At 67.0% G+C, this 54465-nt stretch carries 55 protein-coding genes and 2 tRNA genes; 26 read left to right on the top strand and 31 right to left on the bottom strand.

What is annotated here, in order from left to right:
• Positions 1-136: 136 nt before the first annotated feature.
• Positions 137-706: a LytR C-terminal domain-containing protein gene (locus AC1M2K_RS09870; RefSeq protein WP_480237274.1), complete on the bottom strand. Its 570-nt coding sequence runs from the start codon at positions 704-706 to the stop codon at positions 137-139.
• An 81-nt stretch (positions 707-787) separates the two neighbouring features.
• Positions 788-1075: a DUF3263 domain-containing protein gene (locus AC1M2K_RS09865; RefSeq protein ID WP_480237275.1), complete on the bottom strand. Its 288-nt coding sequence runs from the start codon at positions 1073-1075 to the stop codon at positions 788-790.
• A 199-nt stretch (positions 1076-1274) separates the two neighbouring features.
• Here AC1M2K_RS09865 and msrB point away from each other — a divergent pair, with 199 nt between their 5' ends.
• A complete protein-coding gene (msrB, locus tag AC1M2K_RS09860) occupies positions 1275-1676 on the top strand; it encodes a peptide-methionine (R)-S-oxide reductase MsrB (RefSeq protein WP_480237276.1) in 402 nt (133 codons plus the stop codon).
• Between the two features lies 1 nt (position 1677).
• Positions 1678-2211: a nitroreductase family protein gene (locus AC1M2K_RS09855; RefSeq protein ID WP_480237277.1), complete on the top strand. Its 534-nt coding sequence runs from the start codon at positions 1678-1680 to the stop codon at positions 2209-2211.
• Here the strand turns inward: AC1M2K_RS09855 and AC1M2K_RS09850 are convergent.
• The 3 genes from AC1M2K_RS09850 to AC1M2K_RS09840 all read right to left on the bottom strand — a co-directional run bounded on the left by AC1M2K_RS09850 (position 2198) and on the right by AC1M2K_RS09840 (position 4136).
• On the bottom strand, positions 2198-3175 hold the full coding sequence (locus AC1M2K_RS09850; protein ID WP_480240861.1) for a DMT family transporter: 978 nt from the start codon (positions 3173-3175) through the stop codon (positions 2198-2200). The two genes, AC1M2K_RS09855 and AC1M2K_RS09850, sit on opposite strands and share 14 nt — an antisense overlap.
• A gap of 98 nt (positions 3176-3273) precedes the next feature.
• Positions 3274-3675 (bottom strand): DUF1304 domain-containing protein, encoded by a 402-nt coding sequence (locus tag AC1M2K_RS09845; protein WP_480240860.1) that lies wholly within the window; start codon positions 3673-3675, stop codon positions 3274-3276.
• Positions 3672-4136, bottom strand: a complete 465-nt coding sequence (locus AC1M2K_RS09840) for a cupin domain-containing protein (protein WP_480240859.1) — start codon at positions 4134-4136, stop codon at positions 3672-3674. The genes AC1M2K_RS09845 and AC1M2K_RS09840 overlap by 4 nt, the downstream gene beginning before the upstream one ends.
• An 89-nt stretch (positions 4137-4225) precedes the next feature.
• Here AC1M2K_RS09840 and AC1M2K_RS09835 point away from each other — a divergent pair, with 89 nt between their 5' ends.
• Positions 4226-5272 (top strand): helix-turn-helix transcriptional regulator, encoded by a 1047-nt coding sequence (locus AC1M2K_RS09835; RefSeq protein WP_480240858.1) that lies wholly within the window; start codon positions 4226-4228, stop codon positions 5270-5272.
• Between the two features lie 42 nt (positions 5273-5314).
• On the opposite strand, the gene AC1M2K_RS09830 is transcribed toward AC1M2K_RS09835, so the two are convergent.
• A tRNA-Thr gene (locus tag AC1M2K_RS09830) sits at positions 5315-5388 on the bottom strand.
• 83 nt (positions 5389-5471) lie between these two features.
• Here AC1M2K_RS09830 and AC1M2K_RS09825 point away from each other — a divergent pair.
• On the top strand, positions 5472-6809 hold the full coding sequence (locus AC1M2K_RS09825) for a threonine/serine exporter family protein (RefSeq protein ID WP_480240857.1): 1338 nt from the start codon (positions 5472-5474) through the stop codon (positions 6807-6809).
• 4 nt (positions 6810-6813) lie between these two features.
• On the opposite strand, the gene AC1M2K_RS09820 is transcribed toward AC1M2K_RS09825, so the two are convergent.
• On the bottom strand, positions 6814-7752 hold the full coding sequence (locus tag AC1M2K_RS09820) for a DsbA family protein (RefSeq protein WP_480240856.1): 939 nt from the start codon (positions 7750-7752) through the stop codon (positions 6814-6816).
• A 277-nt stretch (positions 7753-8029) separates the two neighbouring features.
• Between AC1M2K_RS09820 and AC1M2K_RS09815 the strand changes: the two genes are divergently transcribed.
• Both AC1M2K_RS09815 and AC1M2K_RS09810 read left to right on the top strand, forming a co-directional pair.
• A complete protein-coding gene (locus tag AC1M2K_RS09815) occupies positions 8030-9130 on the top strand; it encodes an ABC transporter ATP-binding protein (RefSeq protein WP_480237281.1) in 1101 nt (366 codons plus the stop codon).
• A 62-nt stretch (positions 9131-9192) separates the two neighbouring features.
• Complete coding sequence (locus tag AC1M2K_RS09810) at positions 9193-10476, top strand: DUF4032 domain-containing protein (RefSeq protein ID WP_480237282.1); 1284 nt, start codon at positions 9193-9195, stop codon at positions 10474-10476.
• 30 nt (positions 10477-10506) lie between these two features.
• Here AC1M2K_RS09810 and rlmB read toward each other — a convergent pair whose 3' ends face one another.
• From rlmB to AC1M2K_RS09790, 4 genes are all read right to left on the bottom strand, one after another.
• A complete protein-coding gene (rlmB, locus tag AC1M2K_RS09805; protein ID WP_480240855.1) occupies positions 10507-11514 on the bottom strand; it encodes a 23S rRNA (guanosine(2251)-2'-O)-methyltransferase RlmB in 1008 nt (335 codons plus the stop codon).
• Positions 11504-12916 (bottom strand): cysteine--tRNA ligase, encoded by a 1413-nt coding sequence (cysS, locus tag AC1M2K_RS09800; protein WP_480237373.1) that lies wholly within the window; start codon positions 12914-12916, stop codon positions 11504-11506. Before cysS ends, rlmB begins: the two co-directional genes overlap by 11 nt.
• A gap of 9 nt (positions 12917-12925) precedes the next feature.
• Positions 12926-14107 (bottom strand): 2-C-methyl-D-erythritol 4-phosphate cytidylyltransferase, encoded by a 1182-nt coding sequence (gene ispD / locus AC1M2K_RS09795; RefSeq protein ID WP_480240854.1) that lies wholly within the window; start codon positions 14105-14107, stop codon positions 12926-12928.
• Between the two features lie 178 nt (positions 14108-14285).
• The gene (locus AC1M2K_RS09790; protein WP_090713134.1) at positions 14286-14768 is read right to left on the bottom strand and encodes a CarD family transcriptional regulator; all 483 of its coding nucleotides are present in this window, start codon (positions 14766-14768) and stop codon (positions 14286-14288) included.
• Positions 14769-14926: 158 nt separating this feature from the next.
• Between AC1M2K_RS09790 and AC1M2K_RS09785 the strand changes: the two genes are divergently transcribed.
• Positions 14927-15400, top strand: coding sequence for a hypothetical protein (locus AC1M2K_RS09785; protein ID WP_480240853.1), 474 nt, complete (start codon positions 14927-14929; stop codon positions 15398-15400).
• A gap of 27 nt (positions 15401-15427) precedes the next feature.
• Here AC1M2K_RS09785 and AC1M2K_RS09780 read toward each other — a convergent pair whose 3' ends face one another.
• Positions 15428-16108 carry a winged helix-turn-helix domain-containing protein gene (locus AC1M2K_RS09780; protein ID WP_480237286.1) on the bottom strand — a complete coding sequence of 227 codons (681 nt, stop codon included), beginning with the start codon at positions 16106-16108 and terminating at the stop codon, positions 15428-15430.
• Between the two features lie 11 nt (positions 16109-16119).
• Entirely contained in the window at positions 16120-17310 is a 1191-nt protein-coding gene (locus AC1M2K_RS09775) for a sensor histidine kinase (RefSeq protein WP_480240852.1), read from the bottom strand.
• Positions 17311-17494: 184 nt separating this feature from the next.
• Here AC1M2K_RS09775 and phoU point away from each other — a divergent pair, with 184 nt between their 5' ends.
• Positions 17495-18151, top strand: coding sequence for a phosphate signaling complex protein PhoU (gene phoU / locus AC1M2K_RS09770; RefSeq protein ID WP_480237288.1), 657 nt, complete (start codon positions 17495-17497; stop codon positions 18149-18151).
• Between the two features lie 71 nt (positions 18152-18222).
• On the opposite strand, the gene AC1M2K_RS09765 is transcribed toward phoU, so the two are convergent.
• Positions 18223-18972, bottom strand: a complete 750-nt coding sequence (locus AC1M2K_RS09765) for a phosphoglyceromutase (protein WP_480240851.1) — start codon at positions 18970-18972, stop codon at positions 18223-18225.
• Positions 18973-19026: 54 nt separating this feature from the next.
• Here AC1M2K_RS09765 and AC1M2K_RS09760 point away from each other — a divergent pair, with 54 nt between their 5' ends.
• Complete coding sequence (locus tag AC1M2K_RS09760; protein ID WP_480240850.1) at positions 19027-19830, top strand: class I SAM-dependent methyltransferase; 804 nt, start codon at positions 19027-19029, stop codon at positions 19828-19830.
• Between the two features lie 99 nt (positions 19831-19929).
• Here the strand turns inward: AC1M2K_RS09760 and ygfZ are convergent, their stop codons facing one another.
• The 3 genes from ygfZ to AC1M2K_RS09745 all read right to left on the bottom strand — a co-directional run bounded on the left by ygfZ (position 19930) and on the right by AC1M2K_RS09745 (position 22078).
• Entirely contained in the window at positions 19930-21054 is a 1125-nt protein-coding gene (gene ygfZ, locus AC1M2K_RS09755) for a CAF17-like 4Fe-4S cluster assembly/insertion protein YgfZ (RefSeq protein WP_480240849.1), read from the bottom strand.
• The gene (locus AC1M2K_RS09750; protein ID WP_480240848.1) at positions 21054-21650 is read right to left on the bottom strand and encodes a nitrobindin family protein; all 597 of its coding nucleotides are present in this window, start codon (positions 21648-21650) and stop codon (positions 21054-21056) included. The genes ygfZ and AC1M2K_RS09750 overlap by 1 nt, the downstream gene beginning before the upstream one ends.
• 137 nt (positions 21651-21787) lie before the next feature.
• Positions 21788-22078 carry a hypothetical protein gene (locus tag AC1M2K_RS09745; protein WP_480237293.1) on the bottom strand — a complete coding sequence of 97 codons (291 nt, stop codon included), beginning with the start codon at positions 22076-22078 and terminating at the stop codon, positions 21788-21790.
• Positions 22079-22188: 110 nt separating this feature from the next.
• Between AC1M2K_RS09745 and AC1M2K_RS09740 the strand changes: the two genes are divergently transcribed.
• The 8 genes from AC1M2K_RS09740 (at position 22189) to pstB (ending at position 31139) form a co-directional block, all read left to right on the top strand.
• Positions 22189-22878 carry a response regulator transcription factor gene (locus AC1M2K_RS09740; protein WP_480237294.1) on the top strand — a complete coding sequence of 230 codons (690 nt, stop codon included), beginning with the start codon at positions 22189-22191 and terminating at the stop codon, positions 22876-22878.
• Positions 22850-23731, top strand: a complete 882-nt coding sequence (gene mshD, locus AC1M2K_RS09735; protein WP_480240847.1) for a mycothiol synthase — start codon at positions 22850-22852, stop codon at positions 23729-23731. The genes AC1M2K_RS09740 and mshD overlap by 29 nt, the downstream gene beginning before the upstream one ends.
• A gap of 90 nt (positions 23732-23821) precedes the next feature.
• Entirely contained in the window at positions 23822-25993 is a 2172-nt protein-coding gene (locus AC1M2K_RS09730) for an RNA degradosome polyphosphate kinase (RefSeq protein WP_480237296.1), read from the top strand.
• Entirely contained in the window at positions 25990-26925 is a 936-nt protein-coding gene (locus AC1M2K_RS09725) for an NUDIX hydrolase (protein ID WP_480240846.1), read from the top strand. Before AC1M2K_RS09730 ends, AC1M2K_RS09725 begins: the two co-directional genes overlap by 4 nt.
• 138 nt (positions 26926-27063) lie before the next feature.
• Complete coding sequence (locus tag AC1M2K_RS09720) at positions 27064-28158, top strand: phosphate ABC transporter substrate-binding protein PstS (RefSeq protein WP_480240845.1); 1095 nt, start codon at positions 27064-27066, stop codon at positions 28156-28158.
• A gap of 109 nt (positions 28159-28267) precedes the next feature.
• Entirely contained in the window at positions 28268-29227 is a 960-nt protein-coding gene (gene pstC, locus AC1M2K_RS09715; protein WP_480237299.1) for a phosphate ABC transporter permease subunit PstC, read from the top strand.
• Positions 29227-30345 (top strand): phosphate ABC transporter permease PstA, encoded by a 1119-nt coding sequence (pstA, locus tag AC1M2K_RS09710; protein WP_480237300.1) that lies wholly within the window; start codon positions 29227-29229, stop codon positions 30343-30345. Before pstC ends, pstA begins: the two co-directional genes overlap by 1 nt.
• Positions 30346-30359: 14 nt before the next feature.
• Positions 30360-31139, top strand: coding sequence for a phosphate ABC transporter ATP-binding protein PstB (gene pstB, locus AC1M2K_RS09705; RefSeq protein WP_480240844.1), 780 nt, complete (start codon positions 30360-30362; stop codon positions 31137-31139).
• 93 nt (positions 31140-31232) lie between these two features.
• On the opposite strand, the gene AC1M2K_RS09700 is transcribed toward pstB, so the two are convergent.
• The 6 genes from AC1M2K_RS09700 to AC1M2K_RS09675 all read right to left on the bottom strand — a co-directional run bounded on the left by AC1M2K_RS09700 (position 31233) and on the right by AC1M2K_RS09675 (position 36696).
• Entirely contained in the window at positions 31233-32150 is a 918-nt protein-coding gene (locus AC1M2K_RS09700) for an anti-sigma factor (protein ID WP_480240843.1), read from the bottom strand.
• Positions 32147-32746, bottom strand: coding sequence for a sigma-70 family RNA polymerase sigma factor (locus tag AC1M2K_RS09695; RefSeq protein ID WP_480240842.1), 600 nt, complete (start codon positions 32744-32746; stop codon positions 32147-32149). The genes AC1M2K_RS09700 and AC1M2K_RS09695 overlap by 4 nt, the downstream gene beginning before the upstream one ends.
• A gap of 87 nt (positions 32747-32833) precedes the next feature.
• Positions 32834-33514, bottom strand: coding sequence for a hypothetical protein (locus AC1M2K_RS09690; protein WP_480237304.1), 681 nt, complete (start codon positions 33512-33514; stop codon positions 32834-32836).
• Positions 33515-33586: 72 nt separating this feature from the next.
• Positions 33587-34030 (bottom strand): cupredoxin domain-containing protein, encoded by a 444-nt coding sequence (locus AC1M2K_RS09685; protein WP_480240841.1) that lies wholly within the window; start codon positions 34028-34030, stop codon positions 33587-33589.
• A gap of 397 nt (positions 34031-34427) precedes the next feature.
• Positions 34428-36038, bottom strand: coding sequence for a phosphatase PAP2 family protein (locus tag AC1M2K_RS09680; protein ID WP_480240840.1), 1611 nt, complete (start codon positions 36036-36038; stop codon positions 34428-34430).
• A 28-nt stretch (positions 36039-36066) separates the two neighbouring features.
• Positions 36067-36696, bottom strand: coding sequence for a DNA-directed RNA polymerase subunit beta (locus tag AC1M2K_RS09675; RefSeq protein ID WP_480237307.1), 630 nt, complete (start codon positions 36694-36696; stop codon positions 36067-36069).
• Between the two features lie 102 nt (positions 36697-36798).
• Between AC1M2K_RS09675 and AC1M2K_RS09670 the strand changes: the two genes are divergently transcribed.
• A tRNA-Lys gene (locus AC1M2K_RS09670) sits at positions 36799-36871 on the top strand.
• Between the two features lie 114 nt (positions 36872-36985).
• The gene (locus AC1M2K_RS09665; protein ID WP_480240839.1) at positions 36986-37372 is read left to right on the top strand and encodes a DUF2255 family protein; all 387 of its coding nucleotides are present in this window, start codon (positions 36986-36988) and stop codon (positions 37370-37372) included.
• Positions 37373-37559: 187 nt separating this feature from the next.
• Here AC1M2K_RS09665 and AC1M2K_RS09660 read toward each other — a convergent pair whose 3' ends face one another.
• A complete protein-coding gene (locus tag AC1M2K_RS09660) occupies positions 37560-37718 on the bottom strand; it encodes a hypothetical protein (RefSeq protein WP_480237314.1) in 159 nt (52 codons plus the stop codon).
• A gap of 88 nt (positions 37719-37806) precedes the next feature.
• On the opposite strand from AC1M2K_RS09660, the gene AC1M2K_RS09655 reads away from it, so the two are divergent.
• Positions 37807-38760 (top strand): EamA family transporter, encoded by a 954-nt coding sequence (locus AC1M2K_RS09655; protein WP_480240838.1) that lies wholly within the window; start codon positions 37807-37809, stop codon positions 38758-38760.
• Here AC1M2K_RS09655 and AC1M2K_RS09650 read toward each other — a convergent pair.
• The 3 genes from AC1M2K_RS09650 to AC1M2K_RS09640 are packed head-to-tail and all read right to left on the bottom strand — an operon-like array spanning position 38674 to position 44468.
• Positions 38674-42126 (bottom strand): error-prone DNA polymerase, encoded by a 3453-nt coding sequence (locus AC1M2K_RS09650; RefSeq protein WP_480240837.1) that lies wholly within the window; start codon positions 42124-42126, stop codon positions 38674-38676. The genes AC1M2K_RS09655 and AC1M2K_RS09650 overlap by 87 nt on opposite strands.
• Positions 42127-42162: 36 nt before the next feature.
• Entirely contained in the window at positions 42163-43731 is a 1569-nt protein-coding gene (locus AC1M2K_RS09645; RefSeq protein ID WP_480240836.1) for a DNA polymerase Y family protein, read from the bottom strand.
• Positions 43728-44468: a hypothetical protein gene (locus AC1M2K_RS09640; protein ID WP_480240835.1), complete on the bottom strand. Its 741-nt coding sequence runs from the start codon at positions 44466-44468 to the stop codon at positions 43728-43730. The genes AC1M2K_RS09645 and AC1M2K_RS09640 overlap by 4 nt, the downstream gene beginning before the upstream one ends.
• Before the next feature lie 367 nt (positions 44469-44835).
• Here AC1M2K_RS09640 and AC1M2K_RS09635 point away from each other — a divergent pair, with 367 nt between their 5' ends.
• From AC1M2K_RS09635 to AC1M2K_RS09625, 3 genes are all read left to right on the top strand, one after another.
• Positions 44836-46347 carry an HNH endonuclease signature motif containing protein gene (locus AC1M2K_RS09635; RefSeq protein WP_480240834.1) on the top strand — a complete coding sequence of 504 codons (1512 nt, stop codon included), beginning with the start codon at positions 44836-44838 and terminating at the stop codon, positions 46345-46347.
• Between the two features lie 136 nt (positions 46348-46483).
• A complete protein-coding gene (locus AC1M2K_RS09630) occupies positions 46484-47650 on the top strand; it encodes a methyltransferase (protein WP_480240833.1) in 1167 nt (388 codons plus the stop codon).
• 238 nt (positions 47651-47888) lie between these two features.
• On the top strand, positions 47889-48389 hold the full coding sequence (locus AC1M2K_RS09625; protein WP_480240832.1) for an FBP domain-containing protein: 501 nt from the start codon (positions 47889-47891) through the stop codon (positions 48387-48389).
• Positions 48390-48402: 13 nt separating this feature from the next.
• Here AC1M2K_RS09625 and AC1M2K_RS09620 read toward each other — a convergent pair whose 3' ends face one another.
• Complete coding sequence (locus AC1M2K_RS09620) at positions 48403-49332, bottom strand: aldose 1-epimerase family protein (protein ID WP_480240831.1); 930 nt, start codon at positions 49330-49332, stop codon at positions 48403-48405.
• Between the two features lie 124 nt (positions 49333-49456).
• Here AC1M2K_RS09620 and AC1M2K_RS09615 point away from each other — a divergent pair, with 124 nt between their 5' ends.
• Positions 49457-49660: a dodecin family protein gene (locus tag AC1M2K_RS09615; protein WP_480237323.1), complete on the top strand. Its 204-nt coding sequence runs from the start codon at positions 49457-49459 to the stop codon at positions 49658-49660.
• Between the two features lie 11 nt (positions 49661-49671).
• Here the strand turns inward: AC1M2K_RS09615 and AC1M2K_RS09610 are convergent, their stop codons facing one another.
• Positions 49672-50418, bottom strand: coding sequence for a DeoR/GlpR family DNA-binding transcription regulator (locus AC1M2K_RS09610; RefSeq protein ID WP_480240830.1), 747 nt, complete (start codon positions 50416-50418; stop codon positions 49672-49674).
• A gap of 165 nt (positions 50419-50583) precedes the next feature.
• On the opposite strand from AC1M2K_RS09610, the gene galT reads away from it, so the two are divergent.
• Both galT and galK read left to right on the top strand, forming a co-directional pair.
• Positions 50584-51705, top strand: a complete 1122-nt coding sequence (gene galT, locus AC1M2K_RS09605; RefSeq protein ID WP_480240829.1) for a galactose-1-phosphate uridylyltransferase — start codon at positions 50584-50586, stop codon at positions 51703-51705.
• Positions 51702-52862 carry a galactokinase gene (gene galK, locus AC1M2K_RS09600; protein WP_480240828.1) on the top strand — a complete coding sequence of 387 codons (1161 nt, stop codon included), beginning with the start codon at positions 51702-51704 and terminating at the stop codon, positions 52860-52862. Before galT ends, galK begins: the two co-directional genes overlap by 4 nt.
• Before the next feature lie 94 nt (positions 52863-52956).
• Here the strand turns inward: galK and AC1M2K_RS09595 are convergent, their stop codons facing one another.
• Both AC1M2K_RS09595 and AC1M2K_RS09590 read right to left on the bottom strand, forming a co-directional pair.
• Positions 52957-53442, bottom strand: a complete 486-nt coding sequence (locus AC1M2K_RS09595) for a YbaK/EbsC family protein (protein ID WP_480240827.1) — start codon at positions 53440-53442, stop codon at positions 52957-52959.
• 9 nt (positions 53443-53451) lie between these two features.
• Positions 53452-54339, bottom strand: coding sequence for an aminoglycoside phosphotransferase family protein (locus tag AC1M2K_RS09590; RefSeq protein ID WP_480240826.1), 888 nt, complete (start codon positions 54337-54339; stop codon positions 53452-53454).
• Positions 54340-54465: the final 126 nt, after the last annotated feature.

The following is a 54465-nucleotide window of genomic DNA, read 5'->3' as shown; positions in this document are numbered from 1 at the left end:
GTTTGACCAGTTCCAGATACTAGCGAGGGAATCGGTGCTTCCAACAGGAGTTTGCGCCGGACTTCCGGGAGTTTCCACCCTCTCAACACGCGGGAAACAGGGCCGAAACATGACGCGGCGGCCACCGACCTGGGTCCTACGCCGCGGCGTAGTCCGCGCCGAGCACGACGGTGATCTGGAGGATCGGCTCTTCGCCCTCACCGACGGGGATCTGGAACTGCGTCGACAGCTGGATGCTCCCGATTCCGAGGTCTTGGGCAAGACCGCGCGCTGCGCCCTCCTGTGTCGGGTCCTCGTAGTACACGGTCGTGGTCGCCACGTCCGTTGCCGATGCGCTGCCGGGGGTGATGCTCTGGGTCCAGCCCGCGGCGTTCAGCTGCTCGATGGCCTGCGTGGCGAGCCCCCTCGTCTCGGTTCCGTTGAGGACGGTGACCATGGAGTTCGGGTCGATCGTCGGGGCGGCGGTGGGGGTCTCAGTGGGGGTCGGTGTCGTCGCGGCAGGCGTGGATGTGTCGACGAAGTTGATGCGATCACCGAGCAGGTTCAAGCCCACGATCCCGCCGGCCACGAGGACGATCACGGCCAGTGCAGACCAGAGGAAGACGAACCAGCTCCGTCCTGGACGGACAGGGGCGCGGTGCGCGCCGACGCGCTTCAAATCAGCGGGGACCTCGTCGAACCTGTCCTTGGCGTAATGGTGAGCCATATCGGTGCTCTGGAGTCCTCTGCGGTCGCGTGCGGGTGTGAACGGCGGTGATCCGGCGCCCGAGTGCGCTGACCGCTGGTCTCAGTCCGCATTTCGGGCTCGCGCCCGCCGTGCGGCCTGCCGGGTGTCTCGCAGTCGCTGGAGACGCTTGACCAGAAGGGGATCGTGCACGAGGGCGGCGGGCGAATCGATGAGAACGCCCAACAATTGATAGTACCGGGTGGGCGAGAACGAGAACGTGGAACGAATCGCCTCTTCCTTCAGCCCGGCGTGCTGCCACCACTGGTTCTCGAAGTCGAGGATGGCGAGGTCACGTTCGTCGAGGGCATCCGCGTGTCCGTGCGCCGATCTGTCCGGCTTTCCGCTCATCGTCCACCACCGCTCGAATCTCAACCTGACTCTGGCCGTGTCGCCATACTAATGCGGGCGGTGCTGAAGAAACGCTCAACCGCGCGCGTCGGCCACGATGATTACTCAGTGTTTCCCCAGCCTGAGCCACAGCAGGGAACATGACCGGCTCCGAACCGGTTAGATAAGACGCAAGATCTATCCGTGAGGAGTACGACCCATGACCCAGCCAGTGAACAAGAGCAACGAAGAGTGGCGCGAGACCCTGAGCAGCGAGCAGTACGCGGTGCTGCGTGAAGGAGCGACCGAGCGTCCGTGGACGGGTGAGCTTCTCGACGAAGGCCGCGCAGGCCTCTACACCTGTGCCGCCTGTGGCGCCGAACTTTTCAAGAGCGGCACGAAGTTCGACTCCGGCTGCGGCTGGCCGAGCTTCTACGAGTCGGTCCGGCCAGAGGCCGTCAAGCTGATCGAGGACAACTCGCTCGGTATGGTGCGCACCGAGGTCCGTTGTGCCACCTGCGACTCACACCTCGGTCACGTGTTCGATGACGGTTTCGGCACCCCGACCGGTGACCGCTACTGCATGAACTCGCTCTCGCTGAACTTCGCCCCGGCCGAGTAACGTGCCGGATCTCATCGACATCGTCGCCGGACGCAGGTCCTGGTCGAAGGTGACGGAGGATGCCCCGACGCATGAGGAGCTTCTCCCGCTCGTCGCGGCATCCGCCCGTGTGGCCGATCACAGTGCCCTCCGCCCATGGCGGTTGATCGAGTTGCGCGGGAACGCTCGCCACAAGCTCGGCAAGGCCATCGCCAAGGCGGAGGGTGACGACAAGCCGTCGACGAAGCCGCTCCGCGCCTCGCTGCTCATCGCGATCGTCGTGAGCGTGAAGAAGAGCGGAAAAGTCCCGGTCTGGGAACAGGAGACCGTCGCATCGGGAGTCGCACACACTCTCAGCCTGCTCCTGCACGATGCCGGCTGGGGTGTGTTCTGGCGCAGCGGTCACTACACGCGGTCGAAGCCCGTCCGCAAGATGCACAAGCTCGCGAGGAACGAGGAGCTGCTCGGCTGGCTCTACGTCGGCGGCATCCCTGAGAAGGTGAAGCCGGGCCACCGCAGAATGATCGACGCCGAGAAGTTCATCACCGAGCTGTAGGCCGCCGCCTGATCGTCGCCACGGCCACCGCGACGAGGGCGAGCACTGCTCCGCCGACCGTCGCGAATCCCAGCCCGGCGCCGCCCGGCGCGACGGCGTCGATCAGGACGGAACCGACGAGCTGCCCCGCAACAGTGCCGAGTCCGAGGATCAGGACGCCGGTGTGAGCGACGAGGTATGCATTGACACCGATGAAGATGCAGCCGATCGCTCCGCCGAGGTAGAGCAGCGGTTCGGTCGGCAGCCGGTCGGGCCAGCCGACGAATCCTGCACGCACGAGCATCACGGCGACGAGGGCTGCCGTTCCCACGACGAAATTGATGAACGTGGCCGAAAAGGCGCTTTTCGCGCGTGCCCTGACCCTGCCGTTGACGGCAGACTGCCAGCCGGTTCCGAATCCGGCGACGAGCGGCATCGCGAGCATCCAGAGCGGGACGGAACCACCGACCTGACCGGACACCGACCACACGACGGCGACGATGGTGAGGCCGGCACCGACGAGCCTTGGCCACGTGCTGGGCACTTTTCCGTGCGGCCCGAACCCGATCCTGTCGAGGATCAGTCCTGACACGGTCTGCCCGGCCACAAGGGCGACGCTGAACAGGGCGACTCCGACCACGGCACCCGCGATGCCCTGGGAGAGCACGAGGAAAGCGCCGGAGAGGCCGCCGAGAACGGTCCACCACGGCATGCTGCCGTTCCGGAGGGCGCGGGAGACCTTACCGAGACCCACCCTGCCACTGCGGACGAACACCATGCAGACGGTGAGGATGAGAAGCCCGGAACCGAACGAGATGGCGGCCGCCACGAACCCGTCGCCGAGCGCGACGCCGAGGGCACCGTTCAGCCGGGTCTGCACCGCGGCGAGCGCTCCGCAGATCGCGGCGAGGGTGACGGCGAGCCACGTGGGTACCCGGCCGTGGGCCGTGTTCCTGCTCGCGGCGGGGTCGTTCCGCATCGACATTGACCTCCTGCGCCTCAGACGGAACGTACCCGATCGGCGTCCCCCCTCCATCTTGGTCGCTCCAGCGACCGCGTTGTAACAGCCCGGAGTGGCCGGATTCAGATGACGGCGCCGATCAGCGCGATGAGAGCGGGGGTGCTCTGGCCGATGGCGCCTCCGATGCCGGTCCCTCGCGGACGGCTGAGCGCCATGCGGTCGGCGACGAGCAGGACAAGACCGGACAGGAACATGAACAGGCAGGTGTAGATCACCAGCGTCCTGCCGACCGGTTCGTTGCCGGCGCTCCAGGCGATCAGTCCGGCGATCGTGCCGAGTCCGAGGAACAGGTTGTAGAAACCGACACCGAATGCCCAAAGCCGAACAGCCGGGACGTCCTGGGCAGGCGTGGAGAAAATGCGCCGGTAGACCCCAGGCCGTTCGAACACCAGAGCCTCCCAGACGAAGACAAGGATGTGGAGCGCCGCGGCCAGCGATGCGAACACCCACACCAGCCAGTTCATCGGAACGCGTCCGTATCGCTCATGGTCACGTCGTGACGGCTGAGGACTCTCCGGATGTCCTGCATCGAGTCCGCGAGCGGACGCCCGGACGGGACGGACGCGTCCAGGTCGGCGTGGAACCGCCCCATGGCGGCGGTGAGACTGAACACCAGGAACCTGACGGACGGAGTCAGGGCCGTGAACGTGTGGAGAGCACCGGAGGGAATGGCGATCGATGACCCCGGTCCGAGGTCGAACCCCTCCTCATCCACCTGGACGACCATCCGGCCCTGAAGGACGTAGTAGGTCTTTGCCCAGCCCGTGCGGTGAAGGGGCGTCGGCTCTTGCCTGGGAGCATCGATCTCGAAGACTTCGTAGGAACCGTCGGTGTGGTCGCTGTCCACTTTGACGGTCAGGGTGGCGTCAGGAGCGCGCAGCTCAGCGCCGTCACCCGGCTGAAGGTATTGAACTGAAGAGGACATGGTGCCAACGCTAGAAGCCTGATTCTCCACCGTCGATCCCAGAATTCAGGGAATGACGGGTAGGGAGATCCGGTGGAATAATGGGCCGCATGTGGGAGGAACGTGCGGACCACGCCCGTCGGGAGATCACAGCGCTTGCTGGCTCAGGACTGGGACTCGGCAGCCTGCACGCCGAGGCGATCAGGGTCGTCGACCGCGACGTCCGCACCGAGCTGACCTGCTGGGCGACGATCGATCCGGAGACGCTCGTCATCAGCACCATGTCCAGCGGTGAGACACGGATCCCCGCGCAGTACCAACCGCTCCTGGCCGATGCGGAATACTCCCCCGGTGAGCCTCACACCTTCGCCGAGATGGCCAGGCGGCACGAAACGTTCGCCCGCCTGTCCGACCTGCCGCCTCGCGACCAGGACCGGAGCGCGCGGCTTCGGAACGTCTGGCGACCGATCGGGGTCGACCGTGAACTCCGCATCCTGTTCGTCTCGGACGGCTCCTGTTGGGGCGCCGCGGGTCTCGTCCGCTCGGGCAGCGATTTCACGGACCGTGAGACCGAATACCTCACCGCTGTCGCGCCGGCGATCGCCAGCGCGACCCGGCTCGCAGTGCGCTCGGAGATCTCGAGCCGGGCGGCCGACGGCAGTCCGGCGATCGTCGTCCTCGACCCGCGCGGCCGACTGCGTTCCGCAACGCCGGGGACGCAGAGATGGCAGGAGAGATTCGACGACATCGAACAGGGCAGGTTCATGGTGATGATGCGGGTCATGGCACGAGGAGCACGGAGCACAGCCACTGGCGGCTTCCGCGCGCACCTTCGCGACGGCCAGGGCCGGTGGGTCCTCATGCACGCCAGCACCCTCGTGGGATCGGACGGTGACAACGACGTCGCCGTGTCGATCGACCCGGCCATCGGAGAGCACCTCACCGGAATGCTGTTCGCGGCGTACGGCCTGACCCCGCGGGAACGCGACATCTGCCGTGAGGTGATCGCCGGGGCCGCGACGGCGCAGATCGCCGCGCACCTGTTCGTCACACAGAACACGGTGCAGGACCACCTGAAGTCGGTCTTCGCGAAGGTCGGCGTGCGCAGCAGGGGCGAACTGGTCGCGCGGCTGCAGCCGCACCCACTCGCCGCCTGAGCCCGTCATCGCAGCGCCACGACGGGTTCGGTGACGTATGAGAGCCGCCTGTCGGATTCGAACCGACGACCTGCGCATTACAAGTGCGCTGCTCTGGCCAACTGAGCTAAGGCGGCGTGGACTCGTCAATCATAACCAACGGTCGCGGGCGCTTCGGCCATGACATCCTTGGGAGGACCGTCCACGACGAAAGACACGCATGCCTGACCAGTCCACACCGACCGGCTCCCCCGACCTCAGCCGATCGGTCCTCGACCTGGCCATCCGGTGCGGCGAAGTGATCTTCGCGTCCGGTGCGAGCGCCGAGGATGCGACGGCGACGATGCTCGCGGTCACGCGGGCGTACGGCCTCAAGGGCTGCGAGGCGGATGTGACGCACACGGTGATCACGTTGACCTGGGACGATGCGTCGACGAGCGACAGCATCACCCGGTCGAGGAACGTCAAATACCGGACCATCGACTACACACGCCTGACGAACACGTCGACACTCATCGGCGACCTGCTGCACGATCCGATCCCCGTTGCCGAAGCCAGGGCACGGGTCAACGCGATCATCGGCGCGCGGCCGATCTATCCGATCCTGGTCAGGCGCACCGGCTGGAGCCTCGTCGGCGCAGGAGCCGCCTTCCTGCTCGGCGGCGGGCCGCTCGTCATTGCCGCGGCGTTCGTCGCCACCTTCTTCGTCGACCTGCTCACCGGGACGCTCGCCAAGACCAGGATCTCGGTGTTCTACCAGACCCTGGCCGGCGGCGCCGTCGGGCCGATCGTCGCCGCCGTCGTGCACTTCATCGACCCGGCAGCGAACTCGTCGCTGGTCGTCGTCGCCACGATCATCATGCTGTTGGCAGGGGTGACATCGTTCGGCGCCGTGCAGGACGTCCTGTCCGGGTTCTATGTGACAGGAACGGCACGTGTCCTCGAAGCGCTGCTCATCACCGGCGGCCTCGTCGCAGGCGTCGCAGGAACCACGATGCTTCTCGCACGGTTCGGCCTGATGCTGGACATCGAGCCGTACGTGGCGCCGACACTCGCCGAGATCCCGCTTCAGCTCGTGGCATCCGTCGTCATCATCGTCGGGTTCGCCCTCGCCGTCGAAGTCCCGCCGCGGGCGATCTGGGCCGTCAGCGCGCTGGGAATCGTCGCATACCTGGTCTACGCCTCGGGCGTCGCCGCAGAGGTCGGAGTGGCCTGGGCTGCGGGCACAGCCGCTCTCATCGTCGGCGTCCTGTCCGCAGTCGCATCACGCATCGTGCGCATCCCGCCGCTGCCGCTCGTCGTCTCGGCGCTCGTCCCGCTCGTGCCTGGCCTGATCCTGTTCAGGGGGCTGCTCGAACTGAGCGCCGGGTCGATCGACGGGCTGCTGAGCATGCTCGAAGCAGCCTCTGTCGCCGTCGCACTCGCTGCGGGGGCGTTGCTCGGGCAGTACGTGGTCCAGAACGCGCTCGGCCCTGCCAGGCGCATCCAGCGTCGGTTCGTCGGCCCGCTGATGGGTGTTCAGGTCCGCCTGGGGCGGAAGCGGGAAGAGAAGATCTGACCCGCTACTCGGCCGGCGCCGAAGGCGAGGGCGACGGGCTCGGGCTCGACTTCGCGTAGGTCTCGCTCGCGACGGAGAGCACGAAGGCCTGGAATTCCTTCTCGTCAGTGATCGAACCGGTGTACTGCTTGTCATTCACGAGGACGGTCGGGGTTCCCTTGACCTTGCTCAGCGACGAGTTCGGCACAGCTTCAGTCGTTGCGCGGTCGGTGGAAGACTGCACCCAGGTCTTGAAGGTCGCGTCGTCGATGCAGGACTCGATGCTGCCCTGGGCCGGGCCGGCAGGAGCTGTTCCCGCTTCGGTCTCGCCTGCCGTTGCGACCATCTGTTTCAGCTGGTCATCCGAGAGCCCTTCGGTGCCTTCCTCAGGCTGGTTCTCGAACAACAGCGTGTTGAAGGTGAAGAAGTTGTTCGGCGCGTAATTCGCCACGCACGCGGCCGCGTTGGCGGCGCGGAGCGAGTACTGGGTTCCCGCAGAACGGCCGGTGAGGATGGCGATCGGGTGGTACTCGACGGTCGCAGTGCCGTTCTCGGCCCAGGTCGCGAGCTGTTCCGTGTTGGTCGCTTCGAACTGGCCGCACAGCGGGCAGAGGTAGTCGACGAAGATCCGGATGTTCGGGACGTTCGGGTCGATGGAGGTGGGCACCGGCTCTGCACCTGCGGCGAGTGCAGGACTCTTCACGACCTTGAGCTCTTCACCGATGACGATTCCGCCGCTGGCCATGTTGGCCGGGCCTGGGGTCGGTGGACGGATCGCGCTCGTGATGATGAACGCGACACCGGCGATGACGGCGAGGACCACGACGACGATTCCACCCTGCAGGAAGATGCGATTCCGCTTCTCCCGTTTGCGCTGGGCATCCCGAAGTTCCTTCGCCTTCTCGCGAGTCGCCTCGCGTCGCTGGTTCTTCGTCGGAGGAACTTCCGGTCCGCCGCTGTCCATGAATCCTCGCTTCGTTTAAGTAGGCAGTCGGGCACGGCCTGCCGAACCCAACACCCACCGATCGTAGTTCCGCAGTCTGGGAAATGCCCAAACGGATGCTGGACGCGGCCGGTCCGGACGCAGCGTCCCGATTCCAGTCGCGGGGCGCCGTCGTGCAATACTGGTGAAATCGCGATCGTGTACCCACACGCTCGTGCGCATGCAACGCAGCACGCAATGCATGAATCCATTCACTCGGATCGTCCGGCACGTACCTGCCGGTGAAGGAGAAATACACATGTCATCCGTCACGTTCGACAACGCCACCCGCCTGTACCCCGGTGGCACCCGCGCCGCCGTTGACAAACTCAACCTCGAGGTCGCCGATGGCGAATTCCTCGTTCTGGTTGGCCCGTCCGGCTGTGGTAAGTCCACGTCTCTGCGTATGCTCGCCGGCCTCGAAGAGGTCAACGACGGCCGCATCCTCATCGGTGACCGCGACGTCACCGACGTGCCGCCGAAGGACAGGGACATCGCGATGGTGTTCCAGAACTACGCGCTGTACCCGCACATGACCGTCGCAGAGAACATGGGTTTCGCCCTGAAGATCGCCGGCGTCAACAAGGACGAGCGCGCCAGCCGCGTTCTCGAGGCTGCCAAGCTCCTCGACCTCGAGGAGTACCTGACCCGCAAGCCGAAGGCTCTCTCCGGTGGACAGCGTCAGCGTGTTGCCATGGGTCGCGCCATCGTCCGTCAGCCCCAGGTCTTCCTCATGGACGAGCCGCTGTCGAACCTCGACGCCAAGCTCCGCGTCCAGACCCGTACGCAGATCGCGTCGCTCCAGCGCCGCCTCGGTGTCACCACGGTCTACGTCACGCACGACCAGACCGAGGCACTCACCATGGGTGACCGGATCGCCGTGCTGAAGGATGGCATCCTGCAGCAGGTCGGAACGCCTCGCGACCTGTACGAGAGCCCGCAGAACGTCTTCGTCGCCGGGTTCATCGGCTCCCCAGCCATGAACCTCCTCACCGCGGATGTCGCTGACGGCGGCATCCAGTTCGGCGCGCGCGTCGTTCCCGTCGACCGCGACGTCCTCGGCCAGGCCAGCGCCAAGCAGGTCACCGTCGGTGTCCGTCCCGAGGACATCGAAGTGTCGACTGAACCGGGCAACGGCCTCGAGGTCCAGGTCGACCTCGTCGAGGAACTCGGCGCTGACGGCTACCTCTACGGACACGCTGACGTCAACGGCAAGCGCACCGACCTCGTCGCGCGCGTCGACGGACGCACCCACGCACACGCCGGTGAGAAGGTCTTCCTGATCCCGACGCCGCGCCACGTGCACCTCTTCGACACCGAGTCCGGGCTTCGCCTCAACGCGGCAGTCCACGCGGACTAACAGCATCGCGCCGGCTGATGGGGTCTTTCGCTCCGTCAGCCGGCGCTACTGTTTAAGCCACCATGACCTCACTCAGCATCACCGCGGCCACCGTCGACCCCGCACTCCTCGACCTCCCCTGGGATCTTCCTCTGGAGAACTGGCCGAACGAGACCATCGCCTCCCTGCCCAAGGGCATCTCCCGCCACCTCGTGCGGTTCGCCAACCTGTCTGGTTACGTCGTCGCCGTCAAGGAGACGACGGCAGAGATGGCACGCGGCGAATACGACATGCTGGGCACGCTGCAGCGCCTCGACATTCCCTGCGTCGACCGTGTGGCCGTGATCACGGGCCGTTCTGACGACTCCGGTGAGCCCCTGCCGAGCGCCCTGGTCACGCGGCACCTCAAGTTCTCGCTCCCCTACCGCGCCCTGTTCTCTCAGCAGCTCCGTCCTGACACGGCTTCGAGGCTCGTCGACGCCCTCGCGGTGCTCCTCGTGCGGCTCCACATCGCCGGGTTCTTCTGGGGCGACGTCTCGCTCTCCAACACGCTCTTCCGTCGCGACGCCGGCGCCTTCGCCGCGTACCTCGTCGACGCCGAGACCGGCAAGCTCTACGAGGGCGGCCTGTCCAACGGCCAGCGCGAGAACGACCTCGAGATCGCCCGCGTCAACATCGCCGGCGAACTGATGGACCTCGAAGCCGGCGGACGTGTCGACGTCGAACTCGACCCGATCCAGCTCTCCGACGGCATCGTCGCCGCATACCGGTCCCTGTGGGCGGAACTCACCGGCGCCGAATCGTTCTCATCGAGCGAACGCTGGCGGATCAGCGAGCGCGTGGACCGCCTCAACGCTCTCGGATTCGACATCGAGGAGCTCGCGATCAAGACGGATGCCGGCGGGACGACCGTCCGGATCCAGCCGAAGGTGGTCGACGCCGGCCACCACCAGCGCCGGCTGCTCCGCCTCACCGGGCTCGACGCAGGCGAGAACCAGGCGCGCAGGCTCCTCAACGACCTCGACTCGTACGCGGCGACCTTCGGGAAACCGAACATGGACGAGGAGATGATGGCGCACGAATGGCTCACCCGCGTCTTCGAGCCGGTCATCAAGTCGATCCCCCGCGACCTCAAGGGCAAGCTCGAGCCGGCCGAGGTGTTCCACCAGCTGCTCGAACACCGCTGGTTCATGTCTCAGCGTGAGGCGAGGGACATCCCGCTCTCCGAAGCGCTCACGTCGTACATCAACGACATCCTGAGACACCGCCGCGACGAGGCGACGGTGATCGCCCCGCTCACGGGTTCGATCACCATGCCGAACGACGTTGTCGCCACCGATGACGTGAATTGGCGCGACCGGGTCTGAGACCCGGTCGCGCCGTTTCGAGCCCTTCGGCTACTTCTTGCTGTGCTTTTTCGAGCGCAGTTTCGAGATCTCGTAGAGCGTGACGGATGCCGCGATCCCGGCGTTCAGCGACTCGGTCGCCGATGTGATGGGGATCGACACGATCGCGTCGCAGGTCTCGGTGACGAGACGTGACAGGCCCTTGCCCTCGCTGCCGACGACGATGACGACAGGCCGGTCGGCGAGGGGCAGACCGGGAAGGTCCGTGGTCCCTCCGCCGTCCAGGCCGATGACGAACACGCCGGCCTCCTTGAACGCCTTGAGCGTCTGGGTGAGGTTCGTGGCCATGGCGACAGGGGTCCGTGCAGCTGCTCCAGCAGACGTCTTCCACGCGGATGCCGTGAGGCCGACGGAGCGACGCTGGGGCACGATGACCCCGTGTCCGCCGAACGCCGCGGTCGACCGGATGATCGCTCCGAGGTTGCGAGGGTCTGTGATGCCGTCGAGGGCGACGAAGAGAGGCGTCTGGCCCCGGGACACTACCTGCTCGAGCAGCTCGGTCGGGTGCGCGTAGCTGTACGGCGGCACCTTGAGAGCGAGGCCCTGGTGCACCGAGTCGAATCCGGCGAGACGGTCGAGTTCCGGCCGCATCACCTCGAGGATCGGCAACCCACGTGCGGTGGCCAGTGCGAGGACTTCCTTCACCCGGTCATCGAATTCGATCCGGGTGGCCATGTAGAGCGCTGAGGCCGGGATCTTGGCCCGCAGAGCCTCGAGCACCGAGTTACGGCCGGTGACGATCTCACTATCGTCCGACTGCTTCTGCTTGGGCTTCCGGCCCGCGACGGGCGCGGTTCCGGTGCGCGCACCGGACTTCGCCTGCGCCTGGTTGAGGCGGTCCTTGGCGATCTTGCGCTTTCCTGCGGCGTGGTAGGTGCGGTCCTCAGCCTTCGGCGTCGGTCCCTTACCTTCGAGGGATCGACGACCGAGTCCGCCTGTGCCCTTTGCCGGGCCCTTCTTGGTCTTGCGTACCGCCCCTGGGCGTGGCTTACTGGCCATCAATACTCCAATGTGCACCTGTCGAGGTGTCTTCAATCGTGATTCCCGCGGTGGTGAGGACGTCGCGGATTCTGTCGGCGGCCGCGAAATCGCGCGCCGCCCTGGCGTTCTGGCGTTGGTCGAGCAGCTGGTCGACGAGGGTGTCGAGCACCCCGTGGACGGCACGGTCCTGACCGTGCGACCACTCGGCGGAGAGCGGATTGATGCCGAGGACCTCGGTCATGGCCATCACCTGCCCCTGCGCGGCGGCGGCGAAAGCAAGATCTTCGCCGTCAATGCTCGCGTTGCCTTGCCTTATTGTGTCATGTAATACGGCCAGCGCCTGCGGGATGGCCAGATCGTCGTTCATGGCTGCGGCGAATGCCTCGGGGATCCGCTCTGTTCCCGTGCCGGCGAACCGTGTGCCCGTCAGCCTCCTGGAGACCCGTTCGAGGAAACTCTCGATCCTGTCGAGGGCTGCCTCGGCCTCGGCCAGCGCACCGTCGTGGTAGTCGATCGTCGACCGGTAGTGGGCCTGCCCGAGGTAGTAGCGGACGACGATCGGACGGGCGGCGCCGAGCAGGTCGGCGGCGTAGACCGAATTACCCAGCGACTTCGACATCTTCTGTCCATTGACGTTGACGAGGCCGTTGTGCACCCAGTAACTCGCGAAGGCGTCACCGGCAGCCGTCGACTGCGCGAGCTCGTTCTCGTGGTGCGGGAACCGCAGGTCGAGGCCTCCGCCGTGGATGTCGAATGCGCTGCCGAGGTACCGGCTGGACATGGCCGAGCATTCGATGTGCCAGCCCGGTCGCCCGGCGCCCCACGGGCTCGGCCACGTGGCCGACGCCGGCTCGTCCACCTTGTGGCCCTTCCAGAGGGCGAAGTCGCGGGGGTCCCGCTTGCCGCGCGGATCGGCATCCGTCGCCGCTTCCATGCTGTCGATGTTCTGCCTGGTCAGTTCGCCGTATGCCGGCCAGCTGCGCACGTCGAAGTAGACGTCGCCCGAGTCGTCTCCTGCGGCGTAGGCGTGCCCGTTGGCGAGGAGGCGTTCGATGATGGCGTGCATCTGCTGGATGCTCGCGGTCGCGCGTGGCTCGTATGTGGGAGGCAGGATGCCGAGGGTGCGGTACCCGTCGGTGAACTCCAGTTCGGTACGGTAGGCCAGCGCCCACCATTCCTCTGAACCGGTGGCGTTGACGAGGACCTTGTCGTCGATGTCTGTGACATTGCGGACCAGCGTCACGTCGAAACCGGAATAGTTCAGCCAGCGGCGCAGCTGGTCGTAGACGAGCGCCGATCGAAGGTGCCCGATGTGCGGCGACGACTGCACGGTGGGTCCGCAGACGTACAGCCCGACCTTCCCCGGAACGAGGGGGACGAAGTCACGGAGGGCCTGCGCCCGGGAATCATAGAGTTGCATTGCCACGACTCAAGAGTACTGGCGCACGACCGTCGCCGTCGCGATGGCGCAAACACCCTCGCCTCTGCCCGTGAAACCGAGCCCGTCCGTCGTCGTGGCCGAGAGGCTGACCGGGGCGCCGAGAAGGCCGGTCAGGAGTTCTTCCGCCTCGAGGCGCCTGGGCGAGAACCGCGGGCTGTTGCCGATGAGCTGAACGGCGACGTTGCCGATGGCGTAGCCTGCCTCGGCCAGGCGGGACCGCGTCGCCGTCAGGAAGACCTCGCCGTGAGCCCCGTCGAATTGCGGGTCGTCGGTTCCGAAGACGCTGCCGATGTCTCCGAGACCGGCGGCGGACAGCAGGGCGTCGGTGATGGCGTGGCTGACAGGGTCCCCGTCGCTGTGCCCGGCCAGTCCGGTCTCCCCCGGCCAGTGCAGGCCCGCGAGCCAGAGCTCCGAGCCGTCGTCGAAGGCGTGGACGTCCACGCCGATTCCGGTGCGGATACCGCCTGGCGCCTCCTGCGAAGTGAGCAGCCCCTCTGCCCGGCGGAGGTCCCACGGCGTGGTGATCTTGAAGGACGCCGCGTCACCGTCGATGACGGAGACGGTGTGGCCTGCAGCCGAGAACAGTGCGGCATCGTCGGTGTGCTCGGCAGCAGCCATGGCGTAGGCGTCGTCGAGAGCGGCGCGCGGGAAGCCCTGCGGTGTCTGGATGGAACGGAGTTCGGACCTGTCGACGGTCTCGACCACCGTCTCGTCGTCATCGACCCGCTTGACCGTGTCCTGCACGGGGACGCCTGGGACGATCCCGGATGCCGTCTGCGCGACCGCGGCGACGACACCGTCGAAGATCGCCGACGGCGTCAACGCCCGTGCGGCGTCGTGGACGAGGACGATCCGAACGGATGCGCCGAGAGCCGAGAGCCCGCGCGCAACGGACTGCTGCCTGGTCGGTCCGCCGGCGACGACGGAGATGGCCTCGACCGCGGCACCGGCGGAGCGCACGGCGATCGTCTCGGCTTCCTCCACGAAGTCGGCTGGCGCGACGACGACGACCTGGGCGTCTCGCTGCATCCCGAACACCGAGGAAAGGCACCGCTCGAGGACGGTGCGTCCGGCGAGGTCGACGAATGCCTTCGGGCGGGCGGCGCCGAGCCTGGTCCCGCTTCCTGCTGCCACGACGATGACGCCGACGATCGGTGCGCGACTATTCATAGCTCCCGAGCTTAGCCACCCGGGCATCACCCCAGGTACGACGAAAGCCTGGTCACTGAGTTCGTCGAAGTGCGGCCCCGCTTGCGCGGTGCACGGCGCCTCAACAACGACAAAGCTCGACCACCGGATACCCGGTGATCGAGCTTGTCGAGATCAAGAGATCAGATCGAAGACCCCGCTATGACGCGAGCACCTCGTCGAGAACGTTCGAGGCTTTCTCCTCGTCGGTCTTCTCTGCGAGGGCGAGTTCCGAGATGAGGATCTGGCGCGCCTTGGCCAGCATGCGCTTCTCGCCGGCCGAGAGGCCGCGGTCCTGGTCACGGCGCCAGAGGTCACGGACGACCTCGCTCACCTTGATGACATCGCCTGAGGCGAGTTTCTCAAGGTTCGCCTTGTAACGGCGCGACCAGTTGGTGGGTTCTTCTGTGAACGGCGCACGAAGGACGTCGAACACGCGTTCAAGTCCTTCTTTACCGATCACGTCACGAACGCCGACCAGGTCGACGTTCTCAGCGGGCACCTCGATAACGAGGTCACCCTGGGTGACGCGAAGCTTCAGATAAAGCTTCTCTTCTCCCTTGATGACCCGAGTTTTCACTTCCGCAATAGTTGCGGCTCCGTGGTGGGGGTATACGACGGTTTCGCCAACCTCAAAAAGCATGGATGTGTATCCCTTCAGCATCTACCAGAATACCACAGCGGGCATGCACTAAAGTTCGCTCAGCAGCGACAGGGCCGACCCCCTCGCTAGGCTAAACTCGGACTCGTTCCGCACGTGTCGCCTCAGCGCGCGTGCACCCCTGTGTTCTTGGAGGACCTGTGAAGGCGCGTTTGATCGCAACCGTCGTACTGGCGGCATCCGTCGTACTGGGCACGAGCGCGTGCAATCTGATCTCCCCGCAGACCACGACAAAGCCGTATGACGCGAGCGACGGCATCTCAGGACGCGTCGGCGACCTGAAACTCCGCAACGCCGTCATCATCACCGGTGACGGTGCAGACGGCAACCTCCTGGTCTCTGTGACCAACACCGGTGGCGCGCACAACCTCAAGATCCAGTTCGGTGACGACAGCGAAACGATCGAAGCGATCATTCCCAAGGAGTCGACGGTCTCGTTCGGCACCGAGGAAGAAGGCCCGCTCCTCCTCGAAGGCATCGACACTGAGCCCGGCGCTCTCCTGCCGGTGTTCTTCCAGTACGGCGATGAGACCGGCGTCGAGCTCCTCGTCCCCGTCCTCGACGGCACGCTTGGCGAGTACAGCGAGTTCGTTCCGGGCGGAGTCGCCGAGTAACGCCGCTCCAGGTTTCCTTGGGAGAACTCAGGCTTCGAAGCGGTAACCGAGCCCTCGAACGGTGACAAGCATCCGTGGCTCTGACGGGTTCTCTTCGATCCTCGACCTGATCCGCTTGATGTGGACGTCGAGCGTCTTGGTGTCGCCGAAGTAGTCGCTCCCCCACACCCTGTCGATGAGCTGACCGCGGGTCAGCACGCGGCCGGCGTTGCGCAGGAGCAGCTCGAGAAGCTCGAATTCCTTCAACGGCATAGATATCTCACCACCGTTGACTTCCACGGTGTGTCGTTCGAGATCCATCCGGACGGTTCCTGCCTCGAGGACGGATTCGGCGACGTCCTCGTCCGTGATCCGTCGGCGGAGGACGGCCCGGATGCGGGCGAGGAGTTCGCGGCTCGAGTACGGCTTCGTGACGTAGTCGTCGGCTCCCAGTTCGAGCCCGACGACGATGTCCACTTCGGAGTCTTTGGCCGTGAGCATGATGATCGGCGTGCTCGACACCGCCCGGATCTGCCGGCAGACCTCCGTTCCCGGGATCCCGGGGAGCATGAGGTCGAGCAGCACGAGGTCCGGTTCATCGGCGAGGAACGCGGCGACGGCACTCCGTCCGTCCTGGACCACGTCGATGTCATATCCCTCTCGTCCGAGGAGGTAGGCGAGCGGCTCGCTGAGGGCTGCTTCGTCTTCGACGAGGAGAATACGTGTCATTGGCTGGAGTCCTAACCTGCGTTGTCGTATGTGGGGGCGTCGGCTGGCCCGGAGATGCTGATCTGGCCGGTGAGCGGCTTTTCCTGTGCTTCGGGGAGCCGGATGGTGAAGGTCGATCCTTTACCGACGAGCGACCAGACCTTCACGTCGCCGCCGTGGTTCTGCACAGCGTGCTTGACGATGGAGAGGCCGAGACCAGTGCCGCCGGTGTGGCGCGATCTGGCCTGATCGACCCGGTAGAACCGTTCGAACACCCTGTCGCGATCCTCCTCCGGGATGCCGACACCCTGGTCGGTGACGGCGATCTCGACGAAGCCGTCCCTTCGGGAGATTCCGACACCGACGCGTCCGCGATCAGGCGAGTAGGCGATCGCGTTGGCGATGAGGTTGTGGACGGCGACGACAAGCAGGTCCTCGTCACCGTAGACACGTGCACCTGGGTCGCGCGCGGCCACCAGGGTGACTCCACCGACCTCTGCCGCCACCCGGTTCTGGTCGACGGCAGCGGCGATGACCCTGTCGACGTCTAGTAGTTCGGGCTGGTGGAGCGCGTCTGCGGCCTGCAACCGGGACAGGTCGATGATCTCACCGGTGATCCGGGCGAGCCGTGCGGCCTCTGTGGCCAGCCTGGCCGCGAATTTGCGCACCTGCGCCGGGTCGTCGGCTGCCGGCTCGAGGGCTTCGGCGAGGAGACTCACTGCCCCGATCGGCGTCTTCAGCTCATGGCTGATGTTCGCGATGAAATCCCGCCGCACCTCGTCGAGGCGGCGGGACTCGGTGTGGTCCTGGGCGAGGAGAAGCACGTAGCGGGTGCCGAGCCGTGCGGCGCGGACAGACAGGTTGAGGCTCACGTCGCTGAAGCGACCGCGGGTGATGTCGATGTCGGCGGTGGCAGGGTCGCCGCCGTCGCGCACCAGTTCGGCAAGCCGGCTGAACTCCGCGTGGGCGAGTTTCCCGTCGCGAACGAGCCCGAGGGCGAGCGCACCGGGCGAAGCCTTGACGACGTTGCCCGACGGGTCGACGACGATCCCGGCACTCTCGAGAGCATCGAGCACCTGGCTCACGCCATCCGGAACCGACGGGGTCACGACGTTCGCGACCCGCTCGCCACGGCGAGCGGCAAAGAAGACGGCGACGGCGAAGCCAGCGCCGATGAGAAGGCCGAGCACGAGCGATACCAGCACCAGCCAGGTGGAGTCCATACGACTAGATTAGAGGAACGGGCAGACCACGCAGGCCAGACGAGGCGCCTCATCAGGGCATTTTCGTGAGTGTTCAGACGGGCGCCACCAAACGTTAACCTGAGGGCGACAGAGTGGAACTGTGGCCTGTTCCCCGGCGCCAGACAGCATGTGCCCGGGCCCCGACATCCGAAACGGAGATCAAGTGCGTGAAGTATTCCAGCAGGAGCTGGCAGAGGTGCAGGACCGGCTCGTGGCCATCTCCGAGCTCGTGTCCATCTCCATCACGAACGCCGTTCAGGCGTTCAACGAATCCAATGTGACCATCGCAGAAGAGGTCATCGAGAACGATGTCAGGATCGACGAGCTCACCGTCGCTCTCGACGAACTGGCCATCAACATCCTGGCCAGGCAGCAGCCAGTGGCCCGCGACCTGCGCATCGTCGTGAGCGCCCTGCGCATCAGCTCATCGCTCGAGCGGATGGGTGACATGGCCGAGCACATCGCCCAGCTCGCCCGCTACCGGTTCCCCGAGCGCGCCGTCCCGAAGGGGCTGCGTTCGACCTTCGCTGAGATGGGTCGCCTCGACGTGGAAATCTCGCTCAAGCTGACCGAACTCCTCCGCACCCAGAACGTGCGCCTCGCGGAGGAGATCCGCAACGAGGACGACAAGGTAGACGAACTCCACGTCAGCGTGTTCGACAAGGTGCTCGGCGAAACCTGGAAGGGCAAGCCGATCGCGACGGTCGACGCCACGCTGGCCTCCCGCTACCACGAGCGCTTCGCAGACCACGCGGTCTCGATCGCCAAGAAGGTGCAGTACCTCGCCACCGGTGACTGGATCCCGGACACCGAGGACTGACCTCCCGGCAGACGACAGAAGAGGCGCGAACCGATCGGTTCGCGCCTCTTCTTCTTGCTACTCCGGGTGGCTTACTTCTTGCCCTGGGCTGCCACGGCGGCTGCGCCTGCGGCTGCTGCCTCGGGGTCGAGGTACTGGCCGGGCTCGATCGGCGCGAAGTTCTCGTCGAGCTTGTAGACGAGGGGGATGCCGGTCGGGATGTTCAGTTCGGCGATCTCGTCGTCAGAGATTCCGTCGAGGTGTTTGACCAGCGCGCGGAGCGAGTTGCCATGCGCGGTGACGAGCACGGTCTTCCCTGCGGCGAGGTCGACGGTGATGTCGGAGTGCCAATAGGGCAGCATCCTGTCGATGACGTCCTTGAGGCACTCGGTCTTCGGAACCTCGCCGTCGATGCCGACATAGCGCGGGTCATGCGCCTGCGAGTACTCGTTGTCGTCGTCGATCTCTGGCGGCGGCACGTCGAACGAACGGCGCCAGGTCTGGAACTGCTCGGGGCCGTACTCCGCGAGGGTCTGGGCCTTGTCCTTGCCCTGCAGAGCTCCGTAGTGGCGCTCGTTGAGACGCCAGGTGCGCTTCACAGGGATCCACGCGCGGTCGGCGACGTCGAGGGCGATGTTCGCGGTCTGGATGGCGCGGGTGAGCACGGACGTGTACTGGATGTCAGGCGTGAGACCCGACTCGTTCAGGAGCTCTCCTGCGCGGTTCGCTTCGGTGACGCCCTGATCGCTCAGGCGGACATCGACCCAGCCGGTGAACAGGTTCTTCTGGTTCCAGTCGCTGTTTCCGTGGCGCAACAGGATGAGGGTGTATGGCAAAGACATGCCCCCACTCTACCGATCAGGAGATTCCAATCTGGCGACTGAGAGGATGGTCGGATGCCTGTCGGGACCATCACGCGCGGAACAACGAATACCAACAGGCTCCGCCGGGTGGATCGCTGGATGCAGACCCTCGACATCCTCCCCCGCACGCACGACCCGCTCGTGGTCGACCTCGGCTACGGCGCGAGCGCGGTCACGAGCCTCGAACTCCATTCCCGGCTTGCCATGGTGAGGCCGGACGTCGAGGTGATCGGGCTCGAGATCGACCCGGCCCGCGTCCGCAGTGCATCCGCCCAGCTCGAGGCCGTTCGCACGGGAGCCACCGGCTTCTCCCCCGGTGCGGACGTGTCGTTCGCGGTCGGTGGCTTCGAGGTGCCGCTGGCGGCCAGGCGCAGGCCTGCCGTCATCCGAGCGTTCAACGTGCTGCGCCAATATGACGAGTCGGCGGTCGCGGACGCCTGGGCGCTGATGACGTCGCGCCTGCAGCCCGGAGGGGTCCTCGTCGAGGGCACCTGTGATGAGATCGGCCGTGTCTCGAGCTGGATCGCCGTCACTGCCGGCGGACCGGTGTCGTTGACGATCTCGCTCCGTCTAGGCGAACTGGACCGGCCGTCGATCGTCGCCGAGCGGCTGCCGAAGGCGCTCATCCACCACAACGTCCCTGGCGAGCGGATCCATGAACTGCTCGCGGACCTCGACCGGCAGTGGCAGTACGCCGCACCGCTGGCACCGTATGGCCAGGTGCAGCGCTGGCAGGCCGCCCTGGCCGGGCTGGCGGATGCCGGATGGCCGCTCGAAGGACGCCGCACGCGCTGGCGCCTCGGCGAGTTCACCGTGCCCTGGTCCGCCGTGGCGTGACGGTGTCCCGTCGTCGTTCATCCGTCGCAAATGTCGGGTTCCTGGCTCCGCTACCGACACACGCGACGGATGAAACCGGCACCCGCCGGCCGAACGGTTCTAGCCCCGGCGCACAGCCCCGAGCCGGGGAAGCCGGGGAACATCGGCGACAGCGCCGGCGTCGGACGGCACGATGACCTGCTGCGATGCGGCGATGGTGATCCCGTCCTCGTCCACGGTGAGGACGGCAGCGGGGTCGACGTTGCGACGCACGACGGCAAGGGCGATCGGTCCGAGTTCGTGGTGCATCACCGCGGTCGTCACGGCGCCGACGACGGTCGGTTCGCCGTTCCGGTCGGCACGGACGTCTGCTCCATGGGCTGGGAGCACCGAGTCCGACCCGTCGAGGTGGAGCAGGACCAGCCGGCGCGGCGGGTGGCCGAGGTTGTGGACCTTCGCGATGGTCTCCTGGCCCCGGTAGCAGCCCTTGGTCAGGTGCACGGCACTGCGCAGCCAGTCCAGTTCGTGGGGAATCGTCTTCTCGTCGACCTCTGTGGCCTTCCGCGGTCGCCACGCGGCGACTCGCAGCGCCTCTGCCGCCAGCGAACCAGCGGCAGGCAGGGAACCTTCGGCAAGCGCGGCCAGGGCGTCGCGCTCCACGAGCACCTCGGTCCAGCTCCAGCCGGAAGAGGGGTGCTCGCCACGTGCGTACTGGTGTCCGCCCGGAGCAACGGTGCTCCACGGATCTGTCCAGACGAGGGGGATGCCGTTCGGCGCAGCAACAGGCAGGTCGATCGGCTGGTCACCGGCCATGAGGCCGATCCTGGCGTAGTCGCCCGTTCGGTCGGCAATCTCCACCCGCAGCATGAACTTCATCCGCGTGAGCCACGCGACGAGCGGTTCGACGGCAACGTCCTCGACGAGGAGCCATGCCGTGTCGCCGTCGTCGATGATCCCGGCGGCGTACTCGAGCCGACCCTGAGGGTCGAGGAACAGGGTTTCGCTCGAAGACCCGGGCGCAAGTCTGGTGAGCTCCGCCGACGTCATCGAGTTGAGCCAGCTGAGGCGGTCCGGACCGGAGACGGACACGACGCCGCGGTTCGACAGGTCGACGATCGCCTCACCTGCCGCGAGCATCCGTTGTTCGATGGCCGGACTTCCGTAGTGCGACGGGACGCCTGCATCGACGGCATCGGGCAGCGCGACGGCGGCAGGGCGGGAGAGGAACGGGGAGGGGGATGTCATCAGTCCACTTTCGCGAGTCGGCCGGAGGCATGCGTCCGCAGGTCCTGGCCGAGCGCTGCGATGTCCCACGCCCAGAGCAGATGGTTGTCGACCAGGCCGTACAGCCGTGTGGCGGCCGCGTATTCCTTCGCGCCGGCAGTACGCATCACGGCATCCGTGGCGAGGTCGATCCGGGGTCCGCGGACCTGGCCGAGGTACAGCTCGCTGACACCTGTCGGATGCACGAGGGAAACTTCCAGGTCGAAGCCGCCGTCGCTGTTGCGCAGGGTCTCGACGTCCTCAGCCGTCTGGAACGGCGGCTGTCCGACACCGGGGAGCATGGCGGGTCCCGGGTCACCGGCGGCCTGCGGCCGATGCAGCCGCCAGTAACCGGTCTCGGCCACCAGGCCGGTGTGCTCCTCATCGAGCAGCCAGGTGTACGAGGTGTAGTTGAGGTATGGCATGCCGTCGTGGCTGAAGCTCACGCGCTGGCCGAACTCGGAACTGATCGTGCCGTCTGCCGTCGAGTAGTCGATGACGCCGCTCCCCTCCCAGACTCCGAGGAGCCAGGAGACAGGGACGAGTTCGGCGGGCAGGCCGGTCGGGATCTCGATCATCGACGCGCCAGGAGTCAGCGCTGGCCGCGGAAGAGGTTGACGAGCACGACGACGGAGATGCCGGCGATGGCGAGGCTGGCGAGGGCGAGCAATCCGACGAAGAAGAGTTCGAGCGCGACGAGGTCCATGCCAGCAGTCTATCCCTCGAAGAGCGTCGCGAGCCCGAGGATGGCCGCCGCCAGGGTGAGAATCCCGAGCACGCCCACGATGCTGATCGCCATCCGGTCGATGAATCCGACCTTCTGGTGCGTGAGCAGCTGGATGACGAAGGTCAACAGCGTGCAGGTCGCGAGTGTGAGCGAGAGCCAGGTGAAGCGCAGTTCGTGGTGCACGAAGACGAGGACGAGGATGGCCCCGATGAGGGCAACGGCCCAGACCGCGAGGATGCCGCGCCAGGAGCGCGACGGAGTCAGCGGAGCATCGGTCATGGCTCTATCTTGCCTGATCTGACGGGCATGTGGGCGAGCTGACCGCCACGGTTCAGAACCGGCGATCAGCGAAAGCTAGTATGGGGTCAGGTAATCACTGGAGGTCACGCGTGGCGCAACTGTTGATTCTGACCTCACGGGTCGACAATGACGTGTTGCCTTCTCTCGGGCTGCTCAGTCACCGTGTGCGCCAGATACCGGCACAGCCGGCCCAGCTCGTCAACGCGCCATCGAGCGATGTCATCATCATCGACGCGCGAACCGATCTCGCCGGCGCCAAGTCCCTGTGCAAGATCCTCCGCACCACCGGTCTCACCGTTCCCCTTCTCGTCGTGCTCACCGAGGGCGGGCTCAGCGCTGTCAGCGCCGACTGGGGCGTGGACGACGTGCTGGTGGACGCGGCGGGGCCCGCGGAGATCGACGCCCGCATCCGCCTGGCCATCGGCCGCCAGGCACTCGAACAGACGTCGACGAAGATCCAGACCTCTGGCGTGGTCATCGACGAGGCCAGCTATTCGGCCAAGGTGCAGGGAAAGCCCCTCGACCTCACCTACAAAGAGTTCGAACTCCTCCGCTTTCTCGCCACTCATCCGTCCCGCGTCTTCACCCGCGAGCAGCTGCTCAGCGAGGTGTGGGGTTACGACTACTTCGGCGGCACACGCACGGTCGACGTCCACGTGAGGCGCCTGCGAGCCAAGCTCGGCGACCTCGAGCAGCTCATCGGCACCGTCCGCAACGTCGGCTACCGGTTCAACGTCTACGAGGACGACAGTGCGGAAGCCCATACTCCGCGTTCGTGACATCTCGGATGCCGCGTCGCGCGCCGCATTCGACCGTCTTGTCCACCGCGCGGTCGCCGGCGACGGAGCATCCCCGTTCAACGACCAGGCGCTCATCGACGTCGAGACAGGGGCACGGTCGCTCGTCTTCGCCGTCGCCCCTCCTGAGTCACCGAGCGCGGTGGAGCTCCTCGTCGGGGCTGCTCTTCTCGGCCAGGGCGAACTGGAATTCGTCGTCGACCCCGAGTGGCGCGGTGCCGGTGTCGGCGCGTCCATGCTCAGGGAGATCCTCGACAACGCTCCCCCGCGTCTGCTGGCATGGTCGCACGGTGACCACCCGGCAGCGCGGGCACTCGCCGCCCGGTACGACTTCGATCGGGTGCGCACGCTGCTCCAGTTGCGGATGCCGCTCGAGCCGGTCCGCGAGGTCGCGCCCCTCCCGGCAGGGATCACCACCTTCCGGCAGGGCGCCGACGAGACCGAATGGGTCGAGCTGAACGCCCGCGTGTTCGCCAGCCACCCCGAGCAGGGCAGGCTCACCGTGGCCGACGTCTCCGCCAGGCAGGCCGAGGACTGGTTCGATCCGGGCGACTTCCTCCTCGCCCGCGATGACTCCGGGCGGATGACTGGGTACAACTGGCTCAAGATCGACGGCGACCACGGCGAGATCTACGTCATCGGCGTCGGCGAGCCCGGCCGTGGCCTGGGACGCACGCTCATGCTGGCGGGCCTCGACCGGATGCGGGAACGCGGTGTGACGACGGCGTCGCTGTACGTCGAGGGTGACAACGACCCGGCCGTGCACCTGTATCGGTCCCTCGGATTCACCGATCATGCCGTCGACGTTCAGTACCGGCGACGCGAGCCGGCCTGATCGCCGGTTCGAACACGCGATCCGGCTCAGGTTGCCCAATGTTCACCCTGGCGGGCCCCGCCGGGCGACGCGAAGTGACAAGATGTTGAGATGGCAGACAGCATTGCGCTCGATTCGGGGCTCGGCGGAGATGACGACGACTTCGACCCGGTGTTCGAACGGGACGACCCGGCACTCCCCGAAGGACGGTACCTCGATCGTGAGGTGAGCTGGCTCGCGTTCAACCAGCGTGTGCTCGAACTGGCGGAGGACCGCACGGTCCCTGCGCTCGAACGCGCGAACTTCCTGGCCATCTTCGCGTCGAACCTCGACGAGTTCTTCATGGTCAGGGTCGCCGGCCTCAAGCGCAGGGTGCTCACGGGGCTCGCCGTTCCCACGAACGTGGGCCGCGCCCCTGCCGATGTGCTCAGCGACATCAGCGACAAGGCGCACGAACTCCAGGACAGGCACGCCCGCGCGTGGGCCGACCTGGTGAAGCCGGACCTCACGGCCGCCGGGGTCAACGTCGTCACCTGGGACTCCCTCACCGGCGACGACCACGACCGGCTGCGGGACTACTTCAGCCAGCAGATCTTCCCCGTGCTCATGCCCCTCGCCGTCGACCCGGCGCATCCGTTCCCCTACATTTCCGGCCTGTCCCTCAACCTCGCCGTCCGAGTCCGCAACTCGAAGACCGGCAGGCAGGAGTTCGCGCGTCTCAAGGTCCCGCAGATGCTCCCGCGGTTCGTGCCGGTCGACCCATCCACATCACTCGAGCAGGTGCAGTACATCCCGCTCGAGGATCTCATCGCCAACCACCTCGGGGACCTGTTCCCCGGCATGGAGATCATCGAGCACCACGTGTTCCGGGTCACTCGGAACGAGGATGTCGAGATCGAGGAGGACGAGACCGAGAACCTCATCCAGGCCCTCGAGAAGGAATTGCTCCGACGCCGCTTCGGCCCGCCGATCAGGCTCGAGATCACCGAAGACATGGACGACGTGACGCTCGATCTGCTCGTGCGCGAGCTCGACGTCACCGACCAGGAGGTGTACCGGCTTCCCGCTCCGCTCGACCTCGGCGGACTGTTCAGCCTGTCGGGGATCGACCGCCCTGACCTCCGCTACCCGCCCCGGGTTCCGACGACCGTCGTCCAGTTCCAGCCGGCCGAGTCGAACGCGAAAGCGGACATCTTCGGCGCCATCTCACGGCAGGACGTCCTCGTCCACCACCCGTACGAGTCCTTCGCCACGAGCGTCCAGGCATTCCTCGAGCAGGCGGCCGCAGACCCTCAGGTCCTCGCCATCAAGCAGACCCTGTACCGCACGTCGGGTGACTCGCCCATCGTCGAAGCGCTGATCGACGCGGCCGAGGCCGGCAAGCAGGTCCTCGCGCTCGTCGAGATCAAGGCCCGGTTCGACGAACAGGCGAACATCTCCTGGGCACGCAAGCTGGAGAAGGCTGGCGTGCACGTCGTCTACGGACTCGTCGGGCTGAAGACGCACTGCAAACTCGCCCTCGTCATCCGTGAGGAAAAGGGCACCCTCACGCACTACAGCCACATCGGCACGGGCAACTACAACCCGAAGACCAGCCGGATCTACGAGGACCTCGGGTTGTTCACCGCGGATGCCCAGGTCGGCAAGGACCTCACCCGGCTGTTCAACGAACTCTCCGGTTACGCCATCGAGAAGAAGTTCAAGAGACTGCTCGTCGCGCCACTGCACCTGCGCAAGGGACTGCTCAAGCACATCGACCAGGAGCGCAGGAACGCCGAAGCCGGCAAACCGAGCGGCATCCGGATCAAGGTGAACTCGATCGTCGACGAAGCCATCATCGACGGGCTCTACCGGGCGAGCCAGGCGGGGGTCCCCGTCGACATCTGGGTTCGAGGCATCTGCAGCCTCAAGCCGGGCCAGAAGGGCATGAGCGAGAACATCCGGGTCCGGTCGATCCTCGGCAGGTTCCTGGAGCACTCGCGGATCTTCTCGTTCGTCAACGACGGAGACCAGCACGTGTTCATCGGGAGCGCCGACATGATGCATCGCAACCTCGACAGGAGGGTCGAAGCTCTCGTCCGACTGACGGCTCCTGCGCACCTCAGCGAGATCTCGGGCCTCTTCGACGTGGCCATGGACGACAAGACGTCGTCATGGCACCTCGGTGAGGACGGGATCTGGCAGCGACACTCCACCGATGACACCGGGACTCCGCTCGTCGACCTCCAGGATCGGCTCATGCTGAAGACGAGCCTGCGGCGACGCCCGAGGTCCAGGCTGTGACCACGGCGATCTACGCGGCCGGTGCGGTCTGCTGGCGGGTCATCGACGGCAAGGTCCACCTGCTCGTTATCCATCGCACCAAGTACGCGGACGTCACCCTGCCCAAGGGCAAGGTCGAGCCAGGCGAATCGCTGCCGCAGACGGCTGTCAGGGAGATCCTCGAGGAGAGCGGACTCAGCGTCGCACTCGGGGTTCCCCTCGGCGTGTCCCGGTACCCTCTGTCGAGCGGCAGGGAGAAATTCGTCCACTACTGGGCGGCTGAGGTGAGCGATGCCGCTGTGCGGGCGTCCACCTTCGTCCCGAACGGCGAAGTCGCCGCGCTCGAGTGGGTGACGCCGAGAAAGGCGCGCAGCTACCTCAGCTACGACCGCGACGTCGACATCGTCAACACCTTCGCGAAGCTGCTCGAGGAGGGCGTCACGTCCACATTCGCGATTATCGCGCTCCGCCACGGGAAGGCCGTCCCGGCATCCGCGTGGGCGGGTCCGGATGCCTCACGGCCGCTGACCGCTCGCGGGGTCGAGCAGGCCGCGAGCATCGTTCCCACCCTGCAGGCGTTCGGCGTGCGCAAGATCGTCTCGAGCACCGCCGTCCGCTGCGTGACGACCGCTGCCCCTCTCGCCGCAGCGACGGGAATCGAACTGCGCCGCACAGACCTCATCAGCCAGGACGCCCAGGCGGTCGGCGAGGACGACGTGCGCAAGGTCGTCGGCAAGCGGGTTCGGGCGCGGAAGACCGCTGTTCTCTGCAGTCATGGGCCGGTACTCCCGGAGATCCTCAGAGAGGTCGCGCTGGCCACAGGAAGCCTGACCGGCTCCTACCTCTCCAGCGCCGCCGACCTCAACACAGGCGCGTTCAGTGTCGTGCACCTCTCCGCGACGAATCCCAGCTCCGGCATCATCTCGATCGAGACTCACGAACCCCGCGCCTGAGCCGTGATGGCGGGGATCGACGCACGCCGTTTACCTCCCGTTCACCATCGTGAGGGATTCTCGTAAGACCACGCGCCTACCGTTCCAGATGGGCCTGCACCGGCCCGTCCCGAAATCACAATGAATGGAACCAATTCCGTGAAGTTCTCGAAAGCCGGCCGCGTCGCGGCTGTTGCAGCACTCGCTGCACTCACACTCACTTCCTGTGCCGCGAACGAAACCGGCGCCACCGGCTCTCCTGAGGTCGCCAGCGACCTCACCGGGACCCTCGTCGGCGGCGGCGCCTCGTCTCAGCAGTCCGCCCAGGAGGCCTGGGTCGCAGCGTTCCAGGAAGCCAACCCTGATGTGACCATCGAGTACGACCCCGCAGGCTCCGGCGCAGGCCGCGACACCTTCATCGCCGGCGGCAGCGCCTTCGCCGGTTCGGACCGCGCGTTCAAGGACGAAGAAATCGCCGAGGACAACTTCGCATCCTGCGTCCCCGGCACGGGCCTGATCGAGCTGCCGGCGTACATCTCGCCGATCGCCGTCATCTTCAACCTCGAGGGCATCGACACCCTCAACCTCGACGCAGCAACCGTCGCGGGCATCTTCGCCGGAACCATCACCAACTGGAACGACGAGGCCATCGTTTCGCAGAACGCCGACGCTGACCTGCCCGACCAGGCGATCACCGCCGTCCACCGCGCTGACGACTCGGGCACCACCGAGAACTTCACCGACTACCTCCACGCCACGGCACCTGATGTCTGGACCAACGAGGCTGACGGTGTCTGGCCGCTCGAAGGCGGAGAGGCTGCCTCGCAGACCTCCGGCGTGATCGACGCCGTCACCAACGGCACCGGAACCATCGGCTACGCAGACGCTTCCCGCGCCGGCGACCTCGGAACCGTCGCGATCAAGGTCGGCGAAGAGTTCGTTCCGTACTCCGCTGAAGCCGCCGCCGCGATCGTGGACGCATCTCCTGCAGCCGAAGGCCGCACCGAGGGCGACCTCGCCATCGAACTGGACCGTACCTCGACTGAGTCCGGCGTCTACCCCATCGTCCTCATCAGCTACCTCATCGGCTGCTCCGAGTACGAAGACGCTGACTCGGCGAAGCTCGTCAAGGAGTACTTCAGCTACATCGTGAGCGAAGAAGGCCAGACGGTCAGCGCGGACGCCGCAGGCTCAGCACCGATCTCTGCCGCCATCGCTGAGAAGTCGCAGGCTGCGATCGAGCTCATCAAGTAAACACCGTCACGTGACCCCGGCTGTGTCTGTCAGACAGACACAGCCGGGGTCGCCCCGGGTTACGGCACCCGCCCGCCCCGCCCCCATCCACACACAGGAGATCACTTAGATGTCGTCGCCAGCGGTCGTCCAGACGCCCAGCGCTCCCCCGAAGCCGGTCCAGCGACTCGCCGACCGGGTCTTCTCGGGCGCCGCCCTCACTGCAGGCAGCCTGATCCTCGCCACCCTGGCCGCCGTCGCGGCGTTCCTCATCGTTCAGAGCGTCCCCGCCGTCACGCGGGACCCCGCAGACATCTCGATCCTCGCGGGCGAGAACTTCTGGTCATACGTCTGGCCGCTCGTCTTCGGCACCATCTGGTCCGCGGCGATAGCGCTGCTCATGGCCGTTCCGCTGGCCATCGCCATCGCGCTCTTCATCTCGCACTACGCCCCCCGCAAGCTCGCGCAGGGCCTCGGCTACATCATCGACCTCCTGGCCGCAGTGCCGTCCGTCGTCTTCGGCCTCTGGGGCGCGAACACCCTCGCACCGGCGATCCAGCCGTTCTACGCGTGGCTCACCGAGAACCTCGGATGGTTCCCGCTGTTCGCCCCGCCTGCTTCAGGCACGGGCCGCACCATCCTCACCGCATCGATCGTGCTCGCCGTGATGATCCTTCCGATCATCACGGCCCTCTGCCGTGAAATCTTCCTCCAGACGCCGGTCCTCCACGAGGAGGCCGCCCTCGCCCTCGGGGCGACGCGGTGGGAGATGATCCGGATCGCCGTGCTGCCCTTCGGTCGCGCAGGCATCATCTCTGCCGCGATGCTGGGTCTCGGCCGGGCCCTCGGCGAGACCATGGCCGTCGCCATGGTCCTCTCCTCGTCCGGTGCGATCACCTTCGCGCTCCTGACCTCGTCGAACCCGAGCACGATCGCCGCGAACATCGCACTGAGCTTCCCCGAGGCGTACGGGTACAACGTCAACCTCCTCATCGCGACGGGCCTCATGCTCTTCGCCATCACGCTGGTCATCAACGCCATCGCGCGCTACATCATCAGCCGCCGCAAGGAATTCTCGGGAGCGAACTAATGGCACAGACAACAACCGCTCCTCCGAGGAGCACACCCCCTCTCAAGCCGGTGAAGACCGCCCCGATGTCGAACGTGTACGCGAGCGGCCGGCTCGGGCGTGGTGTCCCGTGGATCGTGCTCGGCGTCGCCCTCGCGGTCAGCCTCGCGATCTTCGGACTCGTGGCCATGGCATCCGGTGGCGAGTACAACGTCGTCGGCGCCGTCGTGCTCACCGGCGTGCTCAACGGGTTCCTCATCTACCTCACCGCTCTCCTCATCGAGGGTTCGCGGCAGGCCAAGGACCGTCTCGTCACCACGCTCGTCGCCAGCGCGTTCATCGTCGCCCTGGCACCGCTGGTCTCGCTGTTCATCACGGTGCTCTCGCGCGGTACGGCGAGGTTCGACCTTGCACTGTTCACGGAGTCGATGCGGAACGTCGTCGGCGAGGGCGGCGGAGCCCTCCACGCGATCGTCGGCACGCTGATCATGACCGGGATCGCCACGATCATCTCGGTACCGATCGGCCTGCTCACGTCGATCTACCTCGTCGAGTACGGTCGCGGGGCGCTCGCGCGGGCGATCACCTTCTTCGTCGACGTGATGACGGGCATCCCGTCGATCGTCGCCGGCCTCTTCGCCTACGCTCTCTTCACCCTCATCTTCGGCCCGGGCATCCGGCTCGGCATCTCCGGTGCCGTCGCCCTGAGCGTGCTGATGATCCCCGTCGTTGTGCGCTCGAGCGAAGAGATGCTGCGACTCGTCCCCAACGAACTGCGTGAAGCGGCATTCGCCCTCGGCGTACCGAAATGGCTGACCATCCTGAAGGTCGTACTGCCGACGTCGATCGCCGGCATCACGACCGGTGTCATGCTCGCCATCGCGCGCGTCATCGGCGAGACGGCCCCGCTGCTCATCGCCGCAGGATTCACCCAGAACATGAACTACAACCCGTTCGAAGGCCGGATGCAGAGCCTCCCGGTCTTCGTCTACAGCTCCTACGTGAGCCAGGGCACCGATGCGCAGGCCTACATCGACCGCGCGTGGGCTGCAGCCCTCACCCTGATCCTCATCGTGATGGCGCTCAACCTCATCGCCAGGATCGTCGCCCGCATCTTCTCGCCCAAACTCGGCCGTTAGCACCAAAGGAATCCATGTCCAAGAGCATCGAAGTCAAAGACCTCAACGTCTACTACAGCAAGTTCCTCGCGGTCGAAGACGTCTCCCTCTCGATCGAACCGCGGAGCGTGACCGCGTTCATCGGGCCGTCCGGCTGTGGCAAGTCGACGTTCCTCCGCACACTCAACCGCATGCATGAGGTCATCCCAGGCGCCCGCGTCGAGGGCGAGGTCCTCATCGACGGTGACAACCTCTACGCGCAGGGTGTTGACCCTGTGCTGGTCCGCCGCAACATCGGCATGGTGTTCCAGCGGCCGAACCCGTTCCCCACGATGTCGATCCGCGAGAACGTCCTCGCCGGGGTCACGCTCAACAACCGCCGGATCTCCAAGGCATCCGCCGACGACCTGGTCGAGAAGTCGCTGCAGGGCGCCAACCTCTGGAACGAAGTCAAGGACCGTCTCGACAAGCCCGGCTCCAGCCTGTCCGGCGGCCAGCAGCAGCGTCTCTGCATCGCCCGCGCGATCGCCGTCTCCCCCGACATCCTGCTGATGGACGAGCCCTGCTCAGCGCTCGACCCGATCTCGACGCTCGCGATCGAGGACCTGATCGAGGAGCTGAAGAACGAGTACACGATCGTCATCGTCACTCACAACATGCAGCAGGCATCCCGTGTCTCCGACCGGACCGCGTTCTTCAACATCGCCGGAACGGGCAAGCCGGGCAAGCTGATCGAATACGGCGACACGAACACCATCTTCACGCAGCCGTCTGTTCAGGCGACTGAGGACTACGTTTCCGGACGCTTCGGATAACCATCCGCTGAGTCCGGATTCGGCCGGGGGGGCACACGACAAGCAGGAGATCCAGTGGATCTCCTGCTTTCGTCGTTCGGGGCCGCGGAGCGGCTACGCCGTGTGGATGACGATCAGCGGGTCGGTTGTCGGCTGCTCGGAGCCACCCGCGGGTTCCACGGTCACGCCGACGGCGTCGCCTGAGGCCATAGTGCCGTCGAGGATCTGCCAGCTGCTGCCCATGCGGTCAGTGTTGAAGGTGCCTGCCGAGATCGGGCCGTCTTCGCCGATGTACCAGAGTTCGTAGATCTGCTCCTCGGTGAGGGCGGTGAGGCCGTCGACGATGAGTGCCGACTGCCCGAGTTCACCCGACCACACCAGGGTGGCGACGACACGCTGTTCGTCGTTGATGTTCGTGAGCTTGATGGTTTCCCGCTGGGCATCCGGCTGCGCGTTGATCTGCGCGAGCTGCAGGGCCTCGTTCAGGCCGTTGCCGCCGTTGAGTGCGCTCGTCACCGTGTTCACGCCAAGGAGGACGGCAACGAGGGCGACAGCGGCGACCGCGAAGGCCAGTGGCTGCGAGTACCAGCGCCGGTCGGCTCTGCGCTGTGCGCTGCTCGAAGCGGGGCGGCCGGTCGCGGCTTTGGTGGTCGGGCGCGCTTGGACCGTCGTCGGAATCACGGGCTGGGCTTCCGGAAGTCCTGCCTGGGTCGCGGCTACAGGAGCTGGCGCAGCCGCACGGGCGGCTGCATCCGTGGTCCCTGACCGCGTTGCCGGTGCGCCCTGGCGCGGAAGTTGAGGGGTCGTGGCGATCGCGGAGAGGATGCTGGACCGGAGGGCGGGCGACGGTTGGACGGGTTCGGCGTCGAGCCCGAGCGTCGCAGCGACCTCCCCGAAGCTGTCGGCCTCGCGCCTGGCATCGGCGGACGACGCCAGGTGACGTTCGTATTCGGCCGTCTCTTCGGGGCTGAGCGCGTTGAGGGCGTATGCCGCGGCGAGGTCGGACGGGTTCGTGTCCTGGTTCTCGGTCATGATGCCACCCCCAATTCCTCTCGTAGTCGGATCATCCCGTCGCGGAGACGGGTCTTCACTGTGCCAAGCGGCACTGACAGGATCTCAGCCACTTCGCTCTGGCTGTAACCGCCGTAGTACGCGAGCGACACGGCCTGTCGTTGGATGTCGGTCAGGCTCGCCATCGCGCGGCTGACCCGTTCGTGTTCAATTGTGATCTCCGCCGACTCGGCAACCTGATCGAATGCTGTGTCGATGTCGCGGATACCGATCCGGACGTCCCGATCACGGCCGGCCTGCGAGGCACGGACCCTGTCGATCGCCCGGCGGTGGGCCATGGTCATGATCCACGAGCTGGCCGCACCCCTGCCCGGTTCGAAGCGGGTGGCGTTCTGCCAGATTTCGAGGAAGACCTCCTGGGCCACTTCTTCGGACTGGGCGTGGTCGATGAGGACTTTGCGGATCAGGCCGAGGACGCGGGGTGCAACGAGGTCGTAGAGAGAAGCGAAGGCCTGCTGGTCTCCCGTGGCGACGAGACCGAGCAGTTCCTCGAGCGTCGAGGACGGAGCGACGACGTCGCTTCCTGTGCCTGGTGCCTTTTCCACAAGAACTAGCATGTCAGGTCTGTCGCCGTTGTGTGGGCGGCTGGCAGGCGGGCGGCGGATCTGATACCGCCGCCCTCCTGCTTCGCCTGGTGGGAAGTGCTACTGGATGTCCTGGTCTTCAGCGATGGCTCCAGCGATGGCCGTTGCGGTCATCGGCATGTGGCCGGCTGCTTCCTTCAGGAGGGTGTAGTACTCGGGGTCGCCAGCGATGTCAGCATCGATAGCAGCGATCAGCGAGGTGGCGTGCATTCCGAGCGCCTCTTCGACAGCGTCAGCCGGGAGGGTCGGGACGACCGAGTTCAGCAGTTCGCCGAAGCTCGCCGCGTATTCGGTGAGGTCTGCGACGGCCATGTCGGACATGGCCTGGTCACCGGTTGCTTCGCCCAGCGTGTAGTTGACGAAGAAGCCGATGTGCTCGCGCCATGACTCGAGGAAGGGCTCCTCGGCGTCCGGGTAGACCGAGCCGACGGATGCGGCGATGTCGACGGAGTTGGCGTCGAGGGCCGCAACCGCACCGGCGGTCTTCGCCTCGGTCAGGTCTCCACCTGCGGCGAGAGCGGCGTGGATGGCTGCTCCTGCGAGGTAGACGTGGTCACTGAACTGTGACGTCAGAGTGGCGCGCAGTGCGGCTCCGTCGCTGTTGACGGTGTCGACTGTTTCGCTCGACGACGCCTTGGTGTCGTCATTCGCCATGGAGTCGCTTGCAGCGCCCATGCTGCAGCCGGACAGGAGCAGGGCTGCGGCGAGTGCTGCGCCGACGAGAGGTAGTGCCTTCTTCATGAGGTTCTCCTTGTGATGTGCCCGGGTGGGCGGATGTGACGGGGGTGGTTGGTCGATCGCCTGGTGTGGCGATCATTCTTCGACGACCACGGTGGCGTTCATGCCGTCGTGGATGTCGCAGAAGTACTGGAAGGTCCCGGCGGTCTCGAAGGTGTACGTGAACGTGCCACCCTTCTCGCCGAGCTTTTCGTCGAAGACTCCATCGGCCGCTTCGCTTCCGCGAAGACCGGTGGTTTCATCGACGTCGGAGAAGGTCCCACTCGTGATGGTGTGGGTGATCGACTCTCCGTTGACCCAGGTGACGGTATCTCCGACCGAGACCGTAAGGGTCTCCGGCATGAAGTTCAGGCTCACCAGGGTGACGTCGCCCTCCACAGCCTTTTCAGTGCTGGTGGATGAGCTCGACTCGGGCGATGCGGGCTCGCCCATCGCGCAGCCGGTGAGGCTGAGTGCGCCGAGCGACAGCGCGAGGACTGCGGGGGCCAGGCGGGTGAGGAGCCGGATCTGTGAGGTCATGACAACGGTTCGGTGCCGTCAGCGGAGCGGTTTGCCCCTGGTCCCGGATTTCAGCGAACTATCAGACTCGGACCGAAGAGCGGCGGGCGGACCGATCGGGCCCGAAGGGCGGTTCGTGCGATCGACTGGGCCCGTAACTCGGCTGAAGCGCTCGAGGAACGACCGTTTGGGACTGCTCAGCGCCGGACCGGCCGAGTGAGCGGCGCGGCGGTCGGATGCCGGAACAGGCCGTTAAATGAAAGGAGCCGGGCCGCAAAACGCCTCTCGGCGGAAGGCCGCTCGCGGCGGCAAAAATTGGAGCCCGGGGTTATGCGGCCCGGCCTGAATCAGTGTAACAATTCATCGGCGCGGATGTTCCCTGTTCTCGCTCCGCGAACATTCTTGACTACGGGAGCGGTCATCGTCGGCGTGACTTAGCCCTGGCCGGCGGACTCGGCCGTGCGTAGATTCGGAGCCCGCCCTCGACGATGCGCACCGTGGAGAGGTAGCCGCCGCGCGGCATCCCACCGTCTCCGACCTCGCGCTGGACTTCACCGTCGTGCGCGAAACCGGGGGCCTGCCCGTCGCGGGGCAGCACGGCGACGACAAGGTCGGGCGTCGTGAACGATTCGACGACCGAGGAGCCGGGGAGAATCCGCAACCGGGTGAGGATGCCGCTGATCCGGCGGCCGAATGACAGTGCGGCGACGGCGTGCGCGCGGCTGCGCGCGTGCAGGATGCGGATGTCGAGCACTCCGTCGTCGAGCCGTTTGCGCTGCAGCGGAGCGGGAATCACTGCGTGGTTGCGGTTGATTCCCACGAACAACGACCAGGCCCTGATGGGTCTGCCGTCGATCACCAGGTCGACGGGGTCGGCATGCCGGAGCACCCGCACCGCCGACACGATCCCCGCAATCCACTTGCCGAGGACGCCCTGCCGCTCCTCCCGCTCGGCGACGAAGTCCGGGTACAGACCGACGGACGCCGCGTTGAGCACGGTCTCCGGCTCGCCGGTGCCGAGACGCAGTTCGCCGATGTCGACGACGAGGCCGTTACCGGCTGCCAGCGCGGCGACGGCATCCTCGATCGATTCGATACCGGCAGTGCGGGCGAAGTGATTGAACGTGCCGCCTGGGACGACGAGGAGCGGCAGGTCGGCGTCCCTGGCGAGCTGTGCCACTGCCGCGACGGTGCCGTCTCCACCGCAGACGCCGAGGGTTCCCGGCGACGGGTCCTCGGCGAGCGCCGCCAGGACGATGTCCGTCACGCTGTCGCCATCGGCCAGGAGGTGGATTCGGGCATCGGGGAGCAGCCGGGTGAGGATCGGTTTCGCGTCCGGGCGGGTGAGCACCGCCCGACCGGATGACGGGTTGAGAACGAGGAACACACCCTCCCCTGTCGGCGACGGCGGCAGGCTCACCTCGGTCCCGCCGTGCCGTTCTGGATGCCGCGACGGAGCGGGCACGAGCACTTTACCGAGGACGGCGACCCCGGTGCCGATCGCGACGCCGCCGAGCACGTCAGAGAGCCAGTGGGCTCCCGTGTGCAGTCGTGACCAGGCGACCGCACCCGCCACGGGGGCGATGGCCCCGCCGATTCGCGGAGACTCGAGGGCGACTCCGGTTGCGAATGCGGCAGCGCTGGCCGAATGCCCGGAAGGGAACGAGGGAGACTCCGGATGCTTCGCCAGGCGGCGCCCGACGGGAATGTCCTTCAGCAACGGACGATCGCCGCCGAAGAGCTCTTTGCCGACGAGGTTGGCGAGCGCGCTGGCCACGGTCAGCGAGGCGAGTCCGCGAATCGCCGCGCGGTGACGGGTGAGGACGACGAGGACAGCGGCCGCGGTGAACCAGAGCACACCGCGATCGGCGAAACGGGAGAGCCTGACGAATCCACGATCGACCAGCGGATGCGCCTGGCGCGCGTTGATCCGGCGGCCGGCGGCGGCATCCATCCGTCGAACCCATGCGGGCAGGAGCGCGGCGCGGCGCAAAAGCAGAAGGGGGTGCGCCAGGTGGCTCGGGCTCATCTGCCAACAGTACTGACCGGCGAGAGGGTCAGTCGAGCGACTCGTGCCGCCAGAGCCGGGCGCAGCTCGTGAGGTCCTGGGCGAGCGTCGACAGCCGGAGCGCCCTCGTGGTGAGTTCAGCGGACCGGGTGGGCTCTGCGGCATCCGCGTCGTCGGCGACACTGGCGCTGCCTGCGGCGGACACCCGGCAGAATGCCGCTGCACGCTCGAGCGCAACGGCGAAGTCCCCCTCGAACAGCCCGCGAAGGATCTGGTCGGCGAGGACGATGATCTCGTCCGGTCCTGTGGGCACGGATGCTCCGGCGACGACGGGGTCGATGGTTCCGATGATCTCGCTCCCCCGCTGGAACAGGAAACTCGACTCGTGGGGGTCCTCGCGGATCATCAGCCGGAGGAGGTAGATCCGCCACAGCGCACCGGGAAGGCTCCGCGGGGTCGCGTGCGACCACAGTTCGGCGATCGTGTCGATCCCATGTTCGTCCGTGTAGGCGATCAGCCGGTCGACGACGTCCGGATCGGGGTCCTGGCGCACGCGGGCGAGCAGGGCCATCGCCGTCTCGTGGGCGATACGGCTCGACTCTGCCGGGTCGATCCCACCCTGGAACGATTCGATGATCTTGCTGGGGAACTTGGTGGGCTTGTGGAAGTCCTCGGCCATGAACCTCCCCCTCTCGCGTCAGTCAACGATTAACGGTACTCCGCACCGGCTGGATCGGTGTGGTCACAGCTCCCAGCGGGAACCGGTAGATTAACTGTGTTGGGGCCTCTAGCTCAGTTGGTAGAGCATCGGACTTTTAATCCGCGGGTCGCCGGTTCGAGCCCGGCGGGGCCCACCCTTCTCCTCCCGGACAGACACGGGAAGCCCGCCTTTTCCGAGAGCAACTCTGGACGCGACGAGGAATAGCCTGCCGTCTCCTGAGTTGAAGAGTAGGTAAAGGGAGACGACGATGACAACGACCACCTGGACCAGCGACGAACTGTCTCGCATCGGAGACGCCGAAGAACTCAGGATCGCATCGACGCGCGAGGACGGCACGCTGCGCCCGTTCGTGATCATCTGGGTCGTCCGCGTGGGCGACGACCTCTATGTCCGGTCGGCGTATGGGTCGGACAACCCGTGGTTCGTCCGTGCGAAAGCCAGTGGCACCGGCCGGATCCTGGCAGGCGGCATTGAGAAGGATGTCGTCTTCGCCGAGGCCGACGCATCCGTCCATCCGTACATCGACGCGGCGTACCACGCCAAGTACGACAGGCACGGTCCCGCCATCGTCGGCACGGTCGTCGGGCCGCAGACGGTCGCGACGACGATCAGGCTCGAGCCTGAGGCGTCCTAGCGTCGGATCGCGTGACCAGAACGGATGCCGCTCGGCGACGAATCCGGTTCGTTGGTCGCTCAAGCACGCTTTGAGGCGGGTACAGTCGCCGTTTGCGCTTTACGAACGAATGCCGCCGGGCGACCGATCCCGTTCGTCCTTGATCTCGACAAGCTCGATCAGCGGGCAGGCTCGTGCCGCAAGCGTCCTAGCGCTTGGCGAGGACGTGCGCGGGGATGCCGAACGACAGGCTGATCGCGATGATCCCGGCGAAGAAGACGATCGCCTGGAAGCTGTCGATCGTGAACGCGAAGCCGAAGAGGAACATGCCGACGATGAACAGCGCGAAGGAGAGGACGAAAGCCATGCGGCAAGTCTAGCGAAGATCTGCTCGCCAGGGCGTCGCCCGCCACGCTTCGGACCGGATGGCATCGGCCCTGTGCCACAGTTGAACGGTGACACTTCGACACAGCCTCCTCGCGCTCCTCGTGGCCCTGATCTGGGGCCTCAACTTCGTCGTCATCGACGAGGGTCTCGCCGGTGTGCCTCCGCTCGTGTTCGTCGCCATGCGGTTCGTCCTCGTCGCCATCCCGGCCGTGTTCTTCCTCCGACCTCCCGCCATCGGCTGGCGGAACATCCTCTACATCGGAACGTTCCTCAGCCTCGGCCAGTTCTGCCTGCTCTACCTGGCGCTTCACCTCGGCATGCCCGCCGGTCTCGCCTCGCTGCTGCTGCAGACGCAGGTGATCCTGACCATCGTCATCTCGGCTGGTTTCCTCGGCGAGCGACCCAGCCGCCGCCAGCTCATCGGCGTTCTCGTCGGGACAGTCGGCCTCGGCATCGTTGTCGTCGGCCACAGCGTCACGGCGCCGTGGGTGCCGCTCGTGATCACGCTCGGCGCCGCACTGTCCTGGGCGATCGGCAACGTGCTCAGCCGCCGTGCGAAGGCGGCATCCGGACTCTCCCTCGTGGTGTGGTCCGCTCTCGTCGTCCCGATCCCGAGCTTCGCGCTCGCCCTCGTGCTCGACGGCCCGGACACCGTGTTCGGCGCGCTGTCGAATCTGTCGCTCGTGGCGATCCTCAGCACGCTGTACACGGCGGTCGCTGCGTCGCTCATCGGCTACGGAATCTGGAACACGCTGATGGCCAAATACCCCACCAGCGCTGTCGTGCCGTTCACCCTGCTCGTGCCGGTGATCGGCATCGCCGCCGCGTGGATCGTGCAGGGTGAGGTGCCGACCTTCAGCGAGATCCTCGGCGGCGCGGTCATGCTGGCCGGGCTCGCTACCGCGGTGATCCGCCGCGAGGTGAAGGCACGTCGATCACTGGAAGTCTCTCGACCGGGTGCGGGCGCTGAGGGTGAGGGGCTCGAGCCGGTCGGCGAGAAGGTTGACGATTCCCTCCGGTGACCGCTCCAGGATGCCGCGGACGATCATCGCCGGCGCCTCCCGTGCCGTCCGCCGATAGCGGCCCCACACCCCGACACTGCAGATCACGTTGACGAGTCCGGTCTCATCCTCCAGGTTCATGAACGTGATGCCGCTCGCGGTCGCCGGACGCTGCCGGTGCGTGACGACGCCGCCGACCTCGACCCGGCGCCCTGACTCCGTGGTCTGAAGCTGCTCTGCGCTCTTCACCCCACGCTCGGCCAGTGCATCGCGGACATACCTGATCGGATGATCGTCTGGAGTGATCCCGGTCGACCAGAGGTCGTTGACCACCTGTTCCTCACCGGTGAGCATGGCGAACAGGGGCGGTTGCACGGTGATGTGGGTGCCCTGCAGCTGATCCGGTCGTTCCTGGGATGCCTGCTCCGAGTCCCAGAGCGCCCCTCGCCTCGAGATCCCGAATGTGTCGAACGCCCCTGCCGCCGACAACGCCTCGAGCTGGGCGGACGTGAGCCCGACCCGCCTGGCGAGGTCGCGCATGTCACGGTAGTCACCTCCGCGCTCGCGCTCGGCGACGATCTGCTCCGCCTTGCGCGCGCCGATCGATGAGACCCCGGCGAGGCCGAGCCGCACGGCATGGTGACCGTCCCGACGGTGGACTGCCGGGTCGAACGGCGCAGAGCGGTCGTATGCTTCGACCGGCGGCTGCGGGGTGGCGAGGCAGGCGTCGAGGCCTGTTGCACCAGCGCGAGGGGATCTCGATACGCTCGCTTCGCGAGCTGCTCGATCGACAGATGGGGCAGCGAGGGGCTCCAGCCGCGCCTCCGCCCCCGAGAGCAGGATGTCCGGGCGCAACGTCTCGACACCGTGCCGCGTGGCATCCGCGACGAGGGACTGAGGCGAATAGAACCCCATCGGCTGGGCCCGCAGCAAGGCGGCCAGGAACGCCGCCGGGTAGTGCAGCCGCATCCACGCGCTCGCGTAGACGAGCAGGGCGAAACTGATCGAGTGGCTCTCGGCGAAACCGAAGTTCGCGAAGGCCTGGATCTTCATGTAGATCGTGTCTGCGTCGTCGCCGGTGATGCCGTTCCCGGCCATCCCCGCGTAGAGCTTCGCCTTGAGCGATTCGATCTTCTCCTGCCCGCGTTTCGACCCCATCGCCCGGCGCAGCAGGTCGGCGTCCTCACCGGTGCAGCCGCCGACCACCATGGCCATCTGCATGAGCTGCTCCTGAAACAGGGGAACACCGAGCGTGCGCTTGAGCACCGGTTCGAGGTCCGGGTGCAGGTAGGTGACCGGCTCTCCACCGGTGCGCCTCCTGATGTACGGGTGCACAGCACCGCCCTGGATCGGCCCAGGGCGGACCATGGCGATCTGGATCACGAGGTCGTAGAAGCACCGCGGCTGCAACCGGGGCAGCATCCCCATCTGCGCGCGGCTCTCGACCTGGAACACCCCGACGGTGTCTGCCCGGCAGAGCTGGTCGTACACAGCCTGTTCCTCCTTGGGCATGGACTGGAGGTCCCACCGCTCACCGCAGTGCTCCGCGGCGAGGTCGAAGGAGTACTGCAGGGCGGCGAGCATGCCGAGACCGAGCAGGTCGAACTTGACCAGGCCCATCCAGGCGCAGTCGTCCTTGTCCCATTGCAGGACCGTCCTCCCATCCATGCGCCCATGCTCGATCGGGCATACTTCACCCACCGGCCGGTCGGTGAGCACCATCCCGCCGGAGTGGATGCCGAGATGGCGCGGGAAACTGAGCACCTGCTGCGCCAGGTCCACGACCGGTTGGGGGATGTCATGGTCGTCGCTCGAGGTGAGGGCGCCCCAGCGTTCGACCTGCTTCGACCAGGCGTCCTGCTGCCCAGGGCTGTGCCCGAGCGCCTTGGCCATGTCACGGACGGCGAATTTGGGCCTGTAGGTGATCACGTTCGCCACCTGGGCGGCGTTGAACCTTCCGTATCTCTCGTAGACGTGCTGGATCACTTCCTCGCGCCGGTCGGAGTCGAAGTCGACGTCGATGTCCGGCTCTTCGTCGCGCATGCTCGAGAGGAACCGCTCGAACGGGAGCCCGTAGGCGATCGAGTCCACTGCGGTGATGTCGAGCAGGTAGCAGACGGCCGAGTTGGCTGCAGACCCCCTGCCCTGGCAGAGGATGCCCCGGCTGCGGGCGAACTGCACGATCTCGTGCACGATGAGGAAGTAGCCGGGGAAGTCCTTCTGCTCGATCACCTCGAGTTCGCGTTCGATCCTCTCGGTGACGGAGCTGTCGGCATCGGGGTATCGTCTCGCCGCCCCCTGCCAGGTGAGTTCACGCAGCCAGCTCATCGGCGTGTGCCCTTCTGGCACTTCCTGGAGCGGGAGCCCCGGTTTGACGCTCCGCAGCCGGAAGGCCAGTTCGTCGGCGATCTCGACGGTGCGCGCGACGGCTCCCGGGTAGCGAGCGAACCGGCGGGCCATCTCGGCGCCGCTGCGGAGGTGAGCACCACCGGATGCCGGCAACCAGCCGTCGAGCTCGTCCAGGCTGCGGCGCGCACGGACGGCGGCGAGCGCAGAGGCGAGCGGATGCTGCGCCGGCGTCGCGTAGTGCGCTCCTGTCGTGGCGACGACGGGGAGGCCGAGATCGGCGGCGACGGCAGCGAGGGTGTCGTTGGAGGTGGTGTCCTCCGGGTTGCCGTGGTCGAAGAGTTCGACGACGACGTTGCCGTCGCCGAACAGCCGGACGAGCTCGGCGAGTTCCCGCCGCGCCCCAGCCGCTCCCTCGGCGGCGAGCGCCGTCCGGACCGCGCCTTTGCGGCATCCGCTGAGCACCAGCCAGGTTCCGTCTGCTGCGGAGGCGAGGTCGGCAATGTCGTAGCAAGGCCTGCCCTTCTCGGCTCCGAGCGCCAGCTGGGCGGCGGTGATGGCACCGGCCAGCCGGTGGTAGCCCTCCTCCCGCCTGGCGAGCACCACGAGGTGGGTGCCTTCGGGGTCCGGTTCACCGTTCTGCGGTTTGCTGAGCCCGAGGGAGAGTTCAGCGCCGAAGATGGTGCGGAGCCCCGGGTATGCCTCGGCCGCTTCTGCCATCCGGACGATGCCGTACAGCCCGTCGTGATCGGTGAGGGCGATGCCGTCGAGCCCCAGCCGCACCGCCTCTTCGACGAGCTTCTCTGGCCCTGAAGCACCGTCGAGGAAGCTGAAGTTGGAGTGGGCGTGGAGTTCGACGTACGGAACGCTCGCGTCGACGGGTTCCGCTGTCGGCACCTCGGGCACATAGGCGTTCCGTTTGCGCGACCAGGCGGGGCTGTCACCGCCGTCTGCCCCTGGTGGAGGGGAGCCGGGACGGCTGGCATCGGAGAGGGCGCGTTCGAACTCGGACCACGGCACCGGCGGGTTGTGCCAGCCCATCAGCGCACCCCCGTCGTCGATCGTCGCAACATGCGCTCAGTCATAGCGGGCCTCCGCCCACCAGCCGGAGTCGTCGAGGACGAGCAGCCAGGCTCCCCCGGTTTCGTCGACGAGCTGGAACCGGTTCAGCCGCCTGCCCCCTGCGTCCCACCAGCGTTCGGTGACCGGCCACGGGCCGGCCCATGCGCTGACCGCTCCCTGTGCTCCCCCCGGTGCGGCGAACAGCGCAGGCGCTGCCGAGAGTTCCCCGCGCTCGTCGACGTCGACCTCTGCCCCTCCTGCGGCGTTGACCAGCACGCGTTGCCTCTCGGGAAACACGGTCGCCGGTGGTGGTCCTGGCAACCGGCCAGGCCACGGCAGCGCCTGGGACGCACGAACGGATGCTTCGCCACCAGGCGGCAGGTCGCCCCACGGTACGAGAACCCGGCGATCGGACGGCTGGCGCCCGCCGGAGATGCGCGCGGTGAGCACTCCGGCGTGCCCGACCATGCCCTGCACCCGCGAGAGCCCCGAGTGGATGCGTTCGTCGCTCGCTCCCCCGTACAGTCCGTTCTCGTGGTTGCCAGCGGGGTCGACACTCTCCGGCTCCACCCTGAGCTTCGTGATGGCGCTGCCCAGACCGCTCTCTGCCAACCCCGCCCCCTGCACCTGCCAGCGCACGCGGTCGAGAACGTCTCCGGCCGTGAACCACCGCGGATGCAGCCAGGTACGCGACCGGGAATCGCCTCCCTCCGTCGACACCTCGATCCGGATAGCCGTCGCGACGAGCGATGACGCCTGCAGCCTGGCCACGAATTCCTCCGCCGCCGTGCGGAAAGCGAAGGCCACCTGGTCGACCCGGTCGAGCGCGGGTTCGAACTCGACGACGCTCGAGTGGTCGGCCGGCGGGACGCGGGCGTCGACGTCGCTCGGGTCGAAGCCGGACGCCACCCGGTGGGCGAGCACGCCGTCCGGTCCGAACCGGTCACGCACCTGCATCTGTTCGAGCGCGGCGAAGTCGCCGAGGGTGCGGATGCCGAGCCGGCGCAGCAGGGCGGCCAGCTCGGGGCGTTCGAGGAGTTCGACGGGGAACGAGGCGAGGAATTCGGGCGAGCGGCCGACGGGGACGAGACGGATGGCATCCGCCTCGCTCGATGACGCGAGCTTCGCGGCCTGCTCAGCGGCGAACGGGCCGTCGGCGATGCCGACCCTGGCACCGGGAACGCCGAGGCCGGCGAGGGTGTCGAGGAGTGCCTGCGCTGCCTGGCGTTCCCCACCGTAGTAGCGGCTGGGACCCCGTGCCCGCATCACACAGGTTCCTGGCCGGGAGAGCTGGACCCCAGGCACGATCTCTTCGACAGCGGCGACGATCGGTTCGAACACCCGGTGGTCGAGCACCGGGTCGTATGGCAGCGCGATCAGGTCGGGGCAGCGCGATTGCGCCTCACGCACGCGGAGCCCACGCCGAACTCCCTCGTCCCGGGCGGTGGGCGAGCAGGCGAACACTTCGCCGCGCTCGATCAGGGCGAGCGGGGCACCTGGTGCACAGCCGAGTTCCGCCGCCGCTGCGTTCGTCGGCCAGTCAGGGCACCAGATGAGCATGGTCCGTACCGGGGCGGCCGTCATGACACGGCCGCCTCGTCGTATCGGTCGGGCAGGACGACGGGCACTCCGGCCAGGCCTGCCGGGCGGATCGACTGCTCGGCGTCCGGCAGCCACAACTGCTTGCGGCGCGGTTTGCCTGTGAGGGTCCGCCCCGTCACCGACACTGTCACCTGCCTGGCGGCCAGGTAGCCGTGACCTGAGCCGAGTCCCATCCAGCGATCCTCAGAGACCCGCAGCGTAGCCTCGCTCTGCGGCCAGTCGCCGAGCGCGATCAGGGTGGATCCCCGCTGACGCAGCCGGGACCCCAGCCTCGCCACCTCGGCGGAGGTGAGGGAGGACGGAGGACGCGCGAGCACGACGGTGACGACATCGGCCAGCGCTGCGGTGACCTGCAGCCACTGCGCCCCAGGGTCTGGGACGAGCACGAGCCGATCGAGATCGATACCGGCTGCAGCGGCCGCTTCGACGCCGAGCGACGGCATCCCGACCACCCCGCACCACGCTCCAGCGGCGCTGGGCCCTGCGAGGAGGGCAAGTGCCAGGCTCGTCGAGGAGTGCACCGAATAGGCGGCCCCTGCGCGGAGCGCACCACCGGGCAGCAGCTCGGCGACCCCCGGCGATGTCGGCAGCCCGTGCGAATCTATCCGGGTGCGTTGCATCCCCCGGATCCGTGCCTGCAGCTCGGCGACCTGGCTCGCCGCTGTTGCCGGCGCACCGGCGAATACCGGCGGACGGGCGGGAGCTGCGGACAGGGTCATGCGTTAATAGTCGAACACATGTTCGATTAAGTCAATCGGGTGCAACCGCCCGGGAGAGTCGCGATTTCCACCCGGATCCAGACAGCGTCAGACAGAGTCAGACGTGTTGCCACAGGCTCGCCCGGAGGCGTCGGACTACCGCATCAGTGTCAGTGGTGGGTGATTCACTTAGGGCATGAAAGTGCTGATCAACTGCTCGATACCGGCCTGCGGCGAGGTTCGCTCGGCCGCGGTTCACTGTCAGTGGTCGGTGGTGGAATAGAGCCATGAACAGACCAGCCGCCAGCCTCGATCCGGCAGTGTTAGCGCTGTCGGGTTCGACCGTGTGGCTGGCTGGTAGACACCCTCTCGGTGGTGACCCTGAGTTGTGACTGCTTCGGTCGACGTTCTCGTTCCGGCATCGGATGTGCCGGCCGAAGAGTTGGCGCTTGACCGGTTGGGAGAACAGCTCGCCGAGGTGATCGAAACGCTCGATCTCGACCACCTCGACCGGCTGACCGGCGACGGCGTGCTGAGCGTGTTGTCGAAGACCGCAGCACTCGGGCGTGGAATCGAGGCGATCCTGGTTGCGGCGGCAAACGAGGTTGCGGTGCGGTCGGATCCTGTCCGCGGCAGCGCAGGGCTCGCCGCCCGGTTGAACTTCTCCCGGCCCTCACACCTGGTCGAACTGGTCGCCGGGGTGTCAGCATCGACAGCGCTGCGGTTGATCCGGGTCGGCTCCCGCACCTCACCACGGGCGACGGACGCCGGACTCCCACTGCCGCCACTGTTCCCGGCGGTGGGTGACGCGTTCCGGGCCGGGCTGATCGGCATCGAGACCGCTGACGTGATCAGCAAGGAACTCACCACCGCGGCCCCACGGGCCGACGTCGAACAGCTCGCCGTCGCCGAGGAGGTCCTGGTCGGGCAGGCGACCGGCAGTGGAACCGACATCGGCCTGCCGCTGCCACCGGACCTGATCGCCGTTCAGGCGAGACAATGGCGCGACCGACTCGACCAGGACGGCATCGAGCCACGAGCCGAGAAAGCGTTCCAGAACCGCGACTTCTGGGTCTCGAACACCACGACCAACGGGCTGGTCCGGTTCGGCGGGCAGGTCACCGTCGACGTCGGCGCGAAACTCCGCACCCTGTTCACCGCCGTCCTCAGCCCCCGCACGGCCTCCCGCTACCTGACCGGCGACCCCTCGAACCCCGGCGACGATCACACGGACGTCGAGCCCGCGACCACGACAAGTGAGCCCGGCGAGTCTGCCCAGGCCACCGACGACCCCGAGAGCAGCACGACCAGCGAGGGCGCCCCCGCCCACCCCGCAAGCATCCCTCCGGAGACCCGCACCCCAGGGCAGATCCGCGCCGACGTGTTCGCCGCGATGATCGACTCACTCGCACGCTCCACCGACGCCCCCACCGTCTCAGGCGCAGCACCCACCGTCGTCGTCACGGTCACCGCCGAAGTCCTCAAGAACGAAAAAGGCACCGGCAAGATCGTCGGAGAGCCAGACCCGGTCCCCTACTCCACGATCAGGCAGATCCTCTGCGACAGCAGCATCCTCCCCGCGATCATCGATCCCGACGGAGCCCTAATCGCCCTCGGCACCGAGAACCGGCTGTTCGACCGCACCCAACGCCTCGGAATGATCGCCCGTGACGGACCCACCTGCGGTATCCCCGGGTGCACCATCCCCGCGTCCGCGTGCGAGGCCCACCACATCATCGAGTACTCCGACGGTGGGCCGACCCACACCGACAACGGCGTGCTCTTCTGCTGGTTCCACCACCGGATGATCGACACCGGCGTCTTCTCTGTCACCATGGTCGACGGGAGGCCGGTCGTCACCTTTCCCGACTGGCTGAAGCGGAAACCCTACTTCCACTGACCAGGGCGCTGATCGCCTCAACGCGAAGCATCCGAACCAGGCAGCTCCACGCACAGCCGGCTCGTGGGCGGACGCCGGAAGAATGCGATACTGAAAGCCGATCGCGAATCGGCAGAGATGCCCGGGAAGCAGACAGATGTCCGAGAGGACGAACGCCCCAGGAACGGCCAGAATCGTCGAGCCCGCGCGGATCGCCTGGATCGCGGACGGTGCGCCCCGATCGGCCCTCTGGCGCTCCGAAAGCGGGTGGTCTCCCCCGGCCACGGTCGTGCCGGGCGACGACACGATGACGGCAGCGACCGCCTTCCGGCTCGCGTCGACAGGAACAGCGATTCTCTGGACGGGCGACTTCCACAACGCCAGGCAACTGCTCAGCGCCATGGGCAGGCGGCTGGGCGAAGCACGTGCCCCCAGGAACGACGACATCACCGCCGCGTTCTTCCGGTCTCGCGACGAGGCACTCCGCCGGGCGACGATCCTCGGGATGCTCCTCGTCCCGGTCTCTTCTGACGGCACCCTCCCGCTGCGCCGGGCGCCGGACATCCGCCTCGCCACCTCCCACGCCTGGGCGGACACCGCCGAGGACTCCGTCGTCTCGCTCAGGGAACTGCTCGGCGTGATCGGAGCCGAGGAATGGCGCGCCACCGGGGTCGAGATCCCGGCACTCGGCGCTCGGATCCACCCGCACTATGGCGTCTTCGCGCCGGTCCGGGGCGAATACCTCGACCTCGTGGCCACAGCGCCGCTTCCACCGTCAGCGGCGAGCGCATTCGACATCGGCACAGGCACAGGCGTGCTCTCGGCGATCCTTGCGGCCAGGGGCATCCGTCGTATCGTCGCCACCGACCTGGACCGGCGGGCGATCGCCTGCGCGACGGAGAACATCGACAGGCTCGGCTTCAGCGAAGCGGTGACCATCGTGGCGGCCGATCTCTTCCCCGACGGCCGTGCGGACATCGTGGCCTGCAACCCGCCGTGGATCCCCTCGACGCCGAAGACCGCGACGGACCACGCCGTCTACGACGAAGACGGACGCATGCTCGCCGGTTTCCTCACCGGCCTCGCCGACCATCTCACTCCTGGCGGCGAAGGCTGGCTCATCATCTCCGACATCGCTGAACGGCTCGGCCTGCGCTCGCGCGGTGACCTGCTCGACGCCATCGAGGACGCCGGGCTCGTCGTGATCGCCCGGATGGACACCCGCCCGACCCACGCCCGCGCCGCCGACCGCTCCGACCCGCTGCACACCGCCAGGGCCGCAGAGGTCACGTCGCTCTGGCGGCTCGCCGCAAGCACCGCATAGCCGCAGCTAAACTTGTGTGATGCAGTCCGTCCACAACCCGCCCGCAGGGCGTCAGGAGGTTGCCGGCGTCATTCTCGCCGGCACGAGGTAGCCCTCCCCACTGATCTGCTTCGCACACTCGCGGGGCGCGCGCCCGACTCCCGGTCAGCACAGCTGCACCGGCGGAACGGGCCCGACCATCACCATGCCGGCCCACCGGCTTTCCGGCCGCCACGGCCGACGATCAGAGACCCAGGACATGCTTCCCCTCACCGAAAAAGGCATCCGTTCATCCTTCATCAACGCATCCAGGAGGGAGGTCGGCGACCTCACCCTCCCGTCAGATCTCGACGCCCTCGACTGGGAGCGGCTCGACTTCCTCGGCTGGCGCGACCGGAAGTTTCCCCGACGCGCCTACGTCGTCCTCCGGCAGGGCGATACCGTGACGGGAATCCTGCTCCAGCAGGCCGAAGCGCTTCCTCGGGCGCGGGTGCTGTGCTCCTGGTGTCAGGACATCACCCTGACCGATGACGTCGTGTTCTACGGCGTCAAACGCGCGGGCGCGGCCGGTCGCAAAGGCAACACGATCGGCACGCTTGTGTGCGCCGGTTTCGGTTGCTCCGTCAACGCTCGAAAGCTCCCTGCCGTGGCCTACCTCGGCTTCGACGTGCACGCCGCCAGGGAGAAGCAGGTCGCGGGACTGCAGGAGCGGGTGCGGCGCTTCGTGGACGACGTGAGCATCGGGGCGGATCTGCCCTGAGCGTGATCGGCGCCTAGACCGGCGCGAACCCGTCTGCCCGAACGCCCCAGCTGGCCTCCCAGGTCTCGCCAGGGGCGAGCCATTTCAGGTCCGGGCCGGAGTTGAAGGCATCCGTCGGCGCGGTCATCGGCTCGATGGCCACCGCCTTCGACTGGCCCGGGTACTGATCGGTGGTGAACACCTGCCAATACGGGAAGTTCTCGTCGCCCCAGACGGTCACGGTTCGGCCGTCCGGAGCCGACACCGAGTGTTCTGACACACCGTCGTGCATGACGGCGCCACCGAAACCGGCGTCGAGGGCCAGGTCGGCCAGGAGCACGCCGCCCCGCAGGTCGAACGGAGTGCCATCGACGGGGAATTCGGCCGTCGGCAGCAGCCGCTCGTCCACCTCGAAATACGTGCTGACGTTCACGGTGACGGTGAGGTCCTCCGGTTCGACGTCACCGATGGTGAAGAACGGGTGAGCACCGATAGCGACAGGAGCTGCGGCATCCGACTGGTTCGTGATCGTGTGGGTGACCTCGACGCCGGCGTCGACGAGCCGGTAGGTGACAGCGGTATCGAGCAGGAACGGGTAACCGTTCTGCGGGAACACCTTCGCCTCGAGCCGCAGCGTCGACTCGGTGCGCGCGGCGACCGAGTACGGGCTGAAGCGCAGCAGGCCGTGGATGGCGTTGTTCTTCGCCGGTTCGGTGATGGCGAGCTGCTGGGTCTCGCCGTCGAGCGACCAGCGTCCGTCGCGGATGCGGTTGGGCCAGGGCACGAGGATGATCCCGCTGCCCCATGGGCGCTTCCGCCCGGCGTCGTACGGCGGGACGATGTCGATCCCGTGCACGCTCAGACGGCGGATGCCTGCAGCCACCTGCGTGATCGTCGCCTGGACGATGCCGCCTGACGACGTCTCCAGGCTCAGGTCGAACTGTTCGCCGGTGACTGCATTCATGGGTCTGGCTCCTCGTGACGTTTTCCTCCCCGAGCGTAGTCGCCTCCCCGCACAGAGGCGACGGCTATCCGAATTGTGTCCACGGGAGCAGAATCGGAAAAACCCGACGATCCAAGGAGGAAAAATGAGTTCCGTTGCCCGTATCACCACCATCAGCGCCCGGTCCGACACCAGTTTCGACGACGCCGTCGCCGCCGGCGTCGCCAGAGCGAACGAGACGCTGCGCCACGTGTCCGGCGCGTGGGTCAAGGACCAGAAGGTCGAAGTGCAGGACGGCAAGATCGTTGCCTGGCAGGTTGCGCTGGAGGTGACGTTCGTCCTTGAATGACGGCCTTCAGCTCAGGCCGTGAGAACCTCGACGCCGGCCGCCGAGATATCGGCGACCAGCGCCGGGTTCGCACCGTCGCTGGTCACGAGTAGGTCGACCCGGTCGAGCGGAGCGATCGTGCCGAGACTCACCCGGCCGAGCTTCGACGCGTCTGCGACGACGACGATCCGCTCGGCCGCAGCAACCATCAGCTGTTTCACCTCGGCCTCGGGCAGGTTGATGTTGGTCACGCCGCCGACGACGTCAACGCCGTTGCAGCCGAGGATGGCCAGGTCGGCGTGCACCTGGTCGAGCACGGCGCGCGCGAGTGGCTGAACGAGGGAATGCTGAAGCGGGCGCAGAGCGCCGCCGGTCACGATGACGGTGAACCGCGGGATCTCGGATTCGAGTTCCAGCGCGATGTTGAGACCGTTGGTGATGATGACGAGGTCTTCGAGGTCCGTCCGCTCCTTGAGCGCCTGCGCGACGGCGAGGGTCGTCGTGCCGACATCGAGGAGGATGCTCTGACCGGAACTGACGAGAGAGGCGGCCAGCCGCCCGATCGCCTGCTTGGCCTGCGCTGATGACTCGAGCGATTCCTCGAAGCTCGACTCTCGTTGACGCCCGTCGCGGGGCATGGCTCCCCCGTGCACCCGGAGCAACGCGCCGTCGTCGTCGAGTGCGGCCAGGTCACTCCGAACGGTGACCTCACTCACCGCGAAGACATCGGCGAGTTCCGACACCCGGACGAACCCACGGCCGGCGATGAGGTCGGCCATTCGCCTCCGCCGAACCGGGGCGGGAACGGCGTCTCCACCTTCGGGCGCATGCCGCATCGTCACCATGCGGCAATCTTCATTTACTTTCGTTTGCTTGTCAACAGTGAAACGGATGCTTAGAATGCTTACGTATTTGAAAGCATCCGCTCGAAAGGCCGCCGCCAGATGTCCAGCATCACCTCACAGACGGACGTCCTCGCCGACGGTCGCGAGATCATCTACTTCGACGATGCTGACACGACGCTCGGCCCGGAACGGTCAGCGGACACACGAGACCTTCCGGACCGGCCGCCGACGGCATCCATGCGCCAGGATTCCCTCACCGGCGAGTGGATCTCGATCGCGTCAGCCCGCCAGGGCCGTGCGTTCCTGCCCCCGGCGCACCTCGACCCGCTCGCACCCCAGACCCCCACGAACCCGTCGGAGGTGCCGAGCAACTACGACGTCGCCGTGTTCGAGAACCGCTCCCCGTCGTTCGGCCCCCTGCTCGAGGACGACAACGCTCCTCTCGGGCTCGACGACCTCGCCGAGATCGGTATCGGTCGCACCCGCACGTCGGTGGGCCGCTGTGAGGTGGTGTGCTTCAGCCCTGAGCACGAAGGATCATTCGGATCGCTCAGCCGTTCCCGCGCGCGGACCGTCATCGAGGCCTGGGCATCGCGCACCGCTGCGCTCTCGGCCCTGCCCGGGATCCAGCAGGTGTTCCCATTCGAGAACAGGGGCGTCGAGATCGGCGTGACACTTCTGCACCCGCACGGCCAGATCTACTCCTACCCGTACGTCACCCCGCGCACGCAGCGCCTGCTCGCATCCGTCGAGAACTACGGACCGACACTGTTCGCCGACATCCTCGCCAGCGAGCAGGCCGGCGACCGGGTGGTCCTGCGCGGCGAGCACTGGACCGCGTTCGTGCCTTTCGCGGCCAGGTGGCCGATCGAGGTGCACATGCTCCCCCACCGCCACGTGCCCGACTTCGACGGCACCACGGACGAAGAGCGCGACGAACTCGCGGTGCTCTACCTGCGGCTGCTCCGCGGCATCGACGCCCTGTACGAGACCCAGACCCCGTACATCGCCGCGTGGCACCAGGCCCCGGTCGCGACGGGCCGCGACGAGATCCGGCTCATGCTTCAGCTCACGTCACCGCGCCGCGCCGCCGACAAACTGAAGTACCTGGCCGGTTCCGAAGCGGCCATGGGCGCCTGGATCGGCGACATCCCGCCTGAGCAGACCGCGGAACGGGTGCGCGACGCCATTGCCCGCGCCGACAAGGAGAACCCCGTATGAGCGAGCTGAGCAACCGGGCACGAGCGGGCTTCGTGGAGCGGTTCGCCCGCGAGCCCGAGGGAGTCTGGCGCGCCCCGGGCCGCGTCAACCTCATCGGTGAGCACACCGACTACAACGACGGCTTCGTCTTCCCGTTCGCTATTGACCGGTCGACCGTCGTGGCACTCGCTGCACGGGAGGACCGCATCATCCAGGTGACGACGGCGTACACCGACGACATCGTCCGGATCGCACTCGATGACGTCACCCCGGCGGCCCTCTCCGGCTGGTCGGCCTATCCGCTCGGCGTGGTCTGGGCCCTCGGCGAGTTCGGCGCCGACCTCTCCGCGGTGTCCGGGTTCGACGCGCACATCGATTCGGCCGTGCCGATCGGCGCAGGCCTGTCGTCGTCAGCAGCGATCGAGTGCGCCGTGTCCGTCGCGCTCACCGAGGTCTGGGGCCTCGACCTCAGTCGCGAGACCCTGGCACGCGTCGGCCAGCTCGCCGAGAACAAGGCTGTCGGCGCGCCGACAGGCATCATGGACCAGTCGGCATCCCTGCTCGGCCAGAAAGACGCAGCGGTGTTCCTCGACTGCCGCAGCCTCGATGCCGAGGTCATCCCGCTTGGATTCGAGGCGGCAGGCCTTGTGCTCCTCATCATCAACACGAGGGTTTCCCACGCGCACGCGACCGGCGGGTATGCCGACCGTCGGGCATCCTGCGAGCGCGGGGCGCGCGAGATGGGCGTATCGTCCCTCCGCGACCTCGACCTCGACGACCTCGAGCACGCAGCGGAAGTTCTCGACACGGAGACCCTGCGACGGGTTCGTCACATCCTCACCGAGAACCAGCGCGTGCTCGACACGGTTCGCACGCTGCGTACTGAGGGACCCGAGGCGATCGGCGAGCTGCTCACCGCCTCGCACGTCTCCATGCGGGACGACTTCGAGATCTCGGTGGCCGAACTCGACGTGGCCGTCGACTCCGCCAATGCCGCCGGCGCTGTCGGCGCGCGGATGACCGGCGGCGGCTTCGGAGGCGCGGCGATCGCGCTCGTCCGGGTCGCCGACCTGCAGGCCGTGTCCGATGCCGTCACAGCGGCCTTCGCCGCGCACGGGTTCCGCGAGCCCGAACTGTTCACCGTCACGGCGGCGGACGGCGCGTCCCGCGTCGACTAGTCGCCGACGTTCAACAGAGAAAAACGCGCCTCACGCACACGCAACAGGACGAAACGCCGCTTTTCACAGGGCTGCTCCTGTTGAGCGAGCGCCGCTAGCCCGGCTCGACCGCTGTCGGCGTTCCTCCGGTCAGCCGGACGAGTTCGTCGAACGTGGTCGGGAACACGGTGTGCGGATGCCCCGCCGCTGCCCACACCTCCGGGTACGCGGCGAGCGCCGTGTCGATGAAGGTCCGCACAGGGGCCGGATGTCCGACCGGCGCGACTCCCCCGATCACCTGGCCGGTCGCTGACCGGACCGTCACGGCATCCGCCCGCCTGAGCCGTCCGCCGAGCTGCGCGCCCAGCCAGGCCGTGTCGACGCGGTGCGCGCCCGAGGTCAGGACGAGGACGGGTTCGCCGTCGAGCGTGAAGATGAGCGAGTTGGCGATGGCTCCGACCTCGACCCCGAGCGCCGCAGCAGCGTGCACGGCCGTGGGTGTCGCATCGTCGAACCAGCGCACGTCGCCGCCGGCTCCCCCTGCCCTGAGCTCGGCGACCACACGGTCGACGGTCGGGTGGCCGGCACGGCTGTCTGTCATGCCGGAATCCTACCCACGCGTGAGCGCTCCAGCCACGCGGCGGCAGCGCTCAGGATCGATGGTGAGCCCGGCGTTCAGCGCCCAGAGCCAGTAATCGACGGTGCGATACAGCGCCCAGGCCCTGGCGCGGTGGTGGTCCAGTCCGGCCGCGCGGACCATCCGGGAGAAGCAGTCGAGGATCTCCGGCGGGTCGCCCATCTCATCGACACGCGTCCACAGCGCGCGGGCGATGTCGTACTCGATGTCGCCTCGCAGCAGCAGCGGATCGACGACGAGCCACGGCTCACGGCTGCCACGGAGCACCTGGTCGGCGTGCAGGTCGCCGTTCACGGCGGTGTCCGGGGTCGCCGTGTGTTGCAGCGGGCGCCCGGCCGCGACCGCCGCGTCGAGAAGAGCACGGTCGAACGGGCGGCCGAGTTGCTCCCACTGCGGCTCGAGTTCGGGCAGGCGGGACAACACGATGTCGGCGGTGGACGGGGCTGACGCCGGTGCGGCAACCGCGAGTCGGCGCATCGCGCGCCCGAGTTGGTCCATGGCCACCTCGAGCGGTTCGTCGGCGAGCGTGCCCGTCGTGTCGAGTCGTTCGAGCAACAGGGCACCGGAATCGTCGTCGCCCACGAGCATCACGGTGCCGCGGCCCGCCCAGAACGCCAGGGCGTCCCTCTCGGCCGCGAAGGCGGCATCCGGCGGCGACAGGCGCAGCACCAGCCGCTCGGTTCCCCGGAGCACTGGCACGACGAGCGCGTTCGAGCCGTGCAGCGGTTCGCCGTCGACGACGAGACCCCAGGCGTCGCAGCGCTCGGCGACCGCAGCAGGCAGGGACGCGAGCCACTCCGCTCCCTCGCCCCACCACCGCGGCATGGCGAGGAACGACGCCGGAACCTCGATGTCGCCCATGATCAGAGCCTAACGATCGCCGAGAACGCAGTAGTGGGGGGGGGGAAAAAGGGGGGGCGGCAAACACCCGACGCCCTGCCGCAGGGTTTCCGAAGAGGGGAAAAAATGCGGCTGCATCCATCTCTC

The sequence above is a fragment of the Mycetocola sp. Y171 genome, from assembly GCF_056713165.1.
This window is presented reverse-complemented; position numbering and strand designations above follow the sequence as displayed.

What these genes read in the sequence shown, in the direction of transcription:
- AC1M2K_RS09870 (WP_480237274.1), bottom strand. Translation starts at nt 706, where the DNA reads ATGGCTCACCATTACGCCAAGGACAGGTTCGACGAGGTCCCCGCTGAT.
- AC1M2K_RS09865 (WP_480237275.1), bottom strand. Translation starts at nt 1,075, where the DNA reads ATGAGCGGAAAGCCGGACAGATCGGCGCACGGACACGCGGATGCCCTC.
- msrB (WP_480237276.1), top strand. Translation starts at nt 1,275, where the DNA reads ATGACCCAGCCAGTGAACAAGAGCAACGAAGAGTGGCGCGAGACCCTG.
- AC1M2K_RS09850 (WP_480240861.1), bottom strand. Translation starts at nt 3,175, where the DNA reads ATGTCGATGCGGAACGACCCCGCCGCGAGCAGGAACACGGCCCACGGC.
- AC1M2K_RS09845 (WP_480240860.1), bottom strand. Translation starts at nt 3,675, where the DNA reads ATGAACTGGCTGGTGTGGGTGTTCGCATCGCTGGCCGCGGCGCTCCAC.
- AC1M2K_RS09840 (WP_480240859.1), bottom strand. Translation starts at nt 4,136, where the DNA reads ATGTCCTCTTCAGTTCAATACCTTCAGCCGGGTGACGGCGCTGAGCTG.
- AC1M2K_RS09835 (WP_480240858.1), top strand. Translation starts at nt 4,226, where the DNA reads ATGTGGGAGGAACGTGCGGACCACGCCCGTCGGGAGATCACAGCGCTT.
- AC1M2K_RS09825 (WP_480240857.1), top strand. Translation starts at nt 5,472, where the DNA reads ATGCCTGACCAGTCCACACCGACCGGCTCCCCCGACCTCAGCCGATCG.
- AC1M2K_RS09820 (WP_480240856.1), bottom strand. Translation starts at nt 7,752, where the DNA reads ATGGACAGCGGCGGACCGGAAGTTCCTCCGACGAAGAACCAGCGACGC.
- AC1M2K_RS09815 (WP_480237281.1), top strand. Translation starts at nt 8,030, where the DNA reads ATGTCATCCGTCACGTTCGACAACGCCACCCGCCTGTACCCCGGTGGC.
- AC1M2K_RS09810 (WP_480237282.1), top strand. Translation starts at nt 9,193, where the DNA reads ATGACCTCACTCAGCATCACCGCGGCCACCGTCGACCCCGCACTCCTC.
- rlmB (WP_480240855.1), bottom strand. Translation starts at nt 11,514, where the DNA reads ATGGCCAGTAAGCCACGCCCAGGGGCGGTACGCAAGACCAAGAAGGGC.
- cysS (WP_480237373.1), bottom strand. Translation starts at nt 12,916, where the DNA reads ATGCAACTCTATGATTCCCGGGCGCAGGCCCTCCGTGACTTCGTCCCC.
- ispD (WP_480240854.1), bottom strand. Translation starts at nt 14,107, where the DNA reads ATGAATAGTCGCGCACCGATCGTCGGCGTCATCGTCGTGGCAGCAGGA.
- AC1M2K_RS09790 (WP_090713134.1), bottom strand. Translation starts at nt 14,768, where the DNA reads ATGCTTTTTGAGGTTGGCGAAACCGTCGTATACCCCCACCACGGAGCC.
- AC1M2K_RS09780 (WP_480237286.1), bottom strand. Translation starts at nt 16,108, where the DNA reads ATGACACGTATTCTCCTCGTCGAAGACGAAGCAGCCCTCAGCGAGCCG.
- AC1M2K_RS09775 (WP_480240852.1), bottom strand. Translation starts at nt 17,310, where the DNA reads ATGGACTCCACCTGGCTGGTGCTGGTATCGCTCGTGCTCGGCCTTCTC.
- AC1M2K_RS09765 (WP_480240851.1), bottom strand. Translation starts at nt 18,972, where the DNA reads ATGTCTTTGCCATACACCCTCATCCTGTTGCGCCACGGAAACAGCGAC.
- AC1M2K_RS09760 (WP_480240850.1), top strand. Translation starts at nt 19,027, where the DNA reads ATGCCTGTCGGGACCATCACGCGCGGAACAACGAATACCAACAGGCTC.
- ygfZ (WP_480240849.1), bottom strand. Translation starts at nt 21,054, where the DNA reads ATGACATCCCCCTCCCCGTTCCTCTCCCGCCCTGCCGCCGTCGCGCTG.
- AC1M2K_RS09750 (WP_480240848.1), bottom strand. Translation starts at nt 21,650, where the DNA reads ATGATCGAGATCCCGACCGGCCTGCCCGCCGAACTCGTCCCTGTCTCC.
- AC1M2K_RS09745 (WP_480237293.1), bottom strand. Translation starts at nt 22,078, where the DNA reads ATGACCGATGCTCCGCTGACTCCGTCGCGCTCCTGGCGCGGCATCCTC.
- AC1M2K_RS09730 (WP_480237296.1), top strand. Translation starts at nt 23,822, where the DNA reads ATGGCAGACAGCATTGCGCTCGATTCGGGGCTCGGCGGAGATGACGAC.
- pstC (WP_480237299.1), top strand. Translation starts at nt 28,268, where the DNA reads ATGTCGTCGCCAGCGGTCGTCCAGACGCCCAGCGCTCCCCCGAAGCCG.
- pstA (WP_480237300.1), top strand. Translation starts at nt 29,227, where the DNA reads ATGGCACAGACAACAACCGCTCCTCCGAGGAGCACACCCCCTCTCAAG.
- pstB (WP_480240844.1), top strand. Translation starts at nt 30,360, where the DNA reads ATGTCCAAGAGCATCGAAGTCAAAGACCTCAACGTCTACTACAGCAAG.
- AC1M2K_RS09700 (WP_480240843.1), bottom strand. Translation starts at nt 32,150, where the DNA reads ATGACCGAGAACCAGGACACGAACCCGTCCGACCTCGCCGCGGCATAC.
- AC1M2K_RS09695 (WP_480240842.1), bottom strand. Translation starts at nt 32,746, where the DNA reads ATGCTAGTTCTTGTGGAAAAGGCACCAGGCACAGGAAGCGACGTCGTC.
- AC1M2K_RS09690 (WP_480237304.1), bottom strand. Translation starts at nt 33,514, where the DNA reads ATGAAGAAGGCACTACCTCTCGTCGGCGCAGCACTCGCCGCAGCCCTG.
- AC1M2K_RS09685 (WP_480240841.1), bottom strand. Translation starts at nt 34,030, where the DNA reads ATGACCTCACAGATCCGGCTCCTCACCCGCCTGGCCCCCGCAGTCCTC.
- AC1M2K_RS09680 (WP_480240840.1), bottom strand. Translation starts at nt 36,038, where the DNA reads ATGAGCCCGAGCCACCTGGCGCACCCCCTTCTGCTTTTGCGCCGCGCC.
- AC1M2K_RS09675 (WP_480237307.1), bottom strand. Translation starts at nt 36,696, where the DNA reads ATGGCCGAGGACTTCCACAAGCCCACCAAGTTCCCCAGCAAGATCATC.
- AC1M2K_RS09665 (WP_480240839.1), top strand. Translation starts at nt 36,986, where the DNA reads ATGACAACGACCACCTGGACCAGCGACGAACTGTCTCGCATCGGAGAC.
- AC1M2K_RS09660 (WP_480237314.1), bottom strand. Translation starts at nt 37,718, where the DNA reads ATGGCTTTCGTCCTCTCCTTCGCGCTGTTCATCGTCGGCATGTTCCTC.
- AC1M2K_RS09650 (WP_480240837.1), bottom strand. Translation starts at nt 42,126, where the DNA reads ATGGGCTGGCACAACCCGCCGGTGCCGTGGTCCGAGTTCGAACGCGCC.
- AC1M2K_RS09645 (WP_480240836.1), bottom strand. Translation starts at nt 43,731, where the DNA reads ATGACGGCCGCCCCGGTACGGACCATGCTCATCTGGTGCCCTGACTGG.
- AC1M2K_RS09640 (WP_480240835.1), bottom strand. Translation starts at nt 44,468, where the DNA reads ATGACCCTGTCCGCAGCTCCCGCCCGTCCGCCGGTATTCGCCGGTGCG.
- AC1M2K_RS09630 (WP_480240833.1), top strand. Translation starts at nt 46,484, where the DNA reads ATGTCCGAGAGGACGAACGCCCCAGGAACGGCCAGAATCGTCGAGCCC.
- AC1M2K_RS09625 (WP_480240832.1), top strand. Translation starts at nt 47,889, where the DNA reads ATGCTTCCCCTCACCGAAAAAGGCATCCGTTCATCCTTCATCAACGCA.
- AC1M2K_RS09620 (WP_480240831.1), bottom strand. Translation starts at nt 49,332, where the DNA reads ATGAATGCAGTCACCGGCGAACAGTTCGACCTGAGCCTGGAGACGTCG.
- AC1M2K_RS09615 (WP_480237323.1), top strand. Translation starts at nt 49,457, where the DNA reads ATGAGTTCCGTTGCCCGTATCACCACCATCAGCGCCCGGTCCGACACC.
- AC1M2K_RS09610 (WP_480240830.1), bottom strand. Translation starts at nt 50,418, where the DNA reads ATGGCCGACCTCATCGCCGGCCGTGGGTTCGTCCGGGTGTCGGAACTC.
- galT (WP_480240829.1), top strand. Translation starts at nt 50,584, where the DNA reads ATGTCCAGCATCACCTCACAGACGGACGTCCTCGCCGACGGTCGCGAG.
- galK (WP_480240828.1), top strand. Translation starts at nt 51,702, where the DNA reads ATGAGCGAGCTGAGCAACCGGGCACGAGCGGGCTTCGTGGAGCGGTTC.
- AC1M2K_RS09595 (WP_480240827.1), bottom strand. Translation starts at nt 53,442, where the DNA reads ATGACAGACAGCCGTGCCGGCCACCCGACCGTCGACCGTGTGGTCGCC.
- AC1M2K_RS09590 (WP_480240826.1), bottom strand. Translation starts at nt 54,339, where the DNA reads ATGGGCGACATCGAGGTTCCGGCGTCGTTCCTCGCCATGCCGCGGTGG.